This is a genomic window from Psychroflexus montanilacus (assembly GCF_020164535.1).
GTDB classification, from domain to species: domain Bacteria; phylum Bacteroidota; class Bacteroidia; order Flavobacteriales; family Flavobacteriaceae; genus Psychroflexus; species Psychroflexus montanilacus.
In genome coordinates this window covers 634,385-692,055 of sequence record NZ_JAIQZC010000001.1, presented here as the reverse complement: position 1 = coordinate 692,055, position 57,671 = coordinate 634,385, and the positions used below count along the sequence as shown (strand labels likewise).

Annotated in this window: 51 protein-coding genes and 1 other RNA gene (2 of these 52 running past the window's edge); 36 read left to right on the top strand and 16 right to left on the bottom strand. The window is 37.9% G+C overall.

The window, feature by feature from the left end:
* The 3 genes in view from LB454_RS03190 to LB454_RS03180 are tightly spaced (at most 17 nt apart) and all read left to right on the top strand, a layout consistent with a single transcriptional unit that may run on beyond the window.
* Window positions 1-2,855, top strand: the 3' portion of a protein-coding gene (locus tag LB454_RS03190; RefSeq protein WP_224463062.1) for a SusC/RagA family TonB-linked outer membrane protein. Its footprint begins 328 nt before the window's first position; the window shows 2,855 of its 3,183 coding nt (coding positions 329-3,183); the start codon falls outside the window, past its left edge; the stop codon is at window positions 2,853-2,855.
* A 17-nt stretch (window positions 2,856-2,872) separates the two neighbouring features.
* Window positions 2,873-4,333, top strand: coding sequence for a SusD/RagB family nutrient-binding outer membrane lipoprotein (locus tag LB454_RS03185; protein ID WP_224463059.1), 1,461 nt, complete (start codon window positions 2,873-2,875; stop codon window positions 4,331-4,333).
* Window positions 4,334-4,340: 7 nt separating this feature from the next.
* On the top strand, window positions 4,341-5,354 hold the full coding sequence (locus LB454_RS03180) for a choice-of-anchor J domain-containing protein (RefSeq protein WP_224463057.1): 1,014 nt from the start codon (window positions 4,341-4,343) through the stop codon (window positions 5,352-5,354).
* 329 nt (window positions 5,355-5,683) lie between these two features.
* On the opposite strand, the gene LB454_RS03175 is transcribed toward LB454_RS03180, so the two are convergent.
* Window positions 5,684-5,971 (bottom strand): GIY-YIG nuclease family protein, encoded by a 288-nt coding sequence (locus LB454_RS03175; RefSeq protein ID WP_224463862.1) that lies wholly within the window; start codon window positions 5,969-5,971, stop codon window positions 5,684-5,686.
* A gap of 733 nt (window positions 5,972-6,704) precedes the next feature.
* Between LB454_RS03175 and LB454_RS03170 the strand changes: the two genes are divergently transcribed.
* The 9 genes from LB454_RS03170 to LB454_RS03130 all read left to right on the top strand — a co-directional run bounded on the left by LB454_RS03170 (window position 6,705) and on the right by LB454_RS03130 (window position 12,525).
* On the top strand, window positions 6,705-7,574 hold the full coding sequence (locus tag LB454_RS03170) for a polyphosphate kinase 2 family protein (RefSeq protein WP_224463055.1): 870 nt from the start codon (window positions 6,705-6,707) through the stop codon (window positions 7,572-7,574).
* A gap of 375 nt (window positions 7,575-7,949) precedes the next feature.
* On the top strand, window positions 7,950-8,249 hold the full coding sequence (locus LB454_RS03165) for an ArsR/SmtB family transcription factor (RefSeq protein WP_224463054.1): 300 nt from the start codon (window positions 7,950-7,952) through the stop codon (window positions 8,247-8,249).
* A gap of 84 nt (window positions 8,250-8,333) precedes the next feature.
* A complete protein-coding gene (locus LB454_RS03160; RefSeq protein ID WP_224463053.1) occupies window positions 8,334-8,564 on the top strand; it encodes a thioredoxin family protein in 231 nt (76 codons plus the stop codon).
* Between the two features lie 12 nt (window positions 8,565-8,576).
* Complete coding sequence (locus LB454_RS03155) at window positions 8,577-9,530, top strand: hypothetical protein (RefSeq protein ID WP_224463052.1); 954 nt, start codon at window positions 8,577-8,579, stop codon at window positions 9,528-9,530.
* A gap of 11 nt (window positions 9,531-9,541) precedes the next feature.
* Complete coding sequence (locus tag LB454_RS03150) at window positions 9,542-9,910, top strand: rhodanese-like domain-containing protein (protein ID WP_224463051.1); 369 nt, start codon at window positions 9,542-9,544, stop codon at window positions 9,908-9,910.
* 25 nt (window positions 9,911-9,935) lie between these two features.
* Window positions 9,936-10,382, top strand: a complete 447-nt coding sequence (locus tag LB454_RS03145; protein WP_224463050.1) for a rhodanese-like domain-containing protein — start codon at window positions 9,936-9,938, stop codon at window positions 10,380-10,382.
* A gap of 6 nt (window positions 10,383-10,388) precedes the next feature.
* Window positions 10,389-11,366, top strand: coding sequence for a permease (locus tag LB454_RS03140; RefSeq protein WP_224463049.1), 978 nt, complete (start codon window positions 10,389-10,391; stop codon window positions 11,364-11,366).
* Between the two features lie 16 nt (window positions 11,367-11,382).
* Window positions 11,383-11,838, top strand: coding sequence for a DinB family protein (locus LB454_RS03135; protein WP_224463048.1), 456 nt, complete (start codon window positions 11,383-11,385; stop codon window positions 11,836-11,838).
* 18 nt (window positions 11,839-11,856) lie between these two features.
* Complete coding sequence (locus LB454_RS03130) at window positions 11,857-12,525, top strand: formylmethanofuran dehydrogenase subunit E family protein (RefSeq protein WP_224463047.1); 669 nt, start codon at window positions 11,857-11,859, stop codon at window positions 12,523-12,525.
* A 575-nt stretch (window positions 12,526-13,100) separates the two neighbouring features.
* Here LB454_RS03130 and LB454_RS03125 read toward each other — a convergent pair.
* Together LB454_RS03125 and LB454_RS03120 are read right to left on the bottom strand one after the other, a co-directional pair.
* Complete coding sequence (locus LB454_RS03125) at window positions 13,101-13,388, bottom strand: GIY-YIG nuclease family protein (protein WP_224463045.1); 288 nt, start codon at window positions 13,386-13,388, stop codon at window positions 13,101-13,103.
* Window positions 13,389-13,838: 450 nt separating this feature from the next.
* A complete protein-coding gene (locus LB454_RS03120; RefSeq protein WP_224463043.1) occupies window positions 13,839-14,237 on the bottom strand; it encodes an HU family DNA-binding protein in 399 nt (132 codons plus the stop codon).
* A gap of 203 nt (window positions 14,238-14,440) precedes the next feature.
* On the opposite strand from LB454_RS03120, the gene LB454_RS03115 reads away from it, so the two are divergent.
* The 4 genes from LB454_RS03115 (at window position 14,441) to LB454_RS03100 (ending at window position 17,347) form a co-directional block, all read left to right on the top strand.
* Window positions 14,441-14,800, top strand: a complete 360-nt coding sequence (locus LB454_RS03115; protein WP_224463041.1) for a hypothetical protein — start codon at window positions 14,441-14,443, stop codon at window positions 14,798-14,800.
* Window positions 14,801-15,489: 689 nt separating this feature from the next.
* Entirely contained in the window at window positions 15,490-15,897 is a 408-nt protein-coding gene (locus tag LB454_RS03110; RefSeq protein ID WP_224463040.1) for a DoxX family protein, read from the top strand.
* A complete protein-coding gene (locus LB454_RS03105; RefSeq protein ID WP_224463037.1) occupies window positions 15,894-16,316 on the top strand; it encodes a DsrE family protein in 423 nt (140 codons plus the stop codon). The genes LB454_RS03110 and LB454_RS03105 overlap by 4 nt, the downstream gene beginning before the upstream one ends.
* Window positions 16,317-16,327: 11 nt before the next feature.
* Complete coding sequence (locus LB454_RS03100) at window positions 16,328-17,347, top strand: TQO small subunit DoxD (protein WP_224463035.1); 1,020 nt, start codon at window positions 16,328-16,330, stop codon at window positions 17,345-17,347.
* A 114-nt stretch (window positions 17,348-17,461) separates the two neighbouring features.
* On the opposite strand, the gene LB454_RS03095 is transcribed toward LB454_RS03100, so the two are convergent.
* Both LB454_RS03095 and LB454_RS03090 read right to left on the bottom strand, forming a co-directional pair.
* The gene (locus tag LB454_RS03095) at window positions 17,462-18,478 is read right to left on the bottom strand and encodes a cytochrome-c peroxidase (protein WP_224463033.1); all 1,017 of its coding nucleotides are present in this window, start codon (window positions 18,476-18,478) and stop codon (window positions 17,462-17,464) included.
* A gap of 517 nt (window positions 18,479-18,995) precedes the next feature.
* Window positions 18,996-19,382, bottom strand: coding sequence for a hypothetical protein (locus LB454_RS03090; RefSeq protein ID WP_224463030.1), 387 nt, complete (start codon window positions 19,380-19,382; stop codon window positions 18,996-18,998).
* 73 nt (window positions 19,383-19,455) lie between these two features.
* On the opposite strand from LB454_RS03090, the gene LB454_RS03085 reads away from it, so the two are divergent.
* Genes LB454_RS03085 through LB454_RS03070 form a run of 4 tightly spaced genes read left to right on the top strand, consistent with a single transcriptional unit; the run spans window position 19,456 to window position 23,603 of the window.
* Window positions 19,456-19,788: a hypothetical protein gene (locus LB454_RS03085; protein WP_224463028.1), complete on the top strand. Its 333-nt coding sequence runs from the start codon at window positions 19,456-19,458 to the stop codon at window positions 19,786-19,788.
* Between the two features lie 11 nt (window positions 19,789-19,799).
* Window positions 19,800-21,161, top strand: a complete 1,362-nt coding sequence (dndC, locus tag LB454_RS03080; RefSeq protein WP_224463026.1) for a DNA phosphorothioation system sulfurtransferase DndC — start codon at window positions 19,800-19,802, stop codon at window positions 21,159-21,161.
* Window positions 21,161-23,254 carry a DNA sulfur modification protein DndD gene (gene dndD / locus LB454_RS03075; protein WP_224463023.1) on the top strand — a complete coding sequence of 698 codons (2,094 nt, stop codon included), beginning with the start codon at window positions 21,161-21,163 and terminating at the stop codon, window positions 23,252-23,254. The genes dndC and dndD overlap by 1 nt, the downstream gene beginning before the upstream one ends.
* On the top strand, window positions 23,238-23,603 hold the full coding sequence (locus LB454_RS03070; RefSeq protein ID WP_224463021.1) for a DndE family protein: 366 nt from the start codon (window positions 23,238-23,240) through the stop codon (window positions 23,601-23,603). Before dndD ends, LB454_RS03070 begins: the two co-directional genes overlap by 17 nt.
* On the opposite strand, the gene LB454_RS03065 is transcribed toward LB454_RS03070, so the two are convergent.
* Genes LB454_RS03065 through LB454_RS03040 form a run of 6 tightly spaced genes read right to left on the bottom strand, consistent with a single transcriptional unit; the run spans window position 23,600 to window position 31,368 of the window.
* Window positions 23,600-25,627 carry a ParB N-terminal domain-containing protein gene (locus tag LB454_RS03065; RefSeq protein ID WP_224463019.1) on the bottom strand — a complete coding sequence of 676 codons (2,028 nt, stop codon included), beginning with the start codon at window positions 25,625-25,627 and terminating at the stop codon, window positions 23,600-23,602. The two genes, LB454_RS03070 and LB454_RS03065, sit on opposite strands and share 4 nt — an antisense overlap.
* Before the next feature lie 14 nt (window positions 25,628-25,641).
* Window positions 25,642-26,277: a hypothetical protein gene (locus LB454_RS03060; RefSeq protein ID WP_224463017.1), complete on the bottom strand. Its 636-nt coding sequence runs from the start codon at window positions 26,275-26,277 to the stop codon at window positions 25,642-25,644.
* An 11-nt stretch (window positions 26,278-26,288) separates the two neighbouring features.
* Window positions 26,289-26,768, bottom strand: coding sequence for a hypothetical protein (locus tag LB454_RS03055; protein WP_224463016.1), 480 nt, complete (start codon window positions 26,766-26,768; stop codon window positions 26,289-26,291).
* A 6-nt stretch (window positions 26,769-26,774) separates the two neighbouring features.
* Window positions 26,775-28,970: an AAA family ATPase gene (locus LB454_RS03050; RefSeq protein WP_224463015.1), complete on the bottom strand. Its 2,196-nt coding sequence runs from the start codon at window positions 28,968-28,970 to the stop codon at window positions 26,775-26,777.
* Window positions 28,971-28,972: 2 nt separating this feature from the next.
* Complete coding sequence (locus LB454_RS03045; RefSeq protein WP_224462222.1) at window positions 28,973-29,176, bottom strand: hypothetical protein; 204 nt, start codon at window positions 29,174-29,176, stop codon at window positions 28,973-28,975.
* Window positions 29,170-31,368, bottom strand: coding sequence for a DEAD/DEAH box helicase family protein (locus tag LB454_RS03040; RefSeq protein WP_224463014.1), 2,199 nt, complete (start codon window positions 31,366-31,368; stop codon window positions 29,170-29,172). Before LB454_RS03040 ends, LB454_RS03045 begins: the two co-directional genes overlap by 7 nt.
* A 201-nt stretch (window positions 31,369-31,569) precedes the next feature.
* Here LB454_RS03040 and LB454_RS03035 point away from each other — a divergent pair, with 201 nt between their 5' ends.
* Window positions 31,570-31,887, top strand: coding sequence for a hypothetical protein (locus LB454_RS03035; RefSeq protein WP_224463013.1), 318 nt, complete (start codon window positions 31,570-31,572; stop codon window positions 31,885-31,887).
* Between the two features lie 24 nt (window positions 31,888-31,911).
* Entirely contained in the window at window positions 31,912-32,532 is a 621-nt protein-coding gene (locus LB454_RS03030; RefSeq protein ID WP_224463012.1) for a class I SAM-dependent methyltransferase, read from the top strand.
* Window positions 32,533-34,197: 1,665 nt separating this feature from the next.
* Here the strand turns inward: LB454_RS03030 and LB454_RS03025 are convergent.
* Together LB454_RS03025 and LB454_RS03020 are read right to left on the bottom strand one after the other, a co-directional pair.
* A complete protein-coding gene (locus LB454_RS03025; RefSeq protein ID WP_224463011.1) occupies window positions 34,198-34,434 on the bottom strand; it encodes a hypothetical protein in 237 nt (78 codons plus the stop codon).
* A 338-nt stretch (window positions 34,435-34,772) separates the two neighbouring features.
* The gene (locus tag LB454_RS03020) at window positions 34,773-35,189 is read right to left on the bottom strand and encodes a hypothetical protein (protein ID WP_224463881.1); all 417 of its coding nucleotides are present in this window, start codon (window positions 35,187-35,189) and stop codon (window positions 34,773-34,775) included.
* Between LB454_RS03020 and LB454_RS03010 the strand changes: the two genes are divergently transcribed.
* The 3 genes from LB454_RS03010 to LB454_RS03000 all read left to right on the top strand — a co-directional run bounded on the left by LB454_RS03010 (window position 35,094) and on the right by LB454_RS03000 (window position 40,990).
* The gene (locus LB454_RS03010; protein ID WP_262902765.1) at window positions 35,094-36,701 is read left to right on the top strand and encodes a M28 family peptidase; all 1,608 of its coding nucleotides are present in this window, start codon (window positions 35,094-35,096) and stop codon (window positions 36,699-36,701) included. The genes LB454_RS03020 and LB454_RS03010 overlap by 96 nt on opposite strands.
* A gap of 307 nt (window positions 36,702-37,008) precedes the next feature.
* Window positions 37,009-39,324, top strand: coding sequence for a catalase/peroxidase HPI (gene katG / locus LB454_RS03005; protein ID WP_224463010.1), 2,316 nt, complete (start codon window positions 37,009-37,011; stop codon window positions 39,322-39,324).
* 307 nt (window positions 39,325-39,631) lie between these two features.
* Window positions 39,632-40,990, top strand: a complete 1,359-nt coding sequence (locus LB454_RS03000) for a hypothetical protein (RefSeq protein WP_224463009.1) — start codon at window positions 39,632-39,634, stop codon at window positions 40,988-40,990.
* 191 nt (window positions 40,991-41,181) lie between these two features.
* Here LB454_RS03000 and LB454_RS02995 read toward each other — a convergent pair whose 3' ends face one another.
* Window positions 41,182-41,601, bottom strand: a complete 420-nt coding sequence (locus tag LB454_RS02995) for an ABA4-like family protein (RefSeq protein WP_224463007.1) — start codon at window positions 41,599-41,601, stop codon at window positions 41,182-41,184.
* A 246-nt stretch (window positions 41,602-41,847) separates the two neighbouring features.
* Between LB454_RS02995 and ald the strand changes: the two genes are divergently transcribed.
* The 10 genes from ald to LB454_RS02945 all read left to right on the top strand — a co-directional run bounded on the left by ald (window position 41,848) and on the right by LB454_RS02945 (window position 53,240).
* Entirely contained in the window at window positions 41,848-42,933 is a 1,086-nt protein-coding gene (ald, locus tag LB454_RS02990; protein ID WP_224463005.1) for an alanine dehydrogenase, read from the top strand.
* A 229-nt stretch (window positions 42,934-43,162) separates the two neighbouring features.
* Window positions 43,163-44,176, top strand: coding sequence for an endonuclease/exonuclease/phosphatase family protein (locus tag LB454_RS02985; protein WP_224463002.1), 1,014 nt, complete (start codon window positions 43,163-43,165; stop codon window positions 44,174-44,176).
* A 142-nt stretch (window positions 44,177-44,318) separates the two neighbouring features.
* Complete coding sequence (locus tag LB454_RS02980; RefSeq protein WP_224462986.1) at window positions 44,319-46,823, top strand: TonB-dependent receptor; 2,505 nt, start codon at window positions 44,319-44,321, stop codon at window positions 46,821-46,823.
* A 24-nt stretch (window positions 46,824-46,847) separates the two neighbouring features.
* Window positions 46,848-47,804: an alpha/beta hydrolase gene (locus LB454_RS02975; protein WP_224462983.1), complete on the top strand. Its 957-nt coding sequence runs from the start codon at window positions 46,848-46,850 to the stop codon at window positions 47,802-47,804.
* The gene (locus tag LB454_RS02970) at window positions 47,804-48,709 is read left to right on the top strand and encodes a glycerophosphodiester phosphodiesterase (RefSeq protein WP_224462980.1); all 906 of its coding nucleotides are present in this window, start codon (window positions 47,804-47,806) and stop codon (window positions 48,707-48,709) included. Before LB454_RS02975 ends, LB454_RS02970 begins: the two co-directional genes overlap by 1 nt.
* Window positions 48,710-48,861: 152 nt before the next feature.
* Window positions 48,862-49,199, top strand: an RNA gene (rnpB, locus tag LB454_RS02965) — RNase P RNA component class A.
* A gap of 181 nt (window positions 49,200-49,380) precedes the next feature.
* Entirely contained in the window at window positions 49,381-49,944 is a 564-nt protein-coding gene (locus LB454_RS02960) for an RNA polymerase sigma factor (RefSeq protein ID WP_224462978.1), read from the top strand.
* Window positions 49,931-50,590: a hypothetical protein gene (locus LB454_RS02955; RefSeq protein WP_224462976.1), complete on the top strand. Its 660-nt coding sequence runs from the start codon at window positions 49,931-49,933 to the stop codon at window positions 50,588-50,590. Before LB454_RS02960 ends, LB454_RS02955 begins: the two co-directional genes overlap by 14 nt.
* Before the next feature lie 81 nt (window positions 50,591-50,671).
* Window positions 50,672-52,135, top strand: a complete 1,464-nt coding sequence (locus LB454_RS02950; RefSeq protein WP_224462973.1) for a hypothetical protein — start codon at window positions 50,672-50,674, stop codon at window positions 52,133-52,135.
* Window positions 52,136-52,934: 799 nt separating this feature from the next.
* Complete coding sequence (locus tag LB454_RS02945; protein ID WP_224462971.1) at window positions 52,935-53,240, top strand: GIY-YIG nuclease family protein; 306 nt, start codon at window positions 52,935-52,937, stop codon at window positions 53,238-53,240.
* A 505-nt stretch (window positions 53,241-53,745) separates the two neighbouring features.
* On the opposite strand, the gene LB454_RS02940 is transcribed toward LB454_RS02945, so the two are convergent.
* Entirely contained in the window at window positions 53,746-55,206 is a 1,461-nt protein-coding gene (locus tag LB454_RS02940; RefSeq protein WP_224462969.1) for an aminoacyl-histidine dipeptidase, read from the bottom strand.
* 868 nt (window positions 55,207-56,074) lie between these two features.
* Window positions 56,075-56,830: an SDR family NAD(P)-dependent oxidoreductase gene (locus tag LB454_RS02935; RefSeq protein WP_224462967.1), complete on the bottom strand. Its 756-nt coding sequence runs from the start codon at window positions 56,828-56,830 to the stop codon at window positions 56,075-56,077.
* Between the two features lie 99 nt (window positions 56,831-56,929).
* Here LB454_RS02935 and LB454_RS02930 point away from each other — a divergent pair, with 99 nt between their 5' ends.
* A protein-coding gene (locus tag LB454_RS02930; protein WP_224462958.1) for a calcium/sodium antiporter crosses the window boundary here: on the top strand, window positions 56,930-57,671 show its 5' portion. It continues 209 nt past the right edge of the window; the window shows 742 of its 951 coding nt (coding positions 1-742); it begins with the start codon at window positions 56,930-56,932; the stop codon falls past the right edge of the window.

The window sequence follows — 57,671 nt, the reverse complement described above, 5'->3', positions numbered from 1 at the left end:
AGGTTTTACTTGTAAGTGATGATTTTTTAGAAATAGAACTCACCAGTAATATTAATGCTTTGGATGCAGTGGTTGTAACAGCGCTCAACATTAAGAAATCACAGGAGCGTATAGGTTACTCAACTCAAAAAGTAGATGGAGAAGCCTTAGTGAAAACTCAGGAACCTAATGTGGTGTCCAATCTAACGGGTAAAGTTGCGGGTTTAACCGTTTTTAATTCCACCGATTTTTTTTCAAATCCAGGCTATAGCCTTAGAGGAGAGCAGCCGTTAATAGTGATAGATGGAGTACCCAATACATCCACAAATCTGTGGGAACTCAATGGGAACGACATCGAATCTATAAATGTTCTAAAAGGCCCGCCGGCTTCAGCTCTTTATGGTTCCATTGGTAGAAACGGAGCTATTTTAATTACTACCAAAAGAGGGAGCACGGATGGTGGCCTACAGGTTGAAGTGTCTTCCAATACAATGTTTCAAACCGATTTTCTAAGAATTCCTGAAACACAGTCGGCCTACGGTTCAGGAAGGAATGGTGTTTATAGATATACAGATGGTTCTGGTTCAGGTCAGGAGGGAAGCGGGTTTTCCTGGGGGCCTAGGCTTAACAGGCCAGATCCTTCAACACCCAGCGGTTTTGTAGAACTGGTTCAATATAATAGTCCGATAGATCCTGCCACTGGCGAACGCATTCCTTTGCCCTGGGTGTCCAGAGGTGAGGATAATCTGGATAATTTCTTCAGAACGGGAATTGTGAGCAATACGACTGTTGCGGTAACAGCTGGGAATGCAGAACGCAACATCAGAGTTTCTTTGGGTAATCGCTATCAGCGTGGTATTGTTCCCAACACCGAATTGAACAACTCCAACTTTAGTGTGGCTGGCCGATTTAAGCATAAAAAACTGACTATCGATGCCTCTTTAAATTACAACAAACAACAGTCTGATAATATTCCAGAAGTGGCCTTTAGTTCACAAAGTTTTATTTACAATCTGGCTTTATGGATGGGTACTAATGTCGACGTAAATGACCTTAGAGACTACTGGCAACCAGGCCAGGTAGGTTTTCAGCAAAGACATTACAGCACCAGTTTTTATAACAATCCTCATTTTGTAGCCAATGAGTTCAATAGGGGATATAACAGAGATGTAACTTATGGGCAGGTCTTTCTCACTTATGATCTAGCCAAAGACTTAACAGTCAATATGAGAAATGGATTCAATTATTTTTCACTGGATCGCACGACCAAGCAACCGATTAGTTTTGTAAGGGATTTTAACCGAACTGATGGTAATTTTTCTCAATCCTATAATTCCAGTTTCGATTTCAATACCGATATATTTATGAATTACAATAAGGTGTTTTCTGAAGATTTCAATATTCAGACTACCATTGGGGTATCCAATTTATATAGAAGTAATTCCGCCTCAAATGTAAGCACCAATGGGCTCAACGTTCCTGGTTTTTATAACATCTCCAATTCCAGAAATGCTGTACAAGGCAGTAATTCGGCTTCAGAGTCGAGGATTAGCTCCACCTACGCTACCTTAGATTTTGGGTTTTTCAACTCCATATATCTTGGATTTACAGGGCGTAACGACTGGGTAACTACCTTACCCAAAGAAAACAATTCCTTTTTCTATCCATCGGTATCTCTAAGTTACGTTCCCACCAAAATGTTTGACTTACCTGAAGTGATCTCCAATTTAAGACTAAGAGGCAGCTGGGCAGAAGTGTCTAATGGAGACTTTGGCGGGACCTATTCACATATCGCTTCCTACAATAGTGGCATCAATTGGCAGAATAATGCTTCATTGACTTTCCCAGGAAATTTAATTAGCCCAGATTTGAGTCCACAGACCTCTTCAGCTTTTGAAGGAGGACTGGTAGTTGGTTTTTTTGAAAATAGATTGAGTTTCGACACGAATCTTATCTACGTGAGAAATTTTAATAATCTAACAAACGTTCCTATTTCTCTAGCCTCAGGATTTTCTTCAAGATTAATTAACGCTAACGAATTTGAGAAAAAAGGATTTGAATTGGTCACTCGCGCAAGCCCTATCAAAAACAAAACCTTCGAATGGGATGTGACTTTCAACCTAAGTCAGTACAGAACCTACATCAGCGAAATTGATAATGCAGAAAACATTGGTCAGTTAAGAGAAGGTGATCGTGCGGATAAATTATTTACAACCGTCTGGCAGGAAACACCAGATGGTCAGCCCATTATTGGAAATAATGGCATCAATGTAAGAGACCCATTCAACAGGCATATAGGTTACAGAGACCCAGATTGGGTGTATGGATTTTTGAATAATTTCACTTACAAAAATTTCAATCTATTTGTAGGTCTGGACGGTAGACTAGGAGGTAAGGCCCAAAGCAGAACCATAAGAAATATGTGGTGGTCTGGAGTACATCCGGAGTCTGTCAACGAATACCGGGCAGCTTCAGCAAGTGGTGTGAGCAATTATGTCGCTGATGGTGTCGTGGTTGTAGGCGGTGAGGTTCAATACGATACCGAAGGGAACATCACTAGTGATACCAGACAATATGCGCCCAATGAACAGGTAGTAAATTATGAAGATTATATGACGACTTACCATTCCAGAGCCTATGGTAATCACTTTTATGATTTATCCTTTTTAAAATTAAGGGAAGTCAGCTTGAGCTATAATTTTCCAGCTGAACTTTTAGAAAATACATTTTTGAAATCAGCGACGGTTTCACTTATAGGAAGAAATCTTGCCATTTGGTCCAAGGTGGATTTTATAGACCCAGACTCAGGAAATGACACCAACCTTCAAACGCCTTCTATGAGGAATTTTGGAATTCATTTCAACGCTAAATTTTAATCAGAAAAAAGACACCAATGCAGTTCAATATATCACACACAACCCTAGTTTTTGCTTTACTTCTTCTAGTAAGTTGTCAGGACTACGACGAATTTCAGAATGATCCTAACAGCACTACCCAGGCCAATCCAGGACTATTGCTTACCAATATTGAGGTAAGCACGCTAAATTCTATAGATCTCAATGCTTCGATGGCCTCCAGACATTTAGTCAATGTCAACCTGGTAGAGGATTCACAGTATTATGGCTGGGACCGTGCCAGTTTTGGATTTTATAATACGTTAAGGCAGGTCAAAAAAATGGAAGAAGAAGCAGAGAATTTTCAAAACCAGAATTTTACCGCCATCGCTAAGTTTTTTGAAGCTTTTATTTACGAGCAAATCACCAGGCAGTTTGGAGATATTCCTCAATCTGAAGCCATGCAGGCAGAACAAGAAGGCTTCCAGCCGATTTATGATCCGCAGGAACAAGTGTATCTCCGCATTTTTGATTTGCTGGAAGAAGCCAATGCGCTGCTTGAAACCTCTGGACCCGCTATTAATGGGGATGTGGTTTTCAACGGTGACTTACTGAAATGGAAGAAATTGATCAACAGCTTTCATCTAAGAGTCTTGATGAGTTTATCGGTAAGAGAGGATGATGCTAACTTGAATTTACCATCCCGATTCAACAGCATCTATTCTAATGCTGCAGCTTATCCACTCATGGAATCTTCAGCAGATAATGCTTTTTACACCTATTCAGAAGAAACAGGTAACGTATATCCGTTTTGGAGAAATGCTTCAATTACAACCTCATATATTTTAGAAGAGTCTTTTGTTGAACGACTTAAGAATTTCAATGATCCGCGATTGTTTGAGATGGCTTCACCAGATAGTAATTCTAATAATGAGGATCCTCAATCCTTTAGCAGTTACTCAGGACTTCTGGGAAGTGCGCCACTTAGTGTCAATGTAGCAAGGCTTACCAGCGGAGAAGGTTCTTCCCTTAACAGTCGCTATGTAGAAGATGCCGAGGCTGAGGTTAATCTTTCTCTAGGCTTTTCAGAACTGAATTTTATTCTGGCAGAAGCAGCTCATCGCAATTGGATTTCTGCCGGCGCCCAGGATTTTTATGAAGAAGGCATTAGAGCCTCTATGGATTACTACGGAATTGCTGAAACTTTGGTAAATGATTATTTAGCTCAGCCAATCATTGCTTATCAGTCCTCAACAGGTTTGGAACAAATCCTAATCCAAAAGCACACCGCTATGTTTCTTAATTCGGGTTGGGAACCTTTTTATGACAACCGAAGGACAGGATTCCCAGAGTTTAACGTAAACGGAGGAGGAGTCATAAACGATGAAGGAGTTCCCAAACGCTGGTTATATCCTTTTTCTGAAATTAACCAAAATGTAGATAACTTAGAAAATGCCATACAGCGTCAGTTTCCAGAAGGAGATGACGTGAATGCGGTGATGTGGTCTATTCAAAACTAAATTAACTATGCGACAATTATCAACTCTAATACCTGGCCTTTTTTTACTTCTGTGTATATGTCTTTTCTCTTCCTGTAGCGATGACGACACTGTAGCTTTGGTGAGGTTTTCCTCCCCTGAAGTTGAAGTGATGACAGATACGCTTACGCCTTCTTCGATTAGTTTGGAATTAACACCAGCTGCCTCAGAAACTTCCAATGTAAGAATCATAGCTCCGCAAAATGCATACGGCAGCCTTTTTATTACAGAACCTCCACTAAGTGCGGGAGAAATAAATGTTCCAGTGAGCTCAGGAGCCACTTCAGCCAGTTTTGAGTTAATCCTGCTGGAAGAAGGAATTGGCTTTGAAGATTTTCAGCAGGATTTCGAGATTATTGCTGTAGGCCCGGGACTCACAACCAACGAGTTTGAAGGTAGGTATTTGAGTTTTAATCTTATCAACGAACGCGTGCAGGAAGACGATTTACCATTTGTGGAAAACTTCAACATCTGTACTTCTGGAAGTGCAGAAGAGTTTCCACCAGAGGGGTGGGAAAACAGAATTGTGGAACAAAACTCCTTTGGAACAGGGGGCTTCTTTTGCTACACAGGTCAGGGAATAACGGGTGTAGGGACCAATCCTTTTTTAGACGACGGAATAGCAACACAGGGAGATGATTATTCTGAAGCCTGGCTCATTTCTCCGCCTATCAGTTTAGGTGGTGCTGAAGCTCCTGGCCTAAGTTTTGATTTTGACAGGCGTTTTGATGCTCCTATTGATGAAAATACATTGGAGTACGGACTTCAAATTTCGACCGATTATGATGGAACCAATTTCGAAACGGCCAACTGGGAGGTCTTTCAGCCTGCCGTGGATGCCATGACTGCCAACGATCCTGGATTTGATGGAATTGAAAATACGGGTACGCTGGACTTAAGCGCATATGAAGGGCAGGACATCAGTATTGCCTTTATCCACAGAGCTGCAGATGCGTACTTTCTTGCCACTTCGATACGAGTCGCGAATGTGAGAATAGAGTAGAAGGTTCTGGTGTACTTAAATCAGTGCGATCCTTGTCAGTTCGAGTGATTTGCGGAGCGGTAGCGTAGCAAATCGTATCGAGAACTAGACCTGTTGGAAACATCTTTTGAGAGGTGTTTATGCTTTTAGACAAACTTCTCGATTCTTGTCAGTTCGAGTGATTTGTGGAGCGGTAGCGGAACGAATTGTATCGAGAACTCGACCCAACGCAAGATTTTTTTTCTAGTTATTCGATGCTTTGATAATAAACCCAGTTCTCGATACATCCGCCTGAGGCGGACACTCGAACTGACATTTCGAGAACTCGACCTAATCCAAAAGTGATTTAATCAATCCTCAAATTTCTTTTTAGCAAGATTTGGTAAGTCTTCAAACTGACCATCAATCAAAGCTTGTTTTTTAACTTTTGACCATTTTTTGATTTGCTTTTCCATAGCGATAGCTCTTTCAACTTCAGTGAATTCAGCATAATACTTTAATTCAACTGGCCTTCTATCAAAAGTATAGCTTCCAAAATGCCTACCGCTTTGATGGTCTTGTAACCGCTTGTCTAAATTTGAAGTTATACCAGTGTAAAATGTTTGATCAGAACAAAGGAGGATATAAACACAATACATAAGTTTAATTGATTTATTTAAAATTAAAAAATTTCTATTTAATCTTTGAGTAATGTCAGTTCGAGTGATTTGTGGAGCGGTAGCGTAGCAAATTGTATCGAGAACTCGACCTAACGGATGTATTTTTTCCAATTACTTCATGTTTTAGTATAAACCCAGTTCTCGATACAATTTTATTCCATTTCATTTCATAAAATCACTCGAACTGACATTTCGAGAACTCGACCCAACGCAAGACTTTTTTCTAGTTATTCGATGCTTTGATAATAAACCCAGTTCTCGATAGATCCGCCTGAGGCGGACAATCGAAGTGACATTTCGAGAACTCGACCTGATGGAAACAAATTTTGAGAGGTGTTTATACTTTACGAAAGTACTTCTCGATACATCCGCCTGAGGCGGACAATCGAAGTGACATTTGGAGAACTCGGCCTGATGAAAACAGTTTGAACCAGATTAGGACTATAAGTATTATTTATTTATACATTTTAGTGAATATTAAAAATAACTGTAACAAGCCTCTTCCCTCTGAGGGAAGACGGGAGAAGGGTGTATTTCGAAAATCACCTCACTGCCCTGCCTTTGGAGTATAGGCATTTAGACGTCATAGGCAAGTGAATTCAATAGGTTTATTAAATTCATATTCCTTTTTGAAATCCAAAAACTTAGGATTCTTTTACTTATTTTGCAAACAGGAGTCTATAAAACCTGCCCCGGATTAAAAAACAGCACTATGGAACTAGAAAATCTTAAAGTAAACGGAAAGATCAAACTCAGTAGTTACCCCACAGCACTTAGCCAAAACAGCAGTAAGAAGGCTTTGAAAAAGCAGTTAAAAAAAGAAAGGAGAGAACTCGGTGAGATGCAAAATACACTGTATGCACACGGGAAATACTCCGTGCTTATTTGTATACAGGGTATGGATACTTCGGGAAAGGACAGCCTGATACGGGAAGTGTTCAAAGACTTTAATGTACGAGGGGTGATTTCCTATAGCTTTAAAAAACCCTCAGAAAGAGAGTTGCAGCATGATTTTCTATGGAGGCATTACAGAGCCTTACCGGCCAGAGGCAAGTATGCGGTGTTTAATCGATCGCATTACGAAAACGTATTGATTTCCAGAGTGAAACCAGAAATAGTTCTGAATGAGAAGATTCCGCATATCAATTCCTTAGAGGATATCACACCTGCCTTTTGGGAACAAAGGCTTGAACAAATCAATAATTTCGAACAGACCATTCACCAAAATGGTTGTATTATTTTTAAGTTTTTCCTTCATATTTCTAAAGACGAACAAAAACACAGAATTTTAAGGCGTCTTAATAAACCTAATAAAAACTGGAAATTTTCACCAGAGGATTTAAAAGACCGCGAACTTTGGGACGAGTACACCCATTATTACGAAGAAGCGATTTCGGCCACTTCAAAGCCACATGCGCCCTGGTACATCATACCTTCAGACAGCAAGCATCATGCACGCTTGTTGGTGGCAAAGATTATAAAAGAACGTATGCAAACATACACCGACATTCAAAATCCAAGTCTGCCGGATGAACTTCAGGATCAAATTTCGTATTATAAAAAGCAGTTGAAGGATTCTTGATAATAAAGTTTAGTTTCCTTATTTTAATATATAATCTAAGTTCCTTGTCAGTTCGAGTTTCCCGACAAATTTCGTCAGGATATATCGAAATGACGTTGTCGAAAGGTAGCTTCGATACATCCGCCTGAGGCGGACACTCAGCCACCAGTGTTCGAGTTGGTCATTGAGTGTCCCGACAGGTTTTCTCGGGATGTATCGAAATGACGTTGTTGGAAGGTAGCTTCGATAGATCCGCCTGAGGCGGACACTCAGCCACCAGTGGTTTAGTTGTGGTCATTGAGCCTGTTTGCGTTCATTGGAAGGCAAACAGGCTGAAAGTGACGAGGGTTTAAAACTTAATTAAAGTTCGTATATTTGCGAATAGAATTAAATGTTATGCAACCAACACAAGACATCCTTTCAGAAGAATTAAAGCAAACCGCTCGGTTTGCTAAGGCCTTAGGTCATCCTATTCGGCTGGCGATTCTGGAGTTGCTTAACTCTCAAGCCTGTTGCTTTCATGGAGACATGGCAGAAATACTACCTGTTGCAAAATCTACGCTATCTCAGCACCTCAAGGAATTGAAAAATGCAGGACTCATTCAAGGTAATATTTCTTCTCCTACAATCAAATACTGCATCAATAGAGAAAATTTTGAGCTGGCGAAACAACTTCTTTCTTCTGCTTTAAAATAATTTTTCACATCTTCAATCGTATTTTTACGAATTGAGAATTATAGTTCGTATATTTGCGAACAGTTAATCGTAAAAAGCAATCTAATGAGATCAATTAAAATATTAGGAACAGGTTGTCCAAAGTGTAAGACTATGTTCAACAATGTCAATAAAGCACTAGATAACAAGGGTGTAAAGGCCAATGTTGAAAAGATTGAAGACATCCAGGAGATCATGAAATACAATGTGCTTTCTACTCCAGTTTTGGTGATTGATGAAGAGATAAAAATAAAAGGTAAAGCTGGCGATGTGTCAGAAATAGAATCTTTTTTATAAAACCATACATTTATGAAAAGAGGTGAATTTTTAAGAAACAGTGCGTTCGCCACTGGCACTTTAATGTCAGGAGGATTATTTGCTAGAGGTTTTCAAAAAGAAGATTTACTAGAAGAACCTATAATTGATGGTGTTTTTTCCGCTACCTGTTCATTTAGAGTAGCAAAACCAATACATAAGGAGGTTGAGTCTAAAATAAAAGAATTAGTCAATTCAGAAATAAGTCAGTATGATGGATTTTTAGGATTTAGTTTGAAGCAAATGGTTGGGGATTCAACTATGGTGAAAAATCTTCCGGCCAGCTATAAAGGAGCTCTCGCCAATGCTTTTGAAGAGGGAGCCGAAAGCGGAAGCATGCCTTATGTGTATTTGTTACTGGTAAGGTTTAATTCTTTTGAAAATTTAAAATTTTACGGCGCTAACAACCTGATTAAAGACCATTTAAGCGAAGTGAATTTCATGTATAGTCCAAATGGAAAGACAGACCTGTTTTTAGAGTTTACGGGTGAACCTATGGTAACGATAGCCGCTGGTAACAGAGAGAAGGTCTTTAGCCATCCAAGTGAGCTTAAAACATTCTTGAATTATAAGCATGGTCTTAAAAACACCATTACAGTAGCAAATCACGTTAGCATAAAGGCAAAGCATACAGAGGCTTTTGAAGAACAAGTGAAAGGCCTTTTAAGCATAGCTCAAAATACGTTTAAACCACATACCTCAGAAACAGGATTGGCCGGAGCTAAGGATAACTCAAACTACAAAAAAGCAGTGACCACTGAAATTTTACGTGGAGCCAAAACACATGGCGATTATCGAAATTATATCATGCATGGGGTTTGGGAATCGTACTGGGATCATGAAAACTCGCATCTGGATCAGCGTTTCAAAAAAGCTGCTGCACCGGTAGGTTCTTATGTCGTAAAAGGACCAGTGGAGCCTTTTTATAAAACAATCCTTGACATTTAAAACTACAGATGATGAACACGACACAAATAATAAATAGTTGCCCAACCACCACTGCTCAGTTTGAAAAAGAAGGGGGTTTTTTGGTGGATGTGAGAGAAAAAGAAGAAGTCGATAAACTTAGTTTTGATGTGAAGAATATACTTCATATCCCCTTGACAGAATTTGAAGAACGCTATGCAGAAATTCCTAAAGACCAATCGATAGTGATGGTGTGCAGGAGTGGAGTAAGGAGTCTAAAAGCGGCCTATTATCTCAGTAATAAAGGCTATAAAGAGGTGAAAAACTTAGACGGGGGTATTATAAAATGGGAATCTAAAGGCTTTCCTGTTAAAGGAGATCTGGCAGAAGTCAATCCTACCGACTCAGGTTGTTGTAATTGATCCCGTTGTTTCTAAAATGAATGCTATGAAAACAATTCAATTCCTTATTTTAGGTTTTATATTCCTAAACGTGGCATCAGTTTCTGCGCAAACCGAACTGGATAATTACCTGTCGAACTATACCTATGAAAGCCGAAAGGAGATGAAGATCTCTTCAGAGCAAATTGTTCAGTTATTGCAAGATGATGAGGTGGTTTTAGTCGACATCCGTTTTGAAGAAGAACAAGCCGCATGGCAGATGGATTACGCTATAAAAATGCCCCTTTCCACTTTGCCCCAACGCTATGTGGAACTGCCAAAAGACAAACGCATTGTTACTGCCTGTCCACACAAGGATAGAGCTATCCTGGCGATGATGTACTTAAAGAGCAAAGGCTACGAAGTAGCTTATTTAAAAGACGGTTTGCTGGGGCTTGCTGATCATTTGCGTGGTGACAAGGCTAAAAATTTTATTAGAAATTTCAAAAAGTAAAATCTGATGTTCGAATGGACGCAAAAATTTGCAGACTGGTTGATCTACCAAGTCTTTGATATTGCAGCCGAATCTGATTTGGGTGCTGCTTTAAACTTTTTCGTTTACGATACGATCAAGATTTTGGTACTCTTATTTGTAATCGTGTTCTTGATGGGAATCGTCAATATGTATTTTCCGATCGAGCGATTAAAAAACTACCTCAATCGTAAAAAACTTTACGGATTAGAATACGTTTTTGCTTCTACCTTTGGAGCTATTACGCCCTTTTGCTCCTGTTCCTCTGTGCCGCTCTTCATAGGTTTTGTACAAGGAGGAATTCCACTCGGTGTTACCTTTTCATTTTTAATCACATCTCCGCTTGTCAATGAAGTAGCTATAGCCATGTTCTTAGGAATGTTTGGATGGGAAGCCACCCTTATTTACGTAGGTTCCGGATTGATTCTGGGCACACTTGGTGGATGGATTTTAGGTAAATTCAATTTACAGCCTTTGTTGTCAGATTGGGTACAAAAGATTTTGGAAAACGCTGAAGCTAAGGAAATTGATTATGATGATACTCCAAGGAGTTTTGTACAGCGCTTACCAGAAATCACGCGCAATGCCTGGGACCTGGTTAAAGGAATTTTAATCTATGTCCTTATCGGTATAGGAATAGGAGCAGCGATGCATGGCTATGTCCCGGAAAATTTCTTTGCGGAATATCTGGGCAGTGGTGCCTGGTGGACAGTTCCATTAGCGGTTATTCTTGCCGTCCCTATGTATGCCAATGCTGCTGGAATTATCCCCGTGATTCAGGTTTTTGTGGCCAAAGGTGTTCCTCTAGGAACAGCTATAGCCTTTATGATGGCCACCGTTGGTTTATCTATCCCTGAAGGGACTTTGCTCAAAAAAGTTATGTCACTTAAGTTGATCGCCCTCTTTTTTGGGGTGGTCACCTTGTTCATTATTCTATCAGGGTTTTTATTTAACTTATTACTTTAATACTAAAACACTATTGATGACACAGCACTATTTGAATTTATGGAAGGAAGCCAGAACTCGGTTTTCCAATCCATTGGATACTATTTCTGAAGATGATCTCAGGAAAACACTGGGAGAAAGCCCTAATTCTATTGGATTTTTGATACGGCATATCGCCGAAGTTGAATTGCTTTTTGCTAAAAATGTGTTCAAGTTGGATGGAGTACAAATTACAGCTAAAACGGTTATTGATGGCAAAGACACTGGCAAATGGACCAATCTTGAAGCGCTTAGAGATATCAGTGATTATGCTTATGAACAGCTCCAAAACGCTATTGAAGCTAAAGGAGACGATGCCTGGGGAGAAGAAGTGACTACCGAAGAATTTGGCACCAAATCTTTGGCCGAAGCTTTTGGAAGAATCGTTTCACACACAGCTTATCACGCCGGGCAAATGGCTCTAGCCAAAAAATACGGAACCATTAAGGAATAAATCGCCAACTCATTTAAAATGAAATACATTCTTCTTACTTTTTTTATAAGCTTTTTTTGGATGTCCTGTTCAAAATCTCCTCAAGCTATCAATACCTCAAAAGCACCAACCATCAAAGTGATAGACACTGACTTTTCAAAAGGTCAGCTTAACCATGTTCAAGATATACAACTGGATGATTTAGTAAAACTTCACGGGCATTTATGCGATGGTTTGGTTTTAGGGTATCTGGGTTTGCATGAAGCTTTTAAAGAGTTGTACCCCGAAGGACCTGTCGATCGAACCAACACCAGAATCATCAGTAAGTCGTCACCATGTTTGACGGATGCTGCCATGTATCTCACTGGAGGAAGGTATCCATACAATACATTTTATGTGGATAATTCTATCGATGGAATTTACTACTTACAAAGACTTGATCACCAAAAAGCGCTAAGTGTAAGTTTAAAGGCAGGAGTAAAACCAGAAGAAATAGATAGTCTGGGACAACTCGCCATCAAAGAGCAATTGAATCTTGAAGAATTAAACCATTTAAAACAGATAGAAGATGAGTTTAGTGCTGTTCTGTTAAGCACCCCGGCAAAGGAGTTATTCGATGTTGAGGTCATCACCGATTTTCAATGGTCACCTCGTTCTAAACATAACTATCCCAAAACAGATATTCTAAATAAAAATGTAATGGAGTAATTGTTTTAGGATGGAGTATGACTCAAGCTATGTTAGTTCGATCCTTGTCAGTTCGAGTGATTTGTGGAGCGGTAGCGAAACGAATAGTATCGAGAAATCGACTTGATGGTTGTATTTTTTCCAATTACTTCATGTTTTAGTATAAACCCAGTTCTCGATACAATTTTATTCCATTTCATTTCATAAAATCACTCGAACTGACATTTCGAAAACTCGACTTAACGCGGACATTTTTTTTGATAAGTATTTATGTTTTACGAAAGTACTTCTCGATGCAATTTTATTCCATTTCATTTCATAAAATCACTCGAACTGACATTTCGAAAACTCGACTTAACGCGGACATTTTTTTTGATAAGTATTTATGTTTTACGAAAGTACTTCTCGATACAATTTTATTCCATTTCATTCCATAAAATCACTCGAAGTGACATTTGGAGAACTCCACCTGATGGAAACATCTTTTGAGAGGTGTTTATGCTTTACTAAAGTACTTCTCGATACATCCCGACAAAAACTGTCGGAACACTCGAACTGACATTTCGAGAACCCGACCTGATCCAAAAGTGATTTAATCAATCCTCAAATTTCTTTTTAGCAAGATTTGGTAAGTCTTCAAACTGACCATCAATCAAAGCTTGTTTTTTAGCTTTTGACCATTTTTTGATTTGCTTATCCATAGCGATAGCTCTTTCAACTTCAGTGAATTCAGCATAATACTTTAATTCAACTGGCCTTCTATCAAAAGTATAGCTTCCAAAATGCCTACCGCTTTGATGGTCTTGTAACCGCTTGTCTAAATTTGAAGTTATACCAGTGTAAAATGTTTGATCAGAACAAAGGAGGATATAAACACAATACATAAGTTTAATTGATTTATTTAAAATTAAAAAATTTCTATTTAATCTTTGAGTAATGTCAGTTCGAGTGATTTGTGGAGCGGTAGCGAAACGAATAGTATCGAGAACTAGACCTGACGCAAGACTTTTTTCTAGTTATTTGATGCTTTTATAATAAACCCAGTTCTCGATACAATTTTATTCCATTTCATTTCATGAAATCACTCGAACTGACATTTTGAGAACTAGATCTAACAGATATATTTTTCTAACTACTTCATGTTTTAGTATAAATCCAGTTCTCGATACAACTTTATTCCATTTCATTTCATAAAATCACTCGAACTGACATTTTGAGAACTCGACCCAACGCAAGACTTTTTTCTAGTTATTCGATGCTTTAAGAAAGTACTTCTCGATACTATTTACTTGCTCTTGTCGAGCAACTAAATCACTCGAAGTGACATAGCCTCCCTACTTCTTATAAACAATCTTCATCTCCATACCACCTCGCAGTTGTTTCTTGAGGCGTTTGCTGGGCTGGTAGTTGATTTTTAACTTCTGGATATCGCTTTTTTTTAAGTCTGAGGGCTGAGGTTTGGAGGCTGACTGCACCGCCATTTTGAAACTGCCCAGATCGCCAAGGTTTACTTTATAGCCTTGTTGCAAGGCATCCCAGACCTGATGATTGAGCTGGGAGATGCAGGCAAGCACATCGGCTTCAGTGAGGCTGCAGGACTGATTGATGCGGTAACACAACTCCTGCATCGATAACTCTGCTTTCACTTTGGTTTGCAAAATATACACTTCCGGGTTGGTCCCGTCTTTGGTAATGGAATTTATACGTCTGGAGGGATGAAGTTTTAAGGGCATTTTGTAATGGTTTTAGTTCCTAAAAATAATACAGCTTTTGGTAATACACCTGCTTCATACTTGCTTTTTTAGAGTTGGCAAACGTGACGACTTCCACAATTTGAGACTTAGATCCAGTTTTATTTATGAAATTCTTAATTTAACTTTAATACTTAAAGGCAGCGGTGGGTGATAAGAATCATTAGTTTTACGCAGTGAAAAGAATGAAAAACATAGCATCAGTTTATTCTGTATTAGGTCTCGGCCTTTTGCTATTACTTTCACCGTGCAAGGTTAGAAATTTTGTACAGGCTGAGCTTGGCGTCGAACAGACTCAGGTATCGAGTAAAAGTCAGTCGCTTGCACCACAATTCAGTTGCCAAACTCAGGAGATTGTTCAAGCCAAAGCAACGACAAGCAAGCTGGAAGCAAAGCAATTTTCCTATGCAGGACCTATCAATTTCAGTGTAGATTTTGATGCCACTTTCCTTCAGGCTTCTATTCAAAACGACTACGCAAGACCAAAGGTGGCCTCTTCAGTGCCATTGTATATTCTTTACAGCAATCTCAAGGTTTATCTGTAGGGAATCCTTACCCAAAAAAACGTATTTAAATCAAATTACAAATCGTAAAAACAGTTAGCTAACTGAGGTTTTGAAAATAGTTTGTGAGTTTTTGAGTCATATAAAAGAGGGTTTAGGTTTTAGGAATTAGGAAATTAATAATTCATAATTACATCCCTTCCTCTCGGCTATTAGACCTATGACTATCCTAAGGCTCGAATACACGAAAAACTAAAAACCAACTTTTTGCCCCGGCCCTATAGGGAGTTTTTATAAGACAAAAAGGGTTTGGAAAATAGTGTGTGAGTCCTTCAGTTTTTGAGTCATATAAAAGAGGTTTTAGGTTGTAGGAATTAGGAAATTAAAAATTCATAATTACATCCCTTCCTCTCGGCTATTAGACCTATGACTATCCGATGACTCGAAGATACGAGAACTAAAAACCAACTTTTTTGCCCCGGCCCTAAAGGGAGGATTTAAAGAGAGTAAGGTTTTGAAAATAGTTTGTGAGTTTTTGAGTCATATAAAAGAGGGTTTAGGTTGTAGGAATTAGGAAATTAAAAATTCATAATTACATCCCTTCCTCTCGACGCTTTGACCTATGACTATCCGATGACTTGCATACACGAGAAACTAAACACCAACTTTTTTCTTGCAAAAGCCTTAAGTGTTCAACAGCGACTGTTATCAATAAACACAGATCATTTAAAATGAAATCTAAACCTAACACGCTGCAGGTAAGCCACACATCAGTAGTCTTACTTCGGGTGATGCTTAGCCTCATTTTTATTGTCGCTAGCATCAGCCATTTTATCAATACCGAAAACACCATACAACGGCTCGAGAATGCCAAAATGGGATTTATTGGTCAGCTGCTTGGTACGCCCAAAATGGCAGTCATCCTCTCAGGGGTGGTGATGCTGATCGCCGGCATTGCCCTGCTGACAGGTTTTAAAACCCGACTCGCTGCTATAGTGCTTATCTCGGTACTGGTTCCTATAACGCTTGCCGTACAAATAGGGCAGGTGGAAAGCATGGGGCCTCTTTTTAAAAACATCGCCCTACTAGGCGGACTCTTATTCTTTAGTATAAATTCAAACTTAAATTACAAACAATGAAACATTCAATCACATACATCACCGCTTTACTCGTTCTCATTATGGGAACTGCTCAACTCAAAGCGCAAACTTCAACTTCAGATCAAAACGACTATGTTGTGCTGTCCAAGAACATCAAACAACTGAAACCCATCCTTATGACCGCCACCTCGCTGGCTGAAGAAGACGGTGAAAACTACGGTGAATTTCAGGTGGTGTTTTGCGGAAAAACCGTCGCTGATATTCGAGATAACACTGACTTTCAAGCTCTTCTAAAACAGGCTGCTCAACAGCAGATGAAGGTTTACGTCTGTGGATTGTCGCTTCAGGCTTTTGAAGTGAACCCAGAAGAATTGCCTCAACACCTGGAGGTGGTGGAGAACGGTATTTTTTACGGTTTCCAGCTGAAGAAACAAGGATTTATAAGTCTCACCATTTAATCTGAATCCCTATGAAATCGATATCACTTAAAAACGACGCGGGTTTATTAACCCTGGCCATCCGACTGGTTGTCGGCTGGACTTACTTTTCAGCCCTGTGGCGACGCACGGTTTTAGCCGATAAACTCGACCCGGAGCAGGCGGGCTACATCGGAGAGAAATTTAATCATTTTTTACCCAACGCCCTCGGCATCAAACCCATTATACAGTACCTGGTCGAAAATCCAGATATCCTGTATATCAATATGCTCATCTTTACCATCATAGAAGGGATTGTAGGCCTGTTTATCATGTTTGGACTCTTTACCCGACTTATGAGTATTGGGGTCTTTGGCCTGGCCATGGGCATACTACTGGGGTCGGGTTGGATCGGTACCACCTGCCTGGATGAATGGCAGATTGGTGTGCTGGGCATTGCCACCGGTTTTGTTTTATTCCTAACGGGAAGTGGTAAGTATTCACTGGACAATTACCTGATGAAAAACAACTATAGCCTGACCAAAACCAAAGCTTTTGCCTGGTTAGGTTCTGGCATTCTGCCGATTCGTGAGCGTTTGTTTCCAAGAGTTGTACTGATAGGATCACTGCTGATTTTTGGCCTGACGCTCATGACCAATCAGGTGTTTCATGGCGGTTTATGGGGAACCTTGCATAACAAATCGGTGAAGCCAAAACTCGAGATTACGGAGGCGATGATGAGCCACGAGGCGGTAAGCTTTGATGTGTTTAGGACCGAAGGTGTAGATGTGTACGGCGCCTGGATCATTGGCATTGAAGTTTTGGATGCACAACAGCAAAGTGTACTGCGTTACACCCAAACTGACTTAGCCAACATGGGAGAGGAGCAGATCTCCAACTATTATGTGGCCAAAGTCAAGCCTGGTCAGCATAGCCTGGTGGTTCCGCTGGGCGCCAAAGCCAGATTGTCGCTTAAAGATCCAGTCCTGCAGGATTTACCGGCAGGCACTTACACTATAAAACTAACCGACATCAGCGGGGCCTCCTGGGAGGAAGAGCTGACTAAAGGTTAGGGTTTAATCAATTTATAATTCATTAGCCATTAGATCACTGGATGAATTTCTAGCGCTCTAAAAAAGCCGTCTCAATTTTGAGACGGCTTTTTTGGCTTAAGACTTATCAGGTAGTTACAAAGTCTTCATAGATTCATCAAGATCTGCTTCCATAGCTTCAAAGAAAGCGATAATCGCTTCCACATCTTCATCGCTGATGTCTTTATTGCTCTGCAACTTTGCCATGATTTTAATGCTTTCTTCCAAACTTTCCACAGAGCCATCATGAAAGTAGGGAGCTGTCTTGGTAATGTTTCTCAGGCTGGGAACTTTAAAGATATAATTATCACCTGCTTTTCCAGTGACTTCCGCTAGTCCCTTGTCGATGTCTTCACTGTTGGTGTAGGTCCAGTACTCATCAAAAAGTCCAAATTTCTGCATCATGTTCCCACCAAGTGCCACACCAGAGTGACAGGTAATGCATGCATTATCGATAAAAGCCTGTAAACCTTTTTGTTGTGTTTTACTTAAAGCCTTTTCATCACCATCCAGATATAAGTCAAACTTGCTTACAGGCGTCATTCGCCGTTCAAAGGCACCAATAGCATCTGTAATAGTGGTAAAGGTTAAGCCTTCATCAGGATAAACTTTTTTGAAGGATTGAACGTAGGCCTCAATTTTGGAGAGTTTGTTTTCCAAATACAAGGTATCAGGAATCGAGTGTTCTACAGGATTTAATAGTGGCATACCTGCCTGCTCCTCTACATCTTTAGCTCTTCCATCCCAGAATTGTGAAGAATGCAAGTGCGCATACAGCACACTAGGAGAATTACGCGTTCCCAACTCCTCGGTGTCTCCAAGGGATTTGGGTAAATTATCTACTCCATAGGTGGAAAGATCATGGCAAGAGTTACAACTTATAGTGTTATTTTTTGATAAGCGCTTATCGAAATACAAGGTTTTTCCCAGTGCAATTTTATCTGCTGATATGTCTTGCTCTTCTATGGTATTGACGGATCCAAAAAGGCTTGTGGCCTTTTGGTGTAATTCGCTTTTTGGTTCTGATTCTTTTTCGGTATAAAACCCTTTTTCTGAAGGTGAATTACAACTTAATAAACTGATAATGAGTGTGGAATAAATGAATAACTTCATGATTCAAAGCCGTTAAATGGTTACTTATTTCAAGAACATAAAAATAACCAAAAGCCCTGTCTAGCTTTGTAACAAGAGTAACATCAATCGATAGAAATAAACTAGAAATGACGCTTGTCAGTTTTTAGTCTGTCAGCTTTTTTTTAAAAGATGAGTTGGAATTTTAATGCTAAATATTTCCCTGATATACTCCTCCTTTTTAGTTGACCTATATGCTTTGCAACCTGACTCCATTTTTTTCTGCAGAGGCGTGAAGGTATCACCATTTTAGTTTATCTTTGTTTAAGTAGTAGTTTACAAAATGAATACAATAAAAAAAGAGTACTCTTTTCTCATAAAAGTAGTACTCTTTTTGTTTAAAAAGACTAGTCTTTTGGCAACTTTCCTCAAGAGGAAATTCTTCAATCTTCAAGTGGACGTTTTTATGAGCTCAAGAGGTAATTGTGTTTTGTTGATTTAAAAACTATTAGGTGTCTAAGTCGATGGTTTATAAAAGCCATTTCCAATAGTATTTAACTTAGTAAAAAAAGCCTTGATAAGGGCAGTCTTTAGGTTTTTTGTTAATCCACACCCATTTTCTAGGGTACTCAACCAGATTCGGAAACAAAATAGATTCATTTGGTTCAAAATATAACTCAACAGTTTCCTCTATTGAGCTTAAACCATTCATCTCTGCCATTAATTCATAATAATCTTTACATCCAAATACACCATATCCCTCATAACAATTTTCTTTCCACATATTCCCTATATGGTCTAGCATGAAGACGCGAAAAAAAGGACGGCTTGAATATACGTTTGAAATACTACGATTTGTGTCTTGTGTAAACCAACTATAAAATCCCATTTTGTTTATTTTTTTACAATAATTAGACTTGAATGCTATAAGATCTTTATCTTGCATACATATTTTGAAATAATAATTTCAACTACAAATATATCAAAAATGATATATAAAATAATTTATTTTATCAAAAATGATAGATTTTTTTCAAAGGCTTGATATTTATATGGATTACAAGGGGTTGAATGATCATAAACTCTCACTTGAGACTGGAATTTCCAATGGTTTGATTGGAAAAGCTAGGAAAAGAGGCTCTCTTTCAGGTCAAAATATATCAAAATTGATAAATACTTATCAGGATTTATCGGCTGATTGGTTATTTAGGGGAGAAGGTGAAATGATAAAAAGGAAAGAGAATAATACCCCAGCTGAAACTGGTAGTAAAGACTACATCATTGAATTACAGAAAAAGACAATTGAAAATCTTGAATTGAGGGTTAAATCACTCGAAAATAAGAATGAATAAAATATCATCTAATGTCAAAAATAAAACTCAAAAAAGCTGAAACAATTATTGATGAAATAATTGATCAGTATGCTTACAAAGGCGATACAAATCGTCCCTGGATTATAGGTTTTAGTGGAGGTAAAGATTCTACTGTTTTGTTGACTCTAGTTTGGATTGCTTTAAAACGTTTTAGAGAACAGGCGCCTATGCCTTATCAAATGCAACGACCAGTTCATGTGGTATGTAATGATACAATGGTTGAAAATCCCATCATTTCAAACTATGTCGATGATGTCTTATCTAAAATTGATAAAGAGGCTAGGGAACAGGGCTTACCAATTTTTGTGCAGAAAACAACTCCTAAACTTGAAGAGTCTTTTTGGATCAATGTGTTAGGTAAAGGTTATCCCGTACCAAATAATACATTTAGATGGTGTACCGATCGATTAAAAATTAAGCCAACTTCAAACTTTCTTTTAGAGCAAATTGATAAAATGGGTGAAGCTATTGTTTTACTCGGAACACGATATGAAGAAAGTGCTACGCGAGAGCGTTCTATGAAAAAGCATGAGATTGAAGGAAATCGATTATCTAAACATGGTACAACACCCAACACTTTTGTTTATGCGCCTATTAAAAATTTAATGTTGGAAGAGATTTGGTATATCATCAATGCCGTGCCGTCGCCATGGGGATTTGATAATTCTATCTTATTTCAAATCTATGCTGATGCAAGTGCAGATGATTACGAATGTCCAACCGTAGTAACTAATAAAAAACATTCGTCTTGCGGTCAATCTCGATTTGGATGTTGGACTTGTACGGTAGTTAAGCAGGATAAATCAATGTCTGCTTTAATTGAAAACGGGCAGGAATGGATGGCTCCGCTTTTAAAGTTTAGAAATAATCTTGTTGAGCAAAGAAATATTAGCGAAAACAGACTGCCTGAAAGAAGAAATGGACAAAAAGCTATAGGAGAAGATGGCCATCACTTTGGGCCTTACACCTCAAAATACCGAGCAGATACTTTAAGAGAGTTACTAGAGACACAAAAAGAAGTACAAAAAGAAAGACCGCATATCACTTTGATAAACAACCAAGAGTTAATTGCTATCCAAGTGATTTGGAATCGTGATATGATTTTTGACCATAGCGTTAGTGAAATTTATAAAGAAGTTTACGGAAAAGGAATCAGCACCAACAACATCAAATCTTTAGATGATACTGAGCGTCGCATATTAAAAGAAGTTTGCCAAGATGATGCTAATTATTACCATTTGATTGATAACTTAATTTCACTACAAGAATCAAAAACTTTAATGCTTTCTAAATATGGTTTGCATAATGATGTTGAAAAAAGAATAGAAAACTTTGTAAATGAAAATTTATAATGCGCATTGACCAAATTGAAATAAAAAACTTTAGAATTTACAAGGGAAGTAATTCGATTGATTTTAAGAAAAAGAAGAATTCTAATATTTACTTAATTGCAGGTAAAAATGGCTTTGGGAAAACTAGTTTCTTAACTTCCTTAGTTTGGGTGTTCTATGGGAGATTAATCGCTCAAGTCGAAGACAAGTATAGAAAGGATATCAAAAAAGCAGGCGGATATCAAGAGTACTTAGATACTCAATTTAATAATGAAATAAAGTATAGTAAGGATCATCAAAAAATGGAAGTCAATGTCACGCTAAGTGATGTTTTAATTCCTTCTGTGCCATGCAAAACAGTTGAGATTAAAAGAACCTACGACTTTGAAACCAAAGAGGAAAGTTTACAATTATTAATTGATGGCAGTGAAAACGAATTAACCAAAGAAGTGGGTTATGAGGTTTTCATAAACGACTTCTTACTACCTAGAGAGATTGCTAAATTTTTCTTTTTTGATGCCGAAAAAATAGTCTCCTTAGCTGAAGCCAAATCAAAAGCTGAATTAAGAAGTTTGAGTCGTGCCTATTCTGAAGTTTTAGGAATAAAAAAATACGAAGAGCTTAGAAAAAATCTAGAAACCTTACTTTCTAACCTTAGACGTCGTGGGGTTTCTGAACAAGAAAAAGACAAATTGCAAGATTTGATTGCAAAAGATGAAGAGTTTATTAAACTCATAGACTACAACCAGCAGCAACAAGATGAATTAGATTTTACAGAAGCGAATCTAAAAGCTAAATCTGATGAATTACAAGAAAAACTTATTCGTGAAGGCAACTCAGTTACACTTGAAGAACTGAAAGCCTTAAAACAAGAGCAGGAAGAAATCAAGAAAGCAATTTATATTACAAAGGAAAAATTGAAAAAACATTATGAGCTGCTTCCATTCTTAATTGCAAGTGAACAAGTAGAGCAGTTAAAATTACAGCTGGATCATGAAAGTAAATCTCAAAATGAACAATTCAGCTTAGAAGTCTATCGCAAGAAGCTAGAAAAGTTTAGCGAAAAACTTAAAAAAGATTTTGCTGAAGTTTTAGAGGATAAGATAATCAAAGAAAAACTTGAAAAACTGACAACTGAAGCTTTAGAAAGTGAATTTGAAGAACAAGCAAAAGCTAATGCAAAAGACCAACCTCAAATCTTATTGGATTTTACTGAAGAGGAACATAGAGAGTTTTTAGCTCTGTACAAACATTTGCAAACCAGTTTTAAATCCCAGATAGAACAGCTTGTACAAGAAGAAAAAAATAACCGGATTAACTACAATCGGGTTAGTAGAAAGATCAAGCAAGGTGAAGCAAGAAAGGATAACCACCTAGCTAAAAAGCTAAGAGAAGAAAAGAAAAGGATTGATGAAGAGTTAGCACAACTGAAAGAAAATAAACATCAGTTAGTTGAAGAATTTGGGAGCTTAAATTCTCAACAAACTTCTCACAAAAAAGTTTTATCTGAGTTTGAAAAGAACTTTAATTTGATCGAACAAGATCTCAAAAAATATAAAGTAACTGAAAATTTACTCGATAAGATTAAGACCGTTATTTCCCGAGTGAAAGAAGAAAAGAAGTTCGCTTTACAAAAAACTATTGTGTTAGGTCTTAAACGTTTGATGCATAAAGATAACTTTGTGAAAGATGTCCATGTGAATATCAGAGAGGATGTTATGGATATTGATTTGATAGATCAGAAAGGTAATATCATCGATAAGGATAACTTATCTAAAGGGGAGCAGCAATTGTATGCCACCGCACTTTTAAAAGCTTTGGTGGATGAATCTGGAATTGAATTCCCGGTATTTATTGACAGTCCATTACAAAAATTTGACAAAGACCATTCTAGAAATATTATACAGGAATTTTATCCTAATATTTCTAACCAGGTAGTTTTATTCCCACTGCTTGAAAAAGAATTGACCGAAAAGGAATATGACTTGATGAAACCTAATTTAAGCCAAGTGTATATGATTAAGCATTCTGAAACTGACTCAGCATTCCATCAATATAAACTGAACCAATTGTTTAAAGCTTTTAAAGAAGAAGACCATGTTTACACACGTTAGAACCAGTAAAGCTAATAAAGAAGTAGTGTCTCAACTCACTCGCAAACTCAATTTGGGTGCGGAAAACGTCATTGCTCGAATTGCTTTAGCTTATTCTTTAAAATCCAGTAAAAAGCTAGATTTAAACGATATCCAAGATTCTGGTGGTAAAGAATATTCTCGAAAAGTTTTATTTGGCGATTATGACAAATATTACTTAGCCTTAGTGGCACAACTCTATCAACTGCATATTAGTAATCAGGATTTGGGGAAGTATGTGAAGTTGCATTTGGATGAAGGGTTAAATACATTTCAAAAATTAATTGTTAGTGAAAATGATGTAATGAATTTAATTAACAAAGTAGGTTAATCAATATTAAGGTGTTGTTTTAAAATTGTTAATTCTTTTTTCTTTCTACGTTCCAAATATGATTCTAGTTTTTGCTTATAATCAGATTCTAATTTTTTTATTTCATTAACTAAATTATCATTTTTTGCTTTTTGAATATTTAGTACAAGCTGTCTAATGTCAATATTTTGTTTGAATTCTTTCTCTAAAGAATCTGTCATATTTTTATCAATTATGTCCAAGCACTCAGTGTTAAGTTCGTCAATAAAGTCTGACTTTACATTAAACTTATTTATAAAAGGATTTTCCGAAATCTCTCTTTTGTAATTGAAAGTTATTAATTTTATAATTGTTGCTACAAGTTCTTGTTTTTTTTGCGAAGGATTACTTCTTCCGTTAAAAAGTAAGTCGTTTATAGAATTTTCGAATTTGAATAATGAATCATTTTGCTTATCATCAATATACTTGTTCAAAATAGTAATGATACTTTCTAAATATTCTTGCTCTAGCCATGAATCTTTATAATCTATAGTTGGTGATGACAAAATAAAATCAAGAAATTCAAAAAAGGCTGATTGAAACATTTGACTGAAAAAAAACCTATGATTTCCAATACTTTCCTTTATCTCTTTTTCCTTATTTTGAAGTTTTTTAAATAAAAATCTATGGTCATTATATTCTATACTACGATTTTTAGCATTTTGTTGAAGAAAAAAGCGTTTTTCGCTCCCACCAAACAGAATCGAATAAATTTTGGTTTCATCATCCGTTAACGAGTCTTTTTTTGTTTTTTCTAGCCAATCATCGAATGATTTATTCATTGATATAAATAATTTCTTAAATGGTAATAGCTGTGTGTAGAAATAAACGAAAGTTTGAGTCCAAGATTTATTAAACTGTTCTAACAAAACTCTTCTTTGAGAATAGGAAAAATCAAAAGGAGTCAAGTCTTCCAGCTTTACTGATTCTGAATCAAATTCTAAATTGTATAAGTTCAAGCGTGCCCTAAGGGCATTTCCATCTTCAGATTTTCGACGATCACCTTTAGTGTCTTTAAATAAATTTTCACATATTCTGTAAACAATACCTATAGTTGTAATTATGGGTCTATTTTGATCAATTTGAAACTCTTTATTTCTTGGTGAGTCAAAATCCAATAAATAAGAATATGTATTCTTATCAATTTCCTTGATTGTAGAAAAAATATGTCTAGCAAAAATGGCACAAATATCCTTTTCATTAAGCAAGATATTTCTAGATTCACTAGGTGTTTTGGCATTTTTATTTACATCGACAAAAACGTTTCTAATTATTTCTTTAATATCTTTTTGTTCATTCTCTAACCATCCACTATTCGGGAATACTTCATCCAAAATCTCTTCACTACCTTCTGATAATTCTCGGTAAGAATTAGGAAAAAACAATATTGTAGTTGGTATATCAATGTCATTTAAAATTGATTTATGTTCTTCTAAACTCTTATAGTATGCTTTCTCATCATCGCTATCTAAAAGACCCCTAATGGCTTTTAATGTAACTAGCCTATGCTGACCATCAACAGCCATTAAAGATATCCCTGAACTTTTCCATCTAAGTTCAACAGGGGTATTCAAAATATTATTGTCTTCATCAACAAACAAAATTAATATGAAAGAATCCTCAAACTCTATTTTAACCACTTTACCATCTACTGTATCTTCAAAACGGACTTTTAATTTTGGGTATCTATTTTTAATAGAATCCTTTTTTTCTGTAGGGGCTACAAAAGCACTAACAATTGGAGGGAAAAATTTGTAACCTTTATCTGAAATTAAATATTGTGAAATATCATTTTTAATTCTTGAATCATCTAAATTTCTTTGAACTAATTCATCAAAATCAACTTCTGAAATATTAAGTATATCTCTTACCGGCTTAATCCAGTTTATGTTATCAATTGGTAATGCAGTATTTAGATAGAAAATCGGACTATTATTGTGAGTAAAAAACTGTCCAAAAGTTCCATAAATACTTCTGTCATATTTTTGAGGTCTTACTTTTTTCATATAAGCTTATTTAATTACCTTTTTCCAAAAATAGGACTATACATCCTATTTAATAAATATTCAGTAGATTTATTAAGGGGTGATTCTAAATCTGTTTTCACACAATTAAAAATCAATAAATCCCAATTAAACCCTTGGTATGCGAGTCTGCCTCCAAAAGTTTTTTTAGCTTTTTCCTGTATTATAACTTTATCAGCTCCTTCATCAATTAAAGTAACAATTTCATAAAAATTTCTTTTATGACTTCTATATCTACTTCTTAATGAGCTAGCTACACCTATATATAGGGGGCTTACTAAATGACTAAACTCACCTAATATTTTAAATATTTTCACACAATCTTCATCAGATAATTCAGAAATTTTTTTGCCCTCAGTTAAATCTGAATCAATAAGATAATCATTAAAAAAGTTTGTGTTTTGGTGTACATTAACGCTATATTTTTTTAATGGAGAACTTACTTCTCCTTTCATGATCTCTGAAGTAATCAATTCGTTCAACCTGTAAACTATCGTAGAAAAATCATCTTTATTATTAACAATTCCTAATTTAGAAAAATCTAAATACCATGTATATAAACCTGATGTTTTTGGTATATTTTTACCATTTTTGTAAATAGTGTCTTCATATCTGAATCTAAGCTCTTTCATAAATAAAGTCTTTAACCATTCATCAAATCCGCAAACAAATAACTCGAATTAATCAAATTATCATTTTCCCATTCTTCCTGGAGATATTGTAAACCACCATTGGCATAGCTTTCAATAAACTCAACAATATTGCTAACAACAACGTTAAGTTCTTTTTCTTCCATATCTTCTAAATCATTCCAATTAAAACCAATCTCCTCACTTTTGCTAAATATGATCATCAACAAAAAATCAACTAAACTAGAATCACGTTTCCACTTGCCAATTTCAATAAAATCTTGTGTTGAGTTCCTTGGAGGTAAAGGCAGTTTTAAGCCTTTTTTTAAGCCCAATCTAAAGGCATAAATATAGAGTTCATAAATAGGTCCAAATTGACTGTATTCTGATTTTGATTGGCCTTTGTTAGCAAAAGCTTCAATAACAGGGATCTTACTTTTTGCGTATCTAGGACGTTTTAATAGTATTGTAATTTTAAATTCTTGTGCTGTCATAACTACTTATTTCAACTTGGTTTGGGTGGTTATTAATTCAATTTGTTCGGCATTTTCAGGTACGTGGTTTACATACATTGTTTTTACTCTTGCGTCCTTTAATAAGCGTTTACCGAGTTCATTAATTTTCATTTCATCTTCTCGTTTATAAAGTTCTTTCACTAACACAATACTTTGCGGAAAGACATCTCCAATAGCTTCAAAAAAACCTTCTGTAAAACCTTCACCAAATGCGGAAATAGGTGCGTCAGCTAATAGTGGATAATTGTATTCTGCATTATTAGCAGAGATAATTGCCATTACTACAGAAAACTTCTTCATCCGCTGGAAGCCTTCTGAACTTCCGTAAACGGAATTTCCTTTACTATCTAGATAATTAAAATTAATTGAGCCGTTAAGGTTTTTCTCAAATTTCAGAATCCCACCAGATAAGTCGTTGTTCTTAATTAGGTTCTTGAAATGAATATTAGCATGTTCTTCTAGTAAGTTAATCATACCGTCAAAGACTTTATCTTTTGCTTTACCAGCAGCTTCTTCTAGGTCGCTAAGTACTTCGTAATTATCGTTATACCCATCTGGTATGTTATTGGATTTATTTAAGCTCTTAACTTCTTCATTAATCGTCTTAAGATCACGTTTAAGCTTATTTATTTTGGGTACGATGATGTCATTAATTTTGTTCTCAGCATCAGAAATTCTTCGTACTGCTCCATTGTAATCATTTATAATATCCCTTGCAGACTGTTCTGCATCATGTCCTGCAATCATAATCGTATTACGATCATCTTCTAAAGATTTAATTCTCTTTTTTAAGCGTTCAATACTATCTTGAAGTTCAACCTCTTTTTCTTTAGTTTTAATAATCGAATCTTTGATACTATCAGACTTGGTGTAAAATGGTTGTGCATTTATTTGTAAGTCACCGAAGAAATTTTTCAAATCATTTTTTACAAAAGGTTCGCCTACCTCTTCAGACTTTTGCCGTTCATTCATTTTAATAAGATAATTGTGAGCAGGAGTTCCACGTTTAGCCTCTCTGTTACACACATAACAATGCTCTTGCTTTATCATTTTATCAATGGAAGCTGCATCAGGAGATCCAATAGGCATTACTGTAAAAAAATCATTTGGATTTTTTTCAACTTCCTTCAAAGTCTTTCTTCGATAACGTTCATCAAGAAAATCATCATTCAATTCATTAAATTTATTGACTTCATTCTCAAACCCTAGTGCAATCCAAGCAAAATTTCCATCAAAAAAACGATTGTTGATACGGTCTAGAAAAGTCTCAAATTCATCTTTTTTATCTCTGAGTTTTTTTCGTAAAGGTTTTAATTGATCATCGAGTTCTTTTCTTTTTTCAGCATTTGCATAACGCTTGTCTAATTTGTTCTTTTCAGCTTCTGCATTAACTAAAGTCTCATTATATTGTTCTAGTTTTAATTTTTCTTGTGCAAGCTGTTGCTCAATTTTTTCCTTCTCTTTCACAGCATTATCAAAACGTTCATTTTGGGCATTATTTGTTTTTAATTGTTTTTGAACATCTCTAAATGCTTTTTCTTTAAACTCTTCAAGTAGCTTATGTACTTGTTCGTATTTCTTTATATCGGTTAGATTTTCTACCGCTCTTTCAATACTTTCTTTTTTACTAAAGTCAATGATATCATCAACTTCTTCACCCTGTAAAAATGAGTACTGTCTAAAGGCTGGCATGATGAGTTTATCAATGATTTGTTTTTTCTCATTTTCGTCATAAACAGGCTTATACTTATGTAAAACAAGTTCTGTTCGATTAACTTCTAATTCGTTCATCACAAACTGCCAACTACTTTCATCAGTTATATTTTCATCCAAACGTGTTGCAGTAAATGATTTTATAATTTGATACTTATATCTGGTACCACTTGTGTACTCTACACATACTCCACATGTGATATAATCTCCAACGGCTGTTTCGTTCTTTGCCTTGTCAGAAATAATTTTGACTCCAGCGTTTTTAATATTTATTTTTTGCTTGGTATCAGAATCTAGAATTTGATCGTAAAATAGCCACAGAAATGCATTAAAAAATTTTGATTTTCCAGCGCCATTATCTGCTATTATAATATTTATACCCTCTTCTAGGTTGTATGTATTATCTTCAAAATCACCGTAATAATTGAAGAAGTTTTTAAAACTTATACTATTTATAATTGATGCCATGCTTAAATTTTGTGGATATTTTTAATAACAGGATAAATCTGTCTTCCAGTTCTACCATTATCATTTTCATTAACAATGGTTTCTAATACATCTACAATTTTTTTACGATACATTCCCGTTAAATCTTCTTCTGTTAGTTTGTATTTTTCTTGTATTTCAGGCTCGAATAAAATGTCCTTAATTATTTTGGCTCTTTTGTTTAGCATAATTCATTTATAATTTGATCTATATTCAATTCATATTTTTTACAAATCGAGTCTAACTCGTTTTTTGTATCATAAAAATTCATGGAAAGGCTTGAAAAGTGAGCTACACGTTGCAACTCTGCTTTTACTTGGTTTCTTTCCATTCGATAAGTGTCTGCATTTGCATCATTTAATGGTGGCACAACTACCATATCATAAATAATTGCATTCGTTTTATCTTTATGTTTTCTAAGTAGTCTCCCTCTACGTTGGATAAACTGTCTAGGATTACCGGTGCTACTTGCAAAAATGCCAACTTCGGCTCTAGGTACATCAACGCCTTCATCTAGCATTTTCATAGCAAAAAGCATTTCAATTTTACCTTCAGAAAAACCTTTTAAAATTCCGTTTAAATCTTCATCTTCTGCCGTGTAGGAGTTGAGCTTTAAATCTGGTTTAACATCTATTGCAACACGTATAAAATCATTTAGCATTCTCTCTCCATCTCCAAATTCGTCATAAACAAAACCTTCAGGAACATAAGTGAATACATATTTTATTTTATTGTTGTTATTAAGTTCTTGTACTATGCTTTTAAAACATTCTATTTTATTTTGAGCTTTATGAATGATATTTTTCCTTAATAAAAGTAATTTTTCAACAATTGGATCATTTTTAAATTGTCCTTTGTCAAAATCAAAATACATCAACAATTTCTTAGAAATATCTATGTACATTTCTAATTCTTCATTTTGAAGTTCAACAATTTTAGGATGATATTTGTATTCAGTAAGTCTTTCCTCTTTAAGCGCTCGCTCCATGCTAAATGAATAAACATAAGGTGGCCTGTCTTCAAAAAATAAATCTATAGCATCAGTGCCTTCAGGGTCGTAAACTCTTTTAGGTGTTGCAGATAGCCCAATTTTTTTATTCACGACTATATCTGGTAATAAATTTTTTATTTGACTTGCGCCCATATTATGAGCTTCGTCAGCAATCAATAAAAATTGATCTTGTATTTTATTGAAATACTTTTGGAAACGCTTTGTAACAAAACTACCGTAGGTAGATATCATTACTAAGTTTTTGGAAATACCCCAAGAAAGGTTACTTGTATAATTCGCAACATCTTTTTCCCATTTGTTTCCACCACCAACTTTGATAATATTTTTAAAGTTAAATTCTTGTACCTCTTTTTCCCATTGGTTCAAAAGTGCAATTGATGGCACTAATATAAGGACTTGGTAAGTTTTAGTTTTAAAATATTCTTCAAGAACACAATTCAATGATGTAATGGTTTTACCAGTACCTGTAGCCATGGCAAAAACACCTTTATAATTATTTTCTACCCAATTTTCATAAGCTTGTTTCTGGTAATCTCTAGGGCCAGTGGGATATGGGAATCTAGGCTCGTTTTCTATTTTTTCAATGATGTTTTCAAACTTTTCTTTTTTAGCTTGATGTAGTTCTTTTAATTTTTTGCTATAATTTTCACTACCTAAATTTATACTAGTTTTGAGTAACTCAGTGATAGATTTTTCTTTTCCTAGCTCTTCAATTACTTGCTCTATTTCAGATTTATCCAAATAGGTATAATGTGGATTTTCTTTTTTAAAGATACTTTCAAACTGTTCTTTTTGCTCTTTAATTCTAACTTGACTCACATGTCCATTCCATGGTACTTCAACTTGAAAACTTTCAGAGTTTTTTACAATTCCCGCTAAAGTAAAATTCATGCTACCTTGTGTCAAAATATAATCTTCACCATCATAAAACAGCATTTTTTTATTGTGACTGAGGCTCTGTCTACCAAAACTTACTGGTTGTATTTGAAGTCTTTTCTCTTTAATAAGATATTTCAAACAATCGAAAAACAATTGACCATATTCATCTAAGCTCTCTTTGAGTTTACGTAAATCTTTAATAAGTTTTGAAATATCACCATAGTCGTCCAATTCTGGCTCGGCAATTAAATTATCAAAATCCAACTTCGTATAACAATGATTAGTGATCATTCGCATACTACCACCATTGAATATAAATTCAGCAAAACTTTCAGACAAAACTCGAAAAGCACCAGAATTAAAATATCCTAAGAATAGGTCTATCTTTTTAGATATTGGAAACACTTCATTATAAAATTCTAATGGGATGTGCTGAGAATCAGAACGATACTCAAAAGAATCTGGAAAATCGATGTCGCGAAATTTCATTAAAAATAGGATAGGTTAGGTTTTCAGTTTTAAAGCTAAGAATTAAGGGATCTTAAACAAAATTATTTTCAATATAAAACTAAAAATATTTAGTATTTCTTGTTTTAATAGGATCCATAAAAAACCTCACTTTTTCATTAAGCCAACATAATTTACAAGATTGACATTTCAAAATTTAGTCTTATCATTACAAGCAAAAAAATGAACTCATCACTTCTTAAAACAACGCTGAGTTGTGGTTTTGGCTTACTTGTTTTCTGTATTGGGTTTGTGAATACCTTTTGGGGCAATGATCCTTTTTACGGCCTGGTTATTATCTTACTCTCTGTTCTGTTTTTATGGCCTGTCATCAACTGGGTCTTTACCTGGATGCCCAAAAAAACTTTGCTAATTGCTAAAATCATTCTGGGGGTTTTAATACTCTGGTCGAGTCTTGGCGTGGGAGAACTCTTTGAAAAAATAGAATTGATGCACACCCATTTTCCTTTGCCAAAAAATGATAAGTTGCATCCTAATTAACTCAAGATTCAAATCAATACAAGTATGCCAAATTTTGACCGAAAGTCGCACTGGGAACACATTTACCAAACCAAGGAGTTGAAAGACGTGAGCTGGTTTCAGCCTACACCCGAAACCTCCTTAAGTTTCTTTGAAGACTTCAAGGTGCCTAAGTCGGCCAAAATCATCGATGTGGGTGGTGGCGATAGCTTGCTGGTGGATCATCTGCTGGACAGAGGCTATAAGGAGATCACAGTATTGGATATTTCGGCAGCAGCTATCGACAGGGCAAAACAACGTTTGGGTAACAACGCTGAGCAAGTCAGTTGGATCGTTTCGGATGTGACCCAATTTCAACCTAGCGAAACTTATGACTTCTGGCACGACCGCGCTGTTTTTCATTTCCTGAGAAGTAAGGAAGACATCTCCGCTTATGTGGAAACTGCACAAAAGGCGATTACTCCCAAGGGTATTCTGGTGATGGGTACTTTCTCGGAGCAGGGGCCTACCAAATGCAGCGGCATTGAGATTCAGCAGTATTCTGAAACCAGCCTGACTGAGACCTTTAAGGCTTATTTTGAAAAAGTCAACTGCAGGACTGTTGACCACGAGACGCCCTCAGGATCGGTACAGAATTTTGTGTTTTGTAGTTTTAAGAAGAAGTAGGATCATTGTCAGTTCGAGCCTACCAGGGTTACCGTCTCAGTTACCAGAGTTTCAGTTGGTCATTGAGTGTCCCGACAGGTTTTGTCGGGATGTATCGAAATGACCTTGTCGGAAGGTAGCTTCGGTACATCCGCCTGAGGCGGACACTCAGCCACCAGAGTTTTAGTTGGTCATTTAGTGTTCTTTCATTTGTGTCAGTTCGACCATTGTCAGTTCGAGCGGAGTCGAGAACTCGACCTAACGGAAACATATTTTCTCTTTTTATTCCAAGCTTTGAGACCAAACCAGTTCTCGATACAATTTTCTTCCATAAAACCACCTGCCTGCGTTTTCTTGGAAGGCAGGCTCAGCCACCTTACTTTAAAAGTTAGACACTTAATCAGCCTCGATACGCTAGTAGAAAACGGCCTATTTTTTATGGATGTTATAAAACGAGAAAGTGGTGAAGCAAGGATGAAGGAGCAAAGGACTAGTGAAACGGTTTGCTTTGCGTGGAGGAAACACTTTCGTAGTTTTTAAAGACATAAAAATAAGCCTAGACCTTTTTGAATACTTTTTGCGGCAATGGCAAAAAGTATTAGAAAACACAAATCGTATCGAGAACTCGACCTAACGGAAACATATTTTCTAGTTATTCGATGCTTTGAGACCAAACCAGTTCTCGATACGATTTAGTGAATAATAAAAAATAACTGAAACAAGCCTCTTCCCTCAGAGGGAAGACGGGAGAAGGGTGTTTATCAAGCGCATTTTAATCATGAAATAACACCCTTTGCCTATCGGCATTTCCCTCAAAGGGAAAAATTTTAAGAGTACATTAAATTACAGAAATGGAACTAGTTATAAAAAAAAGCCATTAGTAGTCCCGATAGAAATTGGGATTGTACCTGCCTGGGTTTTCTTGGAAGGCAGGCTCAGCCACCTTACTTTAAAAGTTAGACACTTAATCAGCCTCGATACGCTAGTAGAAAACGGCCTATTTTTTATGGATGTTATAAAACGAGAAAGTGGTGAAGCAAAGATGAAGGAGCAAAGGACTAGTGAAACGGTTTGCTTTGCGTGGAGGAAACACTTTCGTAGTTTTTAAAGACATAAAAATAAGCCTCCCCGATAGCTATCGGGGTTTTTGAATACTTTTTGCGGCAATGGCAAAAAGTATTACAAAACACAAATCGTATCGAGAACTCGACCCAACGCAAGACTTTTTTCTAGTCATTCGATGCTTTGAGACGAAACTAGTTCTCGATACTATTTATTCGCTTTTGGGAAGCAAATAAATCACTCGAACTGACAAGCTTCTCGACCACTGTCAGTTCGAGCGGAGTCGAGAACTCGACCTAACGGAAAAATATTTTCTAGTTATTCCATGCTTTGAGACCAAACCAGTTCTCGATACGATTTAGTGAATAATAAAAAATAACTGAAACAAGCCTCTTCCCTCAGAGGGAAGACGGGAGAAGGGTGTTTATCAAGCGCATTTTAATCACGGAATAACACCCTTTGCCTATCGGCATTTCCCTCAAAGGGAAAACTTTTAAAAGTGCCTTAAATTACAGAAATGGAACTAGTTATAAAAAAAGCCATTAGTAGTCCCGATGGAAATTGGGATTGTACCTGCCTGCGTGCCCGCCTGAGGCGGACAGTCTCGAAGTGAAATGGACGTTATTACTTTAAGCTTTCATTCTTTTTTGCATTGCCCAAAAAAGAACCAAAAAACGCTAGGCCTACAAAAATAATATAAGAAAATCTAAAGGAACCCTCCACCACAGATGAAAAATAACTCAATCGACTAACGTCGATCTCAAACAGACTTTTATCTTCCAGCCAAGCTGCTTCCTGGATTTTCAATATTCTTTTTGATATGCCATTTTTAAACGATTTACTTCTTAGATCTGGTTGCATTAAAATTTGACAAGCTAATATCATCAATTTTATTTTTTTCACTACTCACTACTCACTCAAAAACTCAGCTATCAATTCTAAATTATTAAAAGAAAAACAGCACACAAACAACGTGCAACCAAAAACGAAAAAAAATTACGTAAATTCATCACCAGAATTTTAAAAATCAATAGCACATGAACCGACTTATACTCAGTTTCAGTTTACTCACAGGACTTACCCTGCAAGCACAAGACCTCACCGGATACAGCGCCGAAGGCGCACAAACTCAAGAAAAACTCGAGACTCAGTTTCGGGAGAGCATCGATAAAAGCCGCTTCAAAGCCCACCTGAAAACCCTAACCGAAAACCCACACATCGCTGGGACGCCAGCCAACGAAAAAGTGAAAGACTACATCGTTCAAAGCATGAGTCAGGCCGGTCTGGATGTCGAGACCTATCCCTACGACGTCTATATGAGTAGCGGCCCTGGCGAATCTCTGGTAGAAGTGATCTCTCCAGAAGGCAAAGTCCTGGATCAACAGGAAAATGCCCTGGAAGAAGATCCGTATTCCAGTCATCCCGACCTTGTGAAAGGCTGGAACGCTTATTCGGGAAGTGGCGATGTTACTGCTGAGGTCATTTACGCTAATTACGGCACCAAAGCTGATTTTGAACAACTGGAAGAATTGGGAGTTTCCGTCAAAGATAAAATCGTCATCGCCCGCTACGGAGGTAACTTCCGCGGCTATAAAGCCAAATTTGCCGAAGCTCATGGTGCTGCGGGTTTAATTATTTATACCGACCCCAAAGATTCTGGCTTCACACGCGGACTGGTTTTTCCTGAGGGTGTGTATTACAACGACAGCGGAATCCAGCGCGGCTCCTTACTTACTGCCGACTGGACAGGCGATCCCTTAACGCCCTACGAGCCTGCTTTACCACGTGATCATAAGGACTCTCCCGACCGACTCGATCCTGGAGAGGCTGGATTGCATACCATACCCGTCACGCCCATTTCTTACGGCGCGGCAGAACATATTTTTAAACACATGAAAGGCGAGGTTGTCCCTCAAAACTGGCAAGGTGGTTTGCCTTATACTTATAGACTTCAAGGCGGTACTGACTTGAAAGTGAGACTGAAAGTCGATCAGCCTAAAGCATTTACCAAAGTCCATAATATTGTTGGAACGCTCAAAGGCAAAACCTATCCCGATGAGTGGATCATCCTCGGCTGTCATTACGATGCCTGGGCCTTTGGGGCGACAGATCCCAACTCGGGAACCGCCATGCTCTTAAGCCTTTCTGAAACTTTAGGCAAGCTGGCCAAAAACGGCAACCGTCCAGACCGCTCTATCCTCATTGCCCACTGGGATGCTGAGGAACACGGTGTGATTGGCTCCAGCGAATGGGTGGAGCAGTTCAAGGATGAGCTCAAAGCCAAGGCTGTAGCTTACATCAATCTTGATGCTGCAGTATCAGGTAAAAATTTTGGCGCTTCTTCGGCTCCAAGTCTTAAAACCATCCTTGCCGATGCGACCAAACAAGTGGATTATCCTTACACCGATGAAACGGTTTACGAGCACTGGTCGAGAGAAAATGACGAGCCAAAAATCGGTAATCTAGGTGGCGGATCAGATCATATTGCGTTTTACATGCACGCCGGTGTTCCTTCCTTAAGCGGAGGTGCCAGCGGGCCTACCCTATACCACACCAACTACGATGACTTCTTTTTTTACGAGAATTTCGTCGACCCCGAATTCCAAATGGGACCAACCGTGGAGGCGGTTATGGGGACACTCAGTTTACGCCTGGCCAATGCCACGCTGCTGCCTTACGATGTGGTGAAGTATGCGACTGACCTGGAGATGCATTTTGACAATGCCGAGGAGCAGGTGAGGAGTTTTTATGCTGATTTTGCCGGGTTCAAGACTTCCACCTCTGTGATATCCAGCTTAAATGCGACTGCAAACCTGGTGGCGAAGGCCCTTGAGGAACGTATTGAAAGCCAAAAGATAAGCAAGAAGAAGGCGAAACAACTGAATGCTATGCTGCTGGATCTTGAAAAAAGCTTCTTAGACCCAGAAGGCATGCCTTACGGTGACTGGTACAAATCGCTGTATGCGTCTTCAGACCCTTTTAGCGGCTATGCTTCCTGGATTTTGCCAGGTCTACAGTATCAAATCGAAACTCAAAACAAAGACGACTTATCCGAGTGGGATGAACGTTACGCCAAAGCCATCACCAACCTGAATCAGAAACTCGAAGCTATTTTAGAGGAGCTGTAGTAGTTTGGGAGTTTTTGAGTGGTGAGTCGAGAGTTTTTCATCTAGGCTCTAGCAGTCTTGATTCCAGAAGTCCTGATTCTTGGGTCTAGTAGTCTTGAGTCGAATAAGAAAGTTCACGGGAAACGCTGAACCCTAAACGAAAAATGGCTATCCGAATACCCTATCTCACTGATTCATAGAATTATCTAATGTGATATTATTTAACTATTAGAAACCTCTATTCTTTTATCAAAAACACTAATTTGAAATTGATTGGACTTATAGAATTAGGAGGTAAGTTTGACATTCAAATAAAATTATTTCATCTATGAAAAGAATTATAATCGCAGCCTTCAGTTTGTTCACCGTTGTAGCCTTCGCTCAACAAAATGCAGAAGCTGAGTACAAAACTTGTCCTGTGACAGGCATCAGGATTAAGGTTAAAGATGGGGAGAACCCACATGCTAAAATGCAGGAAAAGTCTGAACAAGCAACAGCTCCAGAGCAGAAAGCTTCAGGAGGAAAAGACTGGTGGCCAAACAATTTAGACTTGAATGTGTTAAGACAACACTCTTCAAAATCTAACCCTATGGGTGAAGATTTCAATTACAGAGAAGCCTTTGCTGCTTTGGATTACGATCAATTGAAAGCTGATTTGGTGGAAGTAATGACCACTTCCCAGGACTGGTGGCCGGCAGATTACGGTCATTACGGGCCATTTTTTATACGTATGTCCTGGCACAGTGCGGGAACTTACCGTTCGGCTGATGGTCGTGGAGGTTCACGTGATGGTCAGCAGCGTTTTGCACCAATCAACTCTTGGCCGGATAATGCCAATTTGGATAAAGCAAGAAGATTGTTATGGCCAATTAAACAGAAATATGGAAAAAGTTTGTCCTGGGCTGACTTAATGATTCTGGCAGGCACAGTCGCTTATGAAGATATGGGACTTGAAACCGCAGGATTTAGTGGTGGTCGTGAAGATACCTGGGAACCAGCGAGTAATGTCTATTGGGGAGCCGAAGAAGAATTCATGGCAAACAACAAGCGTTATGATGATGAAGGGAATTTGGAACAGCCACTGGCAGCAGTACAGATGGGATTGATTTATGTAAATCCTGAAGGGCCAGACGGAAATCCTGACCCAGCTCTAGCCGCTGAAGGTATTCGTGAGACTTTTGGCCGTATGGGAATGAATGATAAAGAAACTGTAGCATTGATTGCTGGTGGACACACCATTGGTAAAACCCACGGTGCTGGAGATGCTTCCAATGTAGGTCCTGAGCCAGAAGCTGCTTCTATTGAAAATCAAGGCTTAGGCTGGATGAGTGATTACGAATCTGGTAAAGCGGAACATACCATTACTTCTGGATTGGAGGTGATCTGGACAAAAACTCCCGCAGAATGGAGTCAGGGTTATTTCAAGTCACTTTTTGAAAACGAATGGGAATTGACCAAAAGTCCTGCTGGAGCACACCAATGGGTGGCTGCCAACGCAGAAGCCAATTACCCAGATGCTCACATAGAAGGTAAATTTCATAAGCCTACTATGTTGACGACAGATTTGACGATGATCAAAGATCCGGAATACCTGAAAATATCTAAGTTCTTTTATGAGAATCCAGAGGAATTCAACAAAGTATTTGCTCAGGCTTGGTTTAAATTGACCCACAGAGACATGGGGCCAAAGTCTACCTATATTGGTCCGGAAGCGCCTACAGAAGATTTTATTTGGCAAGATCCTATTCCAGAAGCTGATTATGAAATGATCACAGATGCTGATATCCAGTCATTGAAAGCAGACATCTCAAAGTCAGGTTTAACCACTTCAGAATTGGTGAATACTGCCTGGAATTCAGCTTCAACCTACAGAGATTCTGACAGGAGAGGTGGAGCCAATGGAGCGAGAATTAGACTAGAGCCAATGCGTAGTTGGGAATCCAATAATCCAAAGCAATTGGATAAAGTGCTTTCTAAGTATGAGTCAATTCAGAAGAAATTCAATAAGAATAATGGCAATACTAAAGTATCTATCGCAGACTTGATTGTTCTTGGAGGAAATGTAGCTATTGAAAAGGCTGCTAAAGAGGCAGGTTATGAGGTGTCTGTACCTTTTACACCAGGCAGAACTGATGCAACACAAGAGCAAACCGATGTAGAGTCTATGCAATTGCTAAAGCCGATGGCCGATGGATTTACTAACTACCAGGAAAAACAATACACGCTTAGCACAGAAGAATTATTGGTAGATAAAGCTCAGTTATTAACACTCACACCGCCAGAAATGACTGTATTGCTTGGTGGTATGAGAGCCCTGGATGCTAATCATAATAACAATAAACACGGCGTCTTTACAGAAAGACCAGGTCAGTTGACCAACGATTATTTTGTGAATCTATTGGATATGAGCAACAAATGGGAAGCTAAGAACGAGTCTAAAACTGTATTTGAAGGAAAAGACAGAAAGACAGGAGATGTGAAATGGACAGCGACTCGCGCCGATTTGATTTTTGGTTCTCACTCAGAATTAAGAGCTTTAGCTGAAGTTTATGCTACTGAAGACGCTAAAGAAAAATTTGTAACAGATTTTGTCAAAGCCTGGTCAAAGGTGATGGAATTAGACCGCTTTGATGTAAAGATGTAAGTTGATTATGTTTTATGAATGAAGAAAAGCTCTGCAGTTGCAGAGCTTTTTTTATTGGTTATAATAGGGATCCATGATAGGGGTCTTCATTTTTTCTGAAGGTTGGATTTAGCTATGATATTTGTCAGAAATAAGATAACGCTGCATCTCCAGTTCCAAAGTTAAAAGTGGTTTCAAAAAGATAAGAATACAGACGATTAAGTGTTAATAAGTGTTAATAAGTGTTAATAAGTGTTAAAGTGGTTTTTCTCTTAATCCCTAACTTTCATTTCAGCGTAAGTAAGGGAAACAAAAAAATAAAAAAATTATGAAGTATTTTAAAAAACAATCAATGTTTGTTCTTATGATTTTAGCATTGATAATGACAAGTTGTGATAGTGATGACGATAACAATTTTGTTGCAGGAGAACAGCCTCTTCAAGGCTATGAGGACACTAGAGCTGCAGTAGATGGTGTAGCAGACTTTATTGACGGCCCTATAGGTAATTTAACTGAAGATTTAGGAGAATTGACAATGGCAGAAAGTGGTTTTACGAGAGTAACTGTAGATACGCAAGCAAGAGTAGCTGCTACAAATGCAGTAGCTGCTTATGAAATGAACCCAACAGATGCCAACGCTGTGGAAGCTGCTAATGCTATTGAAGCCCTTGTTGTAGCTAACAGAGTAGCTATTATAGAAGATTTCCAACAAATTCTGGGAGAGGATTTTCCAACTGACTCAGATCTTGGAGCATTGATTGCTTCAGTTGAAGAACGTTTGGATAAACCGGAAAACTTGATGGGCACTCAGTCTGAAGCTTTTGATGTAATTTTGGCTGTACAAATTAACGGCACTGCTGTAGAAGCTTTATTGAACATAGCCAACACGAGATTCGACTTAGGTCTGGATGTACCAGCTTATGCTGCTCCAAGTTTGCCTGCTTCTCTTAATACGCAGAATTTATTAGAAACTGCTTTAAACTCTGTAACAGCAGTAGGTAACTTAGCTGTCCCCTCAGTAGAAGCAATTCAGGCTATCGTAGATGAGCAGTTGAATAGAGAAGCACTAGGAGGTTATGAAGATTTTAGAGTTGCTGTAGATGGTGTTGCAGATTTTATCGATGGTCCCATAGGAAAATTGATAGAAGATTTGGGTATGCTTACCGACAACGACTTCGCTAGAGTGATTGTTGATGTTCAGGTAAGAGCTGATGCTATGAGTGCTGTAGAAGCATATCAGGCTGACCCTTCTAGTGAAAATGCTATCACAGCTGCAAATGAAATTGAAAATTTAGTAGTAGCCAATAGAGTTGCTATCATCGAGGATTTCCAACAAATCCTTGGTGACGATTTTCCATCAGATGAAGATTTGGCAGCGCTTATTGCTTCTGTAGAAGATGGTTTTGAAAGACCATCAGATTTGTCTGGTCAGGAATCAGCTATTTTTGATGCGATCGTTGCTGTACAAATCAACGGGACTGCAGTAGAAGCTTTATTAAACATTGCCAACACCAGATATGAATTAGAATTGGATATTCCTATGTATATGGCTCCTGGCTTACCAGAAATGTTTAATGAGATGAATTTATTGACTACTGCTTCAGAATCTGTTGCTGCTGTTGGAGAATTAGCAGTACCGTCTGTAGAAGCAATCCAGGCTATAGTGGATGATCAATTGGGTAATTAATGTATGTTTAAGTAGTGTTTTTATTATTTAAAAAAAAGGTGAAGTTTAAAAGCTTCGCCTTTTTTTGTTACGACGATTTAGTTAGCTGAGAAAGAATTTTATAATCGTTTTTTATGATTTGAGATAAAATTCGAGCTTGAGTAAAACATCCCATTCCTAAAATCTGTAATTGTATGGACTACAACTTTTTATTAATCTATCTTTTTGATTTTAATCAACTTAAGGATATAAAACAGTAAAAAGCCCACTGGCCCAAACATAAAACAAAGGAGCAGGCAGGGAATGATGAGGAAATGATTGATATTATGTTTCTGTGACTGATTCAGGATCCAGTTACCAACCAGCAAATCAAATACCAGGTAATGCACCCAACCTGTCAGTACTGCTTCATCGGAAGTAAACATAGCTTTGATACCTTCGAGCTCACTAAAAGACTCCATGTCAAAATCACCCAATCCTGAAATGACATAAACCGTATAGACTATAGCCATTACCGCTGAGAAGGTGTAAATGACAGGATTTCTCCATGATTTGCCTGGAAAGAAAATTAAAATCAACCAGGCAGGAAGAACGATAGTATTGACAATTTGAAAAACATCTGATGTGGACATGACATTAAATTTTAAGCATTAAATGTACTATTTATTTCAGTTAATCTAAGTTTTCAGATAACAGGACAGCCCTTCTTATTCACTCAGAATTGAGTATATAAATTTCGTTAATAAGAGGGGTGTTTATTGTTATAAAGTATTTTTTAATAAAAAATATAATTTTAAAGGGGGTGTATGTTTATTTAGTTCATATAATTTTATATTTACCCAAAAGTATCAGGGGTATAATGCATTAAATGTGTCATCATGAAAATAGGAGTACCAATTGAAATTAAAAACAATGAAAGCAGAGTGTCTATTACTCCTGCTGGCGTATATGAACTGTCTAAACGGAACCATCAATTATACGTCCAGTCACAAGCTGGGATCGCCAGTGGATTTACAGATCTGGATTATAAGGAGGCTGGAGCAGAAGTCCTTCCAGATTTAAAATCGGTTTATGATGTAGCAGAGATGATTGTTAAAGTAAAAGAACCCATTGAAGAAGAATATGAATTGGCAAGAGAAGGTCAAATCATTTTTACCTACTTCCATTTTGCTTCCAGCAAGCCACTTACTGAAGCTATGATAACTTCAAAAGCTATCTGCATCGCTTATGAAACTGTACAGGATGAAGATGGGAGTTTGCCGTTACTCACCCCAATGTCTGAAGTAGCCGGCAGGATGGCGACGCAGCAAGGCGCCAAATACCTCGAAAAGCCTATCAAAGGTAAAGGCATTCTCTTAGGGGGTGTTCCGGGGGTAACTCCAGGAAAAGTTATAGTTTTAGGCGCTGGCGTGGTTGGTATACAAGCCGCAAAAATGGCTGCAGGTCTGGGAGCGCATGTGGTAATTATGGACATTAATATGAAACGACTTCGCTACGTGAATGATATTATGCCCAATCATGTGGTGACGGCCTTTTCTAATGAATACAACATTAGAAAACACATCAAAACAGCAGATTTAATTATTGGTGCTGTCTTAATTGCTGGGGCAAAAGCTCCAAAATTGATCACCAGAGATATGCTAAAAGACATGCAGCCTGGAACCGTTATGGTAGATGTAGCCGTTGATCAAGGAGGCTGTTTTGAAACGACCAAACCAACCACCCACGAAGACCCTACCTATATTATAGACGATGTGGTTCATTATTGCGTGACCAACATGCCGGGAGCTGTGCCGTATACCTCGACTTTAGCCTTAACCAACGTTACCTTTCCATACATTATGGAAATTGCAAACAAAGGCTGGAAAGCTGCCTGCGATACTAATGCTTCTCTGGCAAAGGGGTTAAGCTTAGATAAAGGGAAAGTCATTTGCAAGGAAATTCTAAAAATGCAGGAAGCTTAAGCAATAGGTCATAAAATATGGAATATTGAATAAAGAATTTTAAATTCGACTCACGACTCACGACTCACGACCTATTTCAATTTTCATGTTTCCTAAAGCCATAAGTCTATCATCTATGCTCTGATATCCTACATCTGGAACCTCTTAATTTAATTAGCTTAAACTTTTATTGATGCTGACTTAACTTTTAACTCAAGAGAATTTAAGTGATTTAGGCAAAATTCTGATCATGAAAAAAATTACTCTAGTTCTGGTTGTAATAGTTATAGCTTTCCTTGGATTCTATACCTGGGCTACTTCAGGAGCATTTAATTCGGATGCAGACCGCTATGTAATCTACGATGCCAAAGAGTCTGGTTCAATCCAAAAAGATACAATTTCCATCATGACGTTTAATATTGGATACCTTTCAGGAATGACCAATAATAAAGCCGTAGAAAGGTCCAAAGCTTTATTTGACACCAATGCAGAGTCTTTGATTCAATTACTGGACAAAGAATCCATAGATATTTTGGCTATGCAGGAAATAGATTTTGGTAGTTCTAGAAGTTTTGATCTGGATCAGTTTGATTTTCTTTTGAAAGAAGGCAAATTTAACTATGGCGCCAAGGCTTTAAACTGGGACAAAAATTATGTCCCTTTTCCAAATTGGCCCCTTCATCTTCAGTTTGGAAAAGTACAATCCGGGCAAGCAGTCATCAGCAAGTTTCCAGTCTTGACCAATACTGTTGAGATCCTTGAAAAGCCAGTTGATCAACCTTTCTACTACAATGACTTTTATCTGGATAGATTAATGCAAACTACCACACTTTCACTAAACGGACAGGAGGTGACAGTTATAAACATTCATTTGGAAGCTTTTAGCGAAAAGACAAGAGCACTTCACCTAAAACGTGTTTTTGAAGCATTTAGAAAAGAAGCCGAAAAAGGACCTAGCATCCTTCTTGGTGACTTTAATGAATCAGTATTTCCGCTAGAGAGTTCACTTATGTCCCCTTTTTACAAGTCGCACAATTTTAAGGGAGCTATTGCTTTAGATTCACTTCCTGTATCAAAGCAAGACCACTTTACTTATAGTGCAGAATCCCCTGAAGTGAAGATTGATTATATTTTTTATTCATCAGCACACATTGAAATGCTCGAAGCTAAAACCATAAGTGAAACTCAATTACTTTCAGATCACCTTCCAGTGATGATGCGGTTTCGGTTAAAGAAAGTTAATGAAAGTTTATCTGTTCGTTAAATCAACATTAGTTTAAAATTAATCCAGTGTTTTCTCTTAATACTTTATTAACTCATTCGTATTGTCTGTTAACATTTTGATGCTTTTCTCTTAAAGTTACCTCGGTTTTGTTCAGGTACTTTTGGAAAAAACATAAACAAAAATGAAACAGATTTATTTATTTGCAGTGCTTTTCAGCCTGATGAGTTTAACTGGTTTTTCTCAAACCTACTCCGTTTCTGGTGAAGTAAGAGATACCAATAACAATTTGATCCCTGGTGCCAATGTGATGATCCCTGAACTTAATAAAGGAGCGGTGACCAATCCAAATGGAAATTACGTATTGAGAAATGTTCCAGAAGGTAGTTTTACATTAAGAGTAACTTATCTTGGTTTTGAAACCGTAGAACAAGTTGTAGACGTTTCAGGAAATCTTGAATTGTCATTCCAGTTAAAGGAAGCTAGCTATATGCTGGATGGTATTATGGTGTCAGCTCAGAAACGTGAACAAATGAATAAGGATGTCCCAATAGCCATCACCTCCTACGGTGGGAAATTTTTAGATAATACCAATACCTTTGAATACGATGCCTTTTCTGAATTTGTACCTGGCTTACAAATTCAAATCCAAAGTGTGAATAACCCTGGTATTGTAGTTCGTGGGATTACTTCAGATAGCGGAGACTCTCGGGTTGAACCTCGTGTTTCTGTGTTTCAGGATGGGGTTTCCATCAGTAAATCCAGAGGATCTGTGGTGGAACTCTACGACATGGAACGAGTGGAAGTATTAAAAGGTCCTCAAGGGACATTATTTGGTAGAGGTGCCCAAATTGGAGCCGTTCACCTGATTCAAAATAAGGCTAAAAATGAAAATTCTGCTTACCTCAAAGCTGCTTACGGTAACTTCAATCAGCGTATACTCACCGGTCATGTAAATACGCCGCTTGTAGAGGATAAACTTTTTTTAAGAGTAGCTGGAATTTATAACGGTAGAGATGGTTTTTTAGAAAATCGCTCTGGCGGTGATTTGAATGGTAAGGAAACACTAGCTTTTAGAACCTCCTTGAAGTACCTCGTTGGAGAAAAAACAACTTTAGATTTTATTGCCAACTGGCAAAGAGATACTCCACCAGGAACTTCTTTTAAAAGTGGACGTTTTGCACCCTTAGGTGGTGACACCAATCCAAATACGTTTGCCGATTTGGAACGCGGTGAAGAGCTTGGAGTGGACAGAAATGTATGGGGACTCACAGCAATACTTAAGCATAATTTTAATGAAAACTGGGATTTCACATCCATTTCTGCATACAGAGAATTTGATTCTGATGAAGCCTTTGATGCTGATGGTACAGCAGCTGCGGTTCTATTTTTTAGAGAACAAGCTAAGGGTAATCAGTTTAGTCAAGAGGTAAGATTCAATTTTGATACAAATGATCGCTTTAGAGGTTTTTTTGGAGCTAATTTCTTTGCTGAAGATGGTTCACAATCCGTTCCTTTAGAAATTAATGAACAAAGCTATGCAGCTTTACTTTTGGCTGGAGACAATTTTATAGTTAATGGAGTGCCAACCCTAATCCCCAACATTCCTAATGATCCAGCAGCCTTTGGTCCTTTGGCTGGAGCACCGTTACAAGAGTTTAATACAGAACGTTCTACTAATTTTGGTAAAAACTATTCTGGTGACTTATTTGCAGACGGCTCTTATGATCTTACTGATAAATTGACGGCAACTTTAGGTTTGAGATTAACATGGGAAAATATAAACGCTGCTCTGGAAGTCGAAGACGCTGAAGTTCCAGGATTACTTGGAAACTTTATAGGAAGTTTTCCAAACAATATCTTCGGGTCTACAAATAATCAAAGAAGAAAAGCTAGTGAAAACTTCACTTCTGCTGTAGGCCGATTTGCATTGGATTACAAATTGAATGAACAGGTTTCTGCTTTTGGTAACATATCCCGTGGACGAAGACCAAACGTGATCAATGTAACGGCTACAGACGTTAATGTGTTGTCGGATGAAACCGTGTGGTCCTATGAGCTTGGATTAAAAACCTTGTTTATGGACAAGAGACTTCAATTTGATGCAAATGCTTATTACTACGATTATCAAAATTTCCAGACATCTATTGCAACCTTCGATCCAGGAGGTGATGGCTTATTGATAGTTCCAAATGATAGTGGAAGTGCAACAGCCTATGGATTTGAAACCTCTTTGCAGTATGCAGTAACACAAAATATAAGTCTTTTCGCTAACTATGCTTTTGTAGATGCTACGTTTGATGATACAGATGAAGACGGGAATCCACAGGAACTTGCTGGGAATCGATTTAGATTAACTCCAGAACATTCTTATTCCTTGGGAGGAAATGTATCTGTTCCAATATCATCTCGAGTGGAAGCTTTCTTTTTACCTACTTATTCTTACAAGTCTGAAGTCTTTTTTGAAGAAACCAATTTACCAGGCATTTCCCAGGATGGCTATGGATTACTCAACTTAAGACTGGGGGTGAGATTGGATAAGACTAAAGAATTGACCTTTTTTGTGACCAATGCTTTGGATGAAGAATTTATTATTGATGCTGGTAATACAGGTCAGGCGTTTGGTATTCCTACCTTTATTGCAGGACCACCAAGATTCTTTGGCGCTCAATTTTCAATTAGATTTTAATTAGCTTTATAAAAAGCAAAAACCATGAAAAAAGTTTCAAAACTTATACTTATCATGAGCTGGATGCTGTGGATTTCTCCACAGCTTTCTGCTCAATCTGCACAAGCATATTCAATTGAAAATATCGAACAGTGGATCGAGAAGCAAGAATCTAACATTCCAGACTTAAAAAAGGATAACAATGCCATGATTTCCTGGGCAAAGGACCCTGGAATACCTACAGATTTGGTATTTGTCTATCTACATGGTTTCGGTGCAAGTAGGATGGAAGCAGAACCGGTAATTTCTAAATTAGCCAAAGCATTTGAAGCCAATGTATTTTATGCAAGGCTTAAAGGACACGGCAGAAGTGGAGTGGAAGGATTTAAAGAATTGACCAAAGAAAAGTATCTGGAGTCAGCGGAAGAAGCGCTTGATGTTGGAAGACGTTTAGGAAAAAAAGTAATTTTGATAAGCACTTCAACAGGCGGCACTCTTAGTCTTCATTTAGCTTCCAAGCACGATGATATTGCAGGATTAGTTATGTATTCACCATTCGTAGGACTAAAAAATCCTATGATGTCTCAAATTACAACAGACAAAGGTCGTGAGATGTTCAAATCTATGATTGGAGGTGAAGTGCAAAAAATGGATCGCCCAGAGCCGGAGTCAAATTACTGGTCAACCGAATATCATATCAATGCTTATGTTGCACTGATTGGCATGCTCAAAGAAACGATGACGCCAGAAACCTTTAAGGCTGTTGAATGCCCTGTTTTTATGGCGTATTATTACAAAAACGAGGATGAACAAGACAAGGTGGTTTCTGTTCAAGCCATGTTAGAGATGTACGATCAATTAGGAACTCCTAAAGAGTTAAAGCAAAAGCAAGCTTTTCCAGAGACAGGAAATCACGTGATTGCCAGTGACCTTAGGTCCAAGGACTGGGAGTCCGTTTTGGAAGAAAGTCAGGAATTTATTAATGATAAAATAAAAGACTAATGAAATATCTACTCATGCTATTACTTACCTTACCCACAGTAAATGCTCAAACTCAAAACGACAAGGCTATTTCAAAATCAACCACATATAAGTTTGATCTTCAGGGTCATAGAGGAGCAAGAGGGCTTGCGCCAGAAAACACCTTGCAAGCGTTTCAAAAGGCTTTGGAACTGGGTGTGAACACCCTTGAATTGGACTTGGCGGTGACCAAGGACAAACAAATTATCGTTTCTCATGAACCCTGGATGAATGCCGATATTTGTTTGGATGCTGATGGAAATGACATTGAAAAAGCTAATGAAAAGTCATTTAATATCTACCAAATGACTTATGAGGAGGTGAAACGTTTTGATTGTGGGAGCAAATATAATCCAGCTTTTCCAGAACAAAAGTTAGAGTCGGCCTACAAACCTTTACTTAGGGAAGTGCTCCAAATGGCGGATAGCCTTCGTAAAAATCACGGTAAAGAAATCGCTTACAATATCGAACTAAAAAGCCTTCCTGAAGGTGATGACCTTTTTCATCCCAAACCATCTGAATTCGTCAAGATGGTCATGGATCTGTTGCTGGAAGAAACAGATATAAACCGGGTGAATTTGCAGAGCTTTGATTTTAGAGTTTTAAAAGAATTGCATAAGGCTTATCCCAACGTCAAATTAGCCGCTTTGGTGTATAACACAGATTTTGATACAGCTTTAAATGACTTGGGTTTTGAACCTGAGATCTATAGTCCTTATTTTCCTTTGGTGAACAAAAAGCTTGTAGCTGAGGCACATGAGAAAGGCATCCAAGTCATTCCATGGACGGTCAACGAATTAGAGCAAATGAAAACGTTATTGAAGTATGGAGTTGATGGTTTGATTACCGATTACCCCGATCGCGCTTTAAAATTAAAGACGAAGTAGTTCTGAGTCTTTGAGGAGGATTTAGGGAGTAGGGAATAGAAGGTAGGAAAATTGAAAATTCTTAATTCAAAATTTACCATTAAACGACTATTCGATTATACGAATACACGAATAAACCACTACCCATATCCCAAAATTAACCCTACTTTTGCGTTGCAGGTCGCCCTATCGCTGTCCCGTCCCGATCCCGATAGCTATCGGGATTGGGACGGGAGAGAGGAAAGTCCGGACACCATAGCACAACATAGCGGGTAACACCCGTCGTCCGCCTTTGGCGGGAAGGACCAGTGCAACAGAAAGCAAGTACAGTTCGGCTGTAGTGAAATCGGTAAACTCTATGTGGTGAAATGTTATGTAAACCAAGGCTTGAGGGTTGTGCGCCCAATCTTGGAGGGTAAACAGATCGAGATTTTTGGCAACAAAAATCCTAGATAAATGATAGGGACCCAACTATTGGGGACAGAATCCGGCTTACAGACCTGCTTTTTTTCTTTTCTGAATTTGTGCAGAATAAATTTATCCACTTCACGATAATTGCCTCAACCCCCGTATAACCTAAGAGCGGATGTCTGGTGAGGATGAAACTTAAAACGTTTTCAAAATAAATTTGAACCTTCAGGCAACGCTGAAGGCTTTTTTATCGTCTATATTTATAGACACCTATTTCAATTGTGAAACTGATACAACTACATAAAGACTTAGAGCAAACCATCAGCGAAGCTCAGCGCCACAACCAAAAAGCGCAGTATAGGCTCTACAAGCAGTTTGCTCCCAAAATGTTGTCGGTGTGTAGGCTTTACATTTCAGACCTTCAGCATGCTGAAGATGTGATGTCCACCGCTTTTGTAAAAGTTTTTAAAAACCTCAATCACTTCGAAAACAAAGGCAGTTTTGAAGGCTGGGTTCGCAGAATTATGGTTACAACAGCTATTGATTTTTTGAGACGACAAAAGCAGCTTGAATTCTCCACCGATAGCTTCGATCAATACGAAGAAGTCGACATGCCAAGCCTCACCGAATGGTCTGTGGATGAACTCCAGGGTTTTATAGATGAATTGCCAGAAGGCTACAAACTCGTGTTTAGCATGCATGTGATAGAAGACTATTCTCATAAGGCCATCGCCAAAACACTAAATATTTCAGAAGCCACCTCGAGATCGCAGCTTTTCAAGGCCAAGCGACTGCTCAAAACTAAATTAGAAACGCATAGATCCTCCTCTCATGGACAAGTTTAAAAACGATATACAGCATAAATTCAGTCAGCGGGAGATTCAACCTACTGATGAAGCCTGGGGAAAAATCACCGGAGAATTAGCCACTTCTCGCACAAATAAAACTAAAAGCCTTTGGCTTTGGAGCGGTATTGCCGCTGGGTTTATCGGGCTTTTAGTTTTACTTACCCCTTTGTATTTTTCGACCAGCACTAATAAATCTATTGTAAATTCAGAAGAAAGAAAACCTAATGTAATAGGTATTGAAAGAGAAAGTATGGCTTTAGTAAATCAACTAAAAAGCAACGGAATACAGATGATACCAATAGCGTATCCAAAACCAAATTCAGCCATCGAAATTCTGAAATTTTATAGCAATACTAATCTAACACCTACACAGCTAAAAGCCAACACCTTATTAGCTGAGGTAGAGCAGGAGCTTGAAAAAGAGCGCTACAGCAAACAGAACTTTGATGAAGTAGATACTCTGCTGGCCCAAGCCAGAACGAAATTATCTTCAGAAAAAGACCAACAGATTTTTGATCAAATCTCTGCAGAATCTTTACTGGCTGAGGTCGACCTTGAGGATACTAACTCTTTTAAAGATAAAATCTGGAAATTGATAGAAGTCAATTATAACGAATTAAAATCCAGCCTTGGAGCTAGATAATATATCATAATACAGACATGTTGGCGCCCTATTTAAAACGTGACTGCTATACCTATGTTCAATTTTAAAAACCTAAACATCATGCCTATAAAACTAACTATCATTTTAGCAATTTTAGCTAATTTCTGGAGCACTCAACTAGTGGCTCAAAACAAAGAGTTTTCCTTTGAACTCGACATCGAAGATGGAGGGCTTAGAATGTCTTCCAACTATGGGACAGCCTGGAAAGAGTTGCAAACCTACAGCGTCCTTTCTAATACTTATTACGTGAGCAATTACGGTACATTTAGTGATGAAAACGAACTTGAAAATACTTCATTTTACATTAAGATTAACCTGAAGAGAGAAACCTTAACTCTGGAAGGTTTGTCTGGAACAACCTGGGACAGTTACACCTTCGATTGCCCGGATAAGACCTGTAAATTTTTCATAACGCAAGACGATGTAAAGACATCAGGCAGTGACAAAAGTTATATGAACGATAAAAAGGTGGCCAAAAGACTTAAAGAGCTGGAAGCCAAAAAAGAGCAAGTGCAAAAGAAAGAAAAAGAAAAACTGAAAGCTGCTATTGCTGAACTGAATGCAGACGAAGACTTATCCAGAAGAGAAATCGACAGTCTAAAAATGAATCTAGCCGAAAAGTCTGCCAAAAATATTGAAAATCAATTGGCGATTATTGAAAACAGCATTGAGTATTTTGAACGTAATCAAGAAGATATCTATACAGATCAAGGTTATTCTGATGGTAAATCTGAGCTTAACATCAACCTTGGGGGTTGGAATTTGATAAGCATCACAGAAAAGGATGAAATTAGTGCGTTTTCTAACAATAAAATCGAGTCTAATACCTCAAAACGAGTTAGAGTTACTTCTGAAAACAAAGATCAAGTGAAAACCTTCAATCGCTCTGCAGATGAGTTTTTGGTGCTTGGTCTTGCGTTTAATAATGCTATGCCAGACGGTGGGTCTTTGGATGATACAGGAATACGATTTGCAGGAAGCAGAACCTTAGAAATCGGCTATGCAAGAGATTTTAGAGTGTTTGAAAAAAGCAATTGGCTTCGCATTAAGTATGGTGTTTCTCTCCAGTTTAATGGCCTAAAACCTGAGGGAAATCGCACATTTGTAACAGATGGAACACAAACCACTATTGAAGACTTTGACTTCAATTTGCGAAAAAACAAATTCAGAATGGACAATTTGATTTTCCCGGTTCATTTCCAAATTGGTAAATCGGATGCTAGACTCAACGAAAAAACTGGGAAGGCTTATTTTCTAGATCATAATTTTAAATTCGGCTTTGGAGGCTTTGTAGGTTTAAATGTACTCAATACCCAAAAATTGAAATACACTGATAATTTGGGCAAAAGAATTCGTGAACGACAAAGAGACGATTTCAATACCAACAATATTTTGTACGGCTTAAGTACTTACGTCGGTTGGGATGACTTTTCCATCTTTGCACAATACAATATCAATCCTATTTTTAGAAATAGTCCGATGGATATGAATAATTTTCAAATTGGGGTGAGGTTTGATTTGTAGTTTTATTTTTGTCATTCCGAGGGAAGTGAAACGACGAGGAATCTTTTTAAATCGAATCTTTAATGCTTTTCGGGAGTAGAGATTCATCAGTCGACTGACGTCTCCATCTGAATGACAATCCCGTGTGTCATTCCGACGAAGGAGGAATCTTTTCATACCGAATCTTTAATGCTTTTTGACAGTTGAGATTCTTCATTCCGCTGCGCTACATTCAGAATGACAATCCCTATTGTCATTCCGACGACGGAGGAATCTTTTCATATCGAATCTTTAATGCTTTTCGTCAATTGAGATTCATCAGTCGACTGACGTCTCCATCTGAATGACAGTTAAAAAGAGATTCTTCATTCCGCTACGCTACATTCAGAATGACAATGCCGAGTCTCATTCCGAGGGAGGTGAAACGACGAGGAATCTTTTTAAATCGAATCTTTAATGCTTTTCGGAAGTAGAGATTCATCAGTCGTCTTTCGACTCCTTCTGAACGACAGTGATGTTTGTCATTCCGACAGAGAAGCTTTTTTTGCTTCGACGAGGAATCTTTTCATTAGAATTCTTTTATGTTTCACGACAGTAGAGATTCTTCATTCCGTTTCACTGCATTCCACGCCTAAGGCGGGCAGGCAGAATGACAATGCTGAGTGTCATTCCGACGAAGGAGGAATCTTTTTAAATCGAATCTTTAATGCTTTTCGATAGTTGAGATTCTTCATTTCATTCAGAATGACAGTGATGCTTGTCATTCCGGCGATAATAGTTTTTTTATTAATTTAGATGGTGTTGTATTTAAATAGGTCAGTTGAAAACTCTAGGAACACATAATTACTACGTCTATATTTTAACCAATAAAAGTAAAACTGTATTGTATACAGGAGTTACAAATGATTTGAAAGTAAGACTTTATTTTCATAAAAACCCAACTGCGTTTTCTAAAGCTTTTACAACTAAATATAGATGTTATTACATGATTTATTACGAGCACTTTCCAGATATAAACCAAGCTATTGATCGCGAAAAGCAAATTAAAGGTTACAGAAGATCGAAAAAGGAAGCTTTGATTGAAGAGTTTAATCCAAATTGGAGGTTTTTGAATAATGAAATTTGAGTGTCATTCCGACTTATGGAGGAATCTTTTCATCACTGAGTTTCTTCAATGCTTTTAGACAATTGAGATTCATCAGTCTACTGTAGTCTCCTTCTGAATGACAATGCTGAGTGTCATTCCGAGGGAAGAGAAACGACGAGGAATCTTTTTTATATGGAATTTCTTAATGCTTTTCGTCAATTGAGATTCATCAGTCGACTAAAGTCTCCCTCTGAATGACAGTGATGCTTGTCATTCCGACAGAGAAGCTTTTTTGCTTCGACGAGGAATCTTTTCATCATTGGATTCATTAGAGTTTTTCGATAGTTAAGATTCTTCATTCCGTTTCACTGCATTCAGAATGACAATCCCGAGTCTCATTCCGACGACGGAGGAATCTTTTCATATCGAATCTTTAATGCTTTTCGATACTTGAGATTCTTCATTTCATTCAGAATGACAGTTATAAAGAGATTCTTGATTCCGCTACGCTAAATTCCCCTCCTTTGGAGGGGCTAGGGGAGGACTACTTTTTCGGAATCTGTTTCAACACCTCTTTCGTCAGTTTCCAGAATTTCTGAGTACTAGAAATGCTGGCGCGTTCGTCTGGTGAATGGGCTCCACGAATGGTAGGGCCAAAGGAAATCATGTCAATGTTTGGATAGTGGCTGCCCAGGATACCACATTCTAAACCAGCGTGGCAAGCCGCTACATGCGCTTTTTCTTGATTTTGTTCCTGATAAATCCGGTCAACGACTTTTAATATTTCTGAAGAAGGATCTGGCGCCCAGCCTGGATAATCTCCAGATAAATTGACTTGAAATCCAGCCAAATCGAAAGCTGAGGACAGGGAATTGACCAAATCCTCTTTGGAAGAGGTGACGGATGATCTGGTCAGGCATAAGACTTCAATTTTTCCTCCACCCAGTGATATTTTAGCGATATTGTTGGAGGTTTCAACCAAGCCATCAATATCTGGACTCATTCGGTAAACGCCGTTATGAGCGGCGTAAATGGATTTTAAAAACGCATCCTGCACATCGCTACTCATAAGTTTTGTAGGTAATTTGGTTTCCTCCAAATGAAACTTCATCTCGGGTTCTAGACTGGCAAATTCAGATTTGATTTCATGGAACACGCGATGTAAGGTGTCCTCAAACTTGGTTTTATGATCTTGATGTAATACCACAACCGCTTCACTTTCACGAGGAATAGCATTTCGAAGTCCGCCGCCTTCTATACTTGCCACTCTAGAATTGACTGTCGTATAGCCTGTGTACAACAGACGATTCATCAATACATTCGCATTGGCCAAACCTTTAATGATGTCCATACCGGAATGTCCACCCTGCAGGCCATTTAGCTTTAGTCTGTATGCCAAAGAGTTTTCTGGAATCGATTCTTCAATATAAAATCGGGTAGCGGTCAAATCTACTCCACCAGCACATCCAATCCCGATTTCATCATCTTCCTCAGTATCGAGATTCAGCAAAATTTCTCCATCCAAAATACTATTGTCCAACTCTTTGGCACCCGTCATTCCCGTTTCTTCATCAATGGTAAACAAGGCTTCGAGTGCAGGATGCGGAATATCATCGCTTTCCAAAATCGCCATGATGGTGGCGACTCCTAGTCCGTTGTCGGCTCCAAGGGTGGTGCCGTTTGCTTTTACCCAGTCGCCATCCACATACATCTTGATGCCCTCCGTGTCAAAATCAAACTGGGTATCGTTATTTTTTTGATGCACCATATCCAAATGAGATTGCAAAACCGTGATTTTACGGTCTTCCATCCCTGAAGTGGCGGGCTTCTTGATAATGACGTTACCCACATTATCCTGAAGCGTCTCCAAACCTAAAGATTTCCCGAACTGCATCATGAATTTGATGACGCGCTCTTCTTTTTTGGAAGCTCTCGGCACGCCGTTGAGGGCTGAAAAGTGTTTCCAGATCGCTTTTGGTTCAAGGTCTTGTATGGAGGTGCTCATGCTATATTTTTTTTGCAAAGTTAAGAGGACGCAGCAAATAGCTTGGTAAGGAATTGATAAAATTGTGTGAGAGGTTGATGTATTTATGATAATATCATTTGATACTATGAATGTAAAAAAATCGACTGAGATTATTTTTTGTTGTCATGTCAGCTCGAGTGAATCGACTTGATTTTTGACGAAAAAACCAAGTTGATTTTTATCGAGAGCTTATTCAAGAAGAACTAAAACTCAGTTCTCGATACAATGCTCCTAGCGTCGCATCACCAAACAGTAAAAAAGATGTCAGGGCTACGCCCCTTGATGAACTGGGATCACATCTTCTAATAATATTACAGGGCTAACGCCCCTATTCTAAGTTTTGTTCTCAACTATTTGTAAAACTAAAGCGGTTTTACTATTAAAGGGCAGCGCCCTAAAATCTTAATAAAAACATGAGTTGAAAACAACTCAAAGGGGCATCGCCCTGGTATCTAAAACTATCTTTGCTTTATAGGCATTGCAAAAACCCATGGATTGTACCTAGTGCAAAAGGCTTTTATGTTGGTTTAGGTTTTACCGATAACAGTCCTTAGCGGGACTGGATCTCGTTTCTTTATTTGGAACCGCCTTGGCATCTGAAACCCTCATTAATTTGCGCATAGGCGCTGAGTTCGCTTTACAACTTATAGACTTCAACTAAAAACATATGTCCCTATTGCCAAAAAAAATAGGATTTGAAAGGCTTCAGATGAACGCAAAAAACTAGTGTAAACCTGATACCTTAATTTACCGTGCACTTCGGATCCCAGCACAAAGTTAACTTGAAAGTTGTAAGCTAGTGATATCGTGAAACTTTCAGGTTAACTTCCCCTAAAATCAAAAGAAATTAGAGTTCCTTTTTGACGATAGTGCTACTGGCCTGTGCGGTGGACATGACGACCAAATCGGCGATGTTGACGTGGTAGGGGCGGGTGACGGTAAAGTGAATAATATCGGCGATGTCCTCGGGTTGGAGGGCTTTAAAGCCTTTATACACCTGATCCGCACGATCCTTGTCTCCTTTGAACCTGACTTTGCTAAATTCGGTTTCGACCAGGCCTGGATTGATGGCGCCCACGCGGATGCCGTGCTCATTCAAATCCAAGCGCATACCTTGATTGATGGCATCTACGGCGTGCTTGCTAGCGCAATACACGTTGCCTTTGGGATAGACTTCCTTGCCCGCCGTAGAACCAATATTGATAATATGTCCGTCTTGGTTTTGGATCATGGTCTGAATGATGGGCTGTGAAACGTAAAGCAAGCCTTTGACGTTGATGTCCAGCATAGCGTCCCAGTCGGTCGTAGAGCCGTTCTGGATATAATCTAAGCCGTGTGCGTTGCCTGCATTATTGATGAGAATCTGAATGTTTTTGAATTCTGAAGGCAAAGACTCCAAGGCTTGGTTAACTGCTTGTTGATCCCTCACATCGAAGTTGAGCGTAGTGACATCAGTTTGAGAGGATAGTTCTGATTGCAGTTTTTCCAGACGGTCCTGGCGTCGTCCACAAAGGATAAGTTTGAAGTGATCTTGTGCGAATCGTTTGGCGGTAGCTCGTCCGATGCCGCTGGTGGCTCCCGTAATGAGTGCTATTTTAGACATAAATCTTTTTTTGATAAATGTAAGAAAAAGGCTTCTAATTATTTTTTGCAGTGGGTTTATAACAAAAATACAAGCTACATTTACTTTAAAATTCAAAGGATGTTATTCGAAATACTATTGGTGATTCTTGGTTTTGTCTTGCTGATTTTTGGTGCCGATGCTTTGGTGAAAGGCTCATCTGCGCTTGCCAGGCGATTAAAGATGTCCGATCTTGCTATCGGACTAACGATTGTAGCCTTTGGAACCTCTGCACCAGAATTGGTTGTGAGTTCGGTGGCTTCTGTAAAGGGGCAATCTGACTTGATTTTGGGAAATGTTTTAGGAAGTAATTTGTTTAACCTGATGATGATTTTGGGGATTGTTGCTTTGATTAAGCCCATCATTGTTCAAAAAAGTATGGTGTGGATAGAAATTCCGATTTCTTTGGCAGTCGTCGTCGTTTTATATGTGTTATCCAATTCTTTTTTTGAAAATGAAACTGGCTTGGTTTCCAGACTAGATGCGATTATCCTTCTGGTTCTCTTTGCTGGTTTTATGTTCTATATCTACAAAGGACTTTCCAAGGAATCGACTGTAGAGGCCACTCCTGCGGTTGTGATGTCCAATTTGAAACTGACATTACTGATTGTTTTTGGTCTGGCAGGCTTGGTGTATGGTGGTCATCTGGTGGTAACTAATGCTACTGATATTGCGCTTCAGTTTGGCGTGAGTGAAAAAGTCATAGGTTTAACCATTGTGGCTGCAGGAACTTCCTTGCCCGAGCTCGTCACTTCTGTTGTCGCTGCCCTCAAGAAAAACGCAGATATTGCCATTGGTAACGTGATTGGTTCCAATATTTTCA

Bases quoted from the DNA above. Each gene is read 5' to 3' on its own strand.
- LB454_RS02985 (WP_224463002.1), top strand. From the start codon at position 43,163: ATGAAAAAAATTACTCTAGTTCTGGTTGTAATAGTTATAGCTTTCCTT.
- LB454_RS03130 (WP_224463047.1), top strand. From the start codon at position 11,857: ATGAAATACATTCTTCTTACTTTTTTTATAAGCTTTTTTTGGATGTCC.
- dndD (WP_224463023.1), top strand. From the start codon at position 21,161: ATGCGCATTGACCAAATTGAAATAAAAAACTTTAGAATTTACAAGGGA.
- LB454_RS03115 (WP_224463041.1), top strand. From the start codon at position 14,441: ATGAAAAACATAGCATCAGTTTATTCTGTATTAGGTCTCGGCCTTTTG.
- LB454_RS03180 (WP_224463057.1), top strand. From the start codon at position 4,341: ATGCGACAATTATCAACTCTAATACCTGGCCTTTTTTTACTTCTGTGT.
- LB454_RS03105 (WP_224463037.1), top strand. From the start codon at position 15,894: ATGAAACATTCAATCACATACATCACCGCTTTACTCGTTCTCATTATG.
- LB454_RS03160 (WP_224463053.1), top strand. From the start codon at position 8,334: ATGAGATCAATTAAAATATTAGGAACAGGTTGTCCAAAGTGTAAGACT.
- LB454_RS03040 (WP_224463014.1), bottom strand. From the start codon at position 31,368: ATGAAATTTCGCGACATCGATTTTCCAGATTCTTTTGAGTATCGTTCT.
- LB454_RS03125 (WP_224463045.1), bottom strand. From the start codon at position 13,388: ATGTATTGTGTTTATATCCTCCTTTGTTCTGATCAAACATTTTACACT.
- LB454_RS03175 (WP_224463862.1), bottom strand. From the start codon at position 5,971: ATGTATTGTGTTTATATCCTCCTTTGTTCTGATCAAACATTTTACACT.
- LB454_RS03045 (WP_224462222.1), bottom strand. From the start codon at position 29,176: ATGCTAAACAAAAGAGCCAAAATAATTAAGGACATTTTATTCGAGCCT.
- LB454_RS03055 (WP_224463016.1), bottom strand. From the start codon at position 26,768: ATGACAGCACAAGAATTTAAAATTACAATACTATTAAAACGTCCTAGA.
- dndC (WP_224463026.1), top strand. From the start codon at position 19,800: ATGTCAAAAATAAAACTCAAAAAAGCTGAAACAATTATTGATGAAATA.
- LB454_RS03140 (WP_224463049.1), top strand. From the start codon at position 10,389: ATGTTCGAATGGACGCAAAAATTTGCAGACTGGTTGATCTACCAAGTC.
- LB454_RS02980 (WP_224462986.1), top strand. From the start codon at position 44,319: ATGAAACAGATTTATTTATTTGCAGTGCTTTTCAGCCTGATGAGTTTA.
- LB454_RS02975 (WP_224462983.1), top strand. From the start codon at position 46,848: ATGAAAAAAGTTTCAAAACTTATACTTATCATGAGCTGGATGCTGTGG.
- LB454_RS03070 (WP_224463021.1), top strand. From the start codon at position 23,238: ATGTTTACACACGTTAGAACCAGTAAAGCTAATAAAGAAGTAGTGTCT.
- LB454_RS03100 (WP_224463035.1), top strand. From the start codon at position 16,328: ATGAAATCGATATCACTTAAAAACGACGCGGGTTTATTAACCCTGGCC.
- LB454_RS03135 (WP_224463048.1), top strand. From the start codon at position 11,383: ATGACACAGCACTATTTGAATTTATGGAAGGAAGCCAGAACTCGGTTT.
- LB454_RS03030 (WP_224463012.1), top strand. From the start codon at position 31,912: ATGCCAAATTTTGACCGAAAGTCGCACTGGGAACACATTTACCAAACC.
- LB454_RS03185 (WP_224463059.1), top strand. From the start codon at position 2,873: ATGCAGTTCAATATATCACACACAACCCTAGTTTTTGCTTTACTTCTT.
- LB454_RS02995 (WP_224463007.1), bottom strand. From the start codon at position 41,601: ATGTCCACATCAGATGTTTTTCAAATTGTCAATACTATCGTTCTTCCT.
- LB454_RS02970 (WP_224462980.1), top strand. From the start codon at position 47,804: ATGAAATATCTACTCATGCTATTACTTACCTTACCCACAGTAAATGCT.
- LB454_RS03050 (WP_224463015.1), bottom strand. From the start codon at position 28,970: ATGGCATCAATTATAAATAGTATAAGTTTTAAAAACTTCTTCAATTAT.
- LB454_RS03065 (WP_224463019.1), bottom strand. From the start codon at position 25,627: ATGAAAAAAGTAAGACCTCAAAAATATGACAGAAGTATTTATGGAACT.
- LB454_RS03060 (WP_224463017.1), bottom strand. From the start codon at position 26,277: ATGAAAGAGCTTAGATTCAGATATGAAGACACTATTTACAAAAATGGT.
- LB454_RS02955 (WP_224462976.1), top strand. From the start codon at position 49,931: ATGGACAAGTTTAAAAACGATATACAGCATAAATTCAGTCAGCGGGAG.
- LB454_RS03025 (WP_224463011.1), bottom strand. From the start codon at position 34,434: ATGCAACCAGATCTAAGAAGTAAATCGTTTAAAAATGGCATATCAAAA.
- LB454_RS03120 (WP_224463043.1), bottom strand. From the start codon at position 14,237: ATGCCCTTAAAACTTCATCCCTCCAGACGTATAAATTCCATTACCAAA.
- LB454_RS03020 (WP_224463881.1), bottom strand. From the start codon at position 35,189: ATGAGCTTCGGCAAATTTGGCTTTATAGCCGCGGAAGTTACCTCCGTA.
- LB454_RS03085 (WP_224463028.1), top strand. From the start codon at position 19,456: ATGATAGATTTTTTTCAAAGGCTTGATATTTATATGGATTACAAGGGG.
- LB454_RS03145 (WP_224463050.1), top strand. From the start codon at position 9,936: ATGAAAACAATTCAATTCCTTATTTTAGGTTTTATATTCCTAAACGTG.
- LB454_RS03035 (WP_224463013.1), top strand. From the start codon at position 31,570: ATGAACTCATCACTTCTTAAAACAACGCTGAGTTGTGGTTTTGGCTTA.
- LB454_RS03170 (WP_224463055.1), top strand. From the start codon at position 6,705: ATGGAACTAGAAAATCTTAAAGTAAACGGAAAGATCAAACTCAGTAGT.
- LB454_RS03095 (WP_224463033.1), bottom strand. From the start codon at position 18,478: ATGAAGTTATTCATTTATTCCACACTCATTATCAGTTTATTAAGTTGT.
- ald (WP_224463005.1), top strand. From the start codon at position 41,848: ATGAAAATAGGAGTACCAATTGAAATTAAAAACAATGAAAGCAGAGTG.
- LB454_RS03150 (WP_224463051.1), top strand. From the start codon at position 9,542: ATGAACACGACACAAATAATAAATAGTTGCCCAACCACCACTGCTCAG.
- LB454_RS02940 (WP_224462969.1), bottom strand. From the start codon at position 55,206: ATGAGCACCTCCATACAAGACCTTGAACCAAAAGCGATCTGGAAACAC.
- LB454_RS03155 (WP_224463052.1), top strand. From the start codon at position 8,577: ATGAAAAGAGGTGAATTTTTAAGAAACAGTGCGTTCGCCACTGGCACT.
- LB454_RS02935 (WP_224462967.1), bottom strand. From the start codon at position 56,830: ATGTCTAAAATAGCACTCATTACGGGAGCCACCAGCGGCATCGGACGA.
- katG (WP_224463010.1), top strand. From the start codon at position 37,009: ATGAAAAGAATTATAATCGCAGCCTTCAGTTTGTTCACCGTTGTAGCC.
- LB454_RS03110 (WP_224463040.1), top strand. From the start codon at position 15,490: ATGAAATCTAAACCTAACACGCTGCAGGTAAGCCACACATCAGTAGTC.
- LB454_RS03000 (WP_224463009.1), top strand. From the start codon at position 39,632: ATGAAGTATTTTAAAAAACAATCAATGTTTGTTCTTATGATTTTAGCA.
- LB454_RS03165 (WP_224463054.1), top strand. From the start codon at position 7,950: ATGCAACCAACACAAGACATCCTTTCAGAAGAATTAAAGCAAACCGCT.
- LB454_RS02950 (WP_224462973.1), top strand. From the start codon at position 50,672: ATGCCTATAAAACTAACTATCATTTTAGCAATTTTAGCTAATTTCTGG.
- LB454_RS03090 (WP_224463030.1), bottom strand. From the start codon at position 19,382: ATGCAAGATAAAGATCTTATAGCATTCAAGTCTAATTATTGTAAAAAA.